42 protein-coding genes and 2 pseudogenes (1 of these 44 running past the window's edge) are annotated in these 57,671 nt (G+C 58.8%); 11 read left to right on the top strand and 33 right to left on the bottom strand.

From position 1 onward, the window contains the following. Positions 1 to 1,017 carry the 5' portion of a hypothetical protein gene (locus tag PV407_RS18980; RefSeq protein ID WP_332091536.1) on the bottom strand. It extends 987 nt beyond the left edge of the window, so 1,017 of the gene's 2,004 nt are visible here — the first part of the coding sequence; it begins with the start codon at positions 1,015 to 1,017; its stop codon lies beyond the left edge, outside the window. A gap of 186 nt (positions 1,018 to 1,203) precedes the next feature. Here PV407_RS18980 and PV407_RS18975 point away from each other — a divergent pair, with 186 nt between their 5' ends. Further along, a complete protein-coding gene (locus PV407_RS18975; RefSeq protein ID WP_332091535.1) occupies positions 1,204 to 2,076 on the top strand; it encodes an AraC family transcriptional regulator in 873 nt (290 codons plus the stop codon). 55 nt (positions 2,077 to 2,131) lie between these two features. On the opposite strand, the gene PV407_RS18970 is transcribed toward PV407_RS18975, so the two are convergent. After that, the gene (locus PV407_RS18970; RefSeq protein ID WP_332091534.1) at positions 2,132 to 4,654 is read right to left on the bottom strand and encodes a DUF4855 domain-containing protein; all 2,523 of its coding nucleotides are present in this window, start codon (positions 4,652 to 4,654) and stop codon (positions 2,132 to 2,134) included. A 470-nt stretch (positions 4,655 to 5,124) separates the two neighbouring features. Here PV407_RS18970 and PV407_RS18965 point away from each other — a divergent pair, with 470 nt between their 5' ends. Together PV407_RS18965 and PV407_RS18960 are read left to right on the top strand one after the other, a co-directional pair. Then, positions 5,125 to 5,610 carry an SRPBCC family protein gene (locus PV407_RS18965; protein WP_332091533.1) on the top strand — a complete coding sequence of 162 codons (486 nt, stop codon included), beginning with the start codon at positions 5,125 to 5,127 and terminating at the stop codon, positions 5,608 to 5,610. Positions 5,611 to 5,653: 43 nt separating this feature from the next. Then, entirely contained in the window at positions 5,654 to 6,073 is a 420-nt protein-coding gene (locus tag PV407_RS18960; protein ID WP_332091532.1) for a DoxX family protein, read from the top strand. Positions 6,074 to 6,153: 80 nt separating this feature from the next. On the opposite strand, the gene PV407_RS18955 is transcribed toward PV407_RS18960, so the two are convergent. The 10 genes from PV407_RS18955 to PV407_RS18910 all read right to left on the bottom strand — a co-directional run bounded on the left by PV407_RS18955 (position 6,154) and on the right by PV407_RS18910 (position 18,789). Beyond that, entirely contained in the window at positions 6,154 to 7,848 is a 1,695-nt protein-coding gene (locus tag PV407_RS18955; protein WP_332091531.1) for a glutamine--tRNA ligase/YqeY domain fusion protein, read from the bottom strand. Positions 7,849 to 8,037: 189 nt separating this feature from the next. After that, positions 8,038 to 9,357 (bottom strand): ABC transporter substrate-binding protein, encoded by a 1,320-nt coding sequence (locus PV407_RS18950; protein WP_332091530.1) that lies wholly within the window; start codon positions 9,355 to 9,357, stop codon positions 8,038 to 8,040. Between the two features lie 41 nt (positions 9,358 to 9,398). Further along, entirely contained in the window at positions 9,399 to 10,256 is an 858-nt protein-coding gene (locus PV407_RS18945) for an AraC family transcriptional regulator (RefSeq protein ID WP_332091529.1), read from the bottom strand. Positions 10,257 to 10,440: 184 nt separating this feature from the next. Then, entirely contained in the window at positions 10,441 to 12,792 is a 2,352-nt protein-coding gene (locus PV407_RS18940) for a WG repeat-containing protein (RefSeq protein ID WP_332091528.1), read from the bottom strand. Between the two features lie 709 nt (positions 12,793 to 13,501). After that, positions 13,502 to 14,410, bottom strand: coding sequence for a response regulator (locus PV407_RS18935; RefSeq protein ID WP_332091526.1), 909 nt, complete (start codon positions 14,408 to 14,410; stop codon positions 13,502 to 13,504). Further along, a complete protein-coding gene (locus PV407_RS18930; protein ID WP_332091525.1) occupies positions 14,385 to 15,674 on the bottom strand; it encodes a sensor histidine kinase in 1,290 nt (429 codons plus the stop codon). The genes PV407_RS18935 and PV407_RS18930 overlap by 26 nt, the downstream gene beginning before the upstream one ends. A 109-nt stretch (positions 15,675 to 15,783) precedes the next feature. Continuing rightward, positions 15,784 to 16,434, bottom strand: coding sequence for an amino acid ABC transporter permease (locus tag PV407_RS18925; protein ID WP_332091524.1), 651 nt, complete (start codon positions 16,432 to 16,434; stop codon positions 15,784 to 15,786). A 13-nt stretch (positions 16,435 to 16,447) separates the two neighbouring features. Continuing rightward, a complete protein-coding gene (locus PV407_RS18920) occupies positions 16,448 to 17,101 on the bottom strand; it encodes an amino acid ABC transporter permease (RefSeq protein ID WP_332091523.1) in 654 nt (217 codons plus the stop codon). 67 nt (positions 17,102 to 17,168) lie between these two features. Continuing rightward, positions 17,169 to 18,005 (bottom strand): glutamate ABC transporter substrate-binding protein, encoded by an 837-nt coding sequence (locus tag PV407_RS18915; RefSeq protein WP_332091522.1) that lies wholly within the window; start codon positions 18,003 to 18,005, stop codon positions 17,169 to 17,171. A gap of 55 nt (positions 18,006 to 18,060) precedes the next feature. After that, on the bottom strand, positions 18,061 to 18,789 hold the full coding sequence (locus PV407_RS18910; RefSeq protein ID WP_332091521.1) for an amino acid ABC transporter ATP-binding protein: 729 nt from the start codon (positions 18,787 to 18,789) through the stop codon (positions 18,061 to 18,063). Between the two features lie 411 nt (positions 18,790 to 19,200). Here PV407_RS18910 and abc-f point away from each other — a divergent pair, with 411 nt between their 5' ends. Together abc-f and PV407_RS18900 are read left to right on the top strand one after the other, a co-directional pair. Then, complete coding sequence (gene abc-f, locus PV407_RS18905; RefSeq protein ID WP_332091520.1) at positions 19,201 to 20,685, top strand: ribosomal protection-like ABC-F family protein; 1,485 nt, start codon at positions 19,201 to 19,203, stop codon at positions 20,683 to 20,685. A gap of 251 nt (positions 20,686 to 20,936) precedes the next feature. Continuing rightward, positions 20,937 to 21,968 carry a Cfr family 23S rRNA (adenine(2503)-C(8))-methyltransferase gene (locus PV407_RS18900; protein ID WP_332091519.1) on the top strand — a complete coding sequence of 344 codons (1,032 nt, stop codon included), beginning with the start codon at positions 20,937 to 20,939 and terminating at the stop codon, positions 21,966 to 21,968. A 106-nt stretch (positions 21,969 to 22,074) separates the two neighbouring features. Here the strand turns inward: PV407_RS18900 and PV407_RS18895 are convergent, their stop codons facing one another. The 5 genes from PV407_RS18895 to PV407_RS18875 form a co-directional block, all read right to left on the bottom strand. Next, entirely contained in the window at positions 22,075 to 23,094 is a 1,020-nt protein-coding gene (locus PV407_RS18895; RefSeq protein ID WP_332091518.1) for a vWA domain-containing protein, read from the bottom strand. 74 nt (positions 23,095 to 23,168) lie between these two features. Then, positions 23,169 to 24,284, bottom strand: a complete 1,116-nt coding sequence (locus PV407_RS18890) for an AAA family ATPase (protein WP_332091517.1) — start codon at positions 24,282 to 24,284, stop codon at positions 23,169 to 23,171. Positions 24,285 to 24,311: 27 nt separating this feature from the next. After that, positions 24,312 to 24,791, bottom strand: a complete 480-nt coding sequence (locus tag PV407_RS18885) for a DUF6530 family protein (protein WP_332091516.1) — start codon at positions 24,789 to 24,791, stop codon at positions 24,312 to 24,314. 440 nt (positions 24,792 to 25,231) lie between these two features. Continuing rightward, on the bottom strand, positions 25,232 to 26,236 hold the full coding sequence (locus PV407_RS18880) for a zinc-dependent alcohol dehydrogenase (RefSeq protein WP_332091515.1): 1,005 nt from the start codon (positions 26,234 to 26,236) through the stop codon (positions 25,232 to 25,234). A gap of 103 nt (positions 26,237 to 26,339) precedes the next feature. After that, positions 26,340 to 27,176 carry a helix-turn-helix transcriptional regulator gene (locus tag PV407_RS18875; protein WP_332091514.1) on the bottom strand — a complete coding sequence of 279 codons (837 nt, stop codon included), beginning with the start codon at positions 27,174 to 27,176 and terminating at the stop codon, positions 26,340 to 26,342. Positions 27,177 to 27,363: 187 nt separating this feature from the next. Here PV407_RS18875 and panD point away from each other — a divergent pair, with 187 nt between their 5' ends. Next, positions 27,364 to 27,777 (top strand): aspartate 1-decarboxylase, encoded by a 414-nt coding sequence (panD, locus tag PV407_RS18870; RefSeq protein ID WP_332091513.1) that lies wholly within the window; start codon positions 27,364 to 27,366, stop codon positions 27,775 to 27,777. Next, positions 27,758 to 28,483: a YheC/YheD family protein gene (locus PV407_RS18865; protein WP_332091512.1), complete on the top strand. Its 726-nt coding sequence runs from the start codon at positions 27,758 to 27,760 to the stop codon at positions 28,481 to 28,483. The genes panD and PV407_RS18865 overlap by 20 nt, the downstream gene beginning before the upstream one ends. Positions 28,484 to 28,580: 97 nt before the next feature. Here PV407_RS18865 and PV407_RS18860 read toward each other — a convergent pair whose 3' ends face one another. Together PV407_RS18860 and PV407_RS18855 are read right to left on the bottom strand one after the other, a co-directional pair. Next, entirely contained in the window at positions 28,581 to 29,903 is a 1,323-nt protein-coding gene (locus PV407_RS18860) for an ABC transporter substrate-binding protein (protein ID WP_332091511.1), read from the bottom strand. Between the two features lie 47 nt (positions 29,904 to 29,950). Then, positions 29,951 to 32,221, bottom strand: a complete 2,271-nt coding sequence (locus PV407_RS18855) for a glycoside hydrolase family 31 protein (protein ID WP_332091510.1) — start codon at positions 32,219 to 32,221, stop codon at positions 29,951 to 29,953. A gap of 232 nt (positions 32,222 to 32,453) precedes the next feature. Here PV407_RS18855 and PV407_RS18850 point away from each other — a divergent pair, with 232 nt between their 5' ends. Continuing rightward, positions 32,454 to 35,093, top strand: coding sequence for a TIM-barrel domain-containing protein (locus PV407_RS18850; protein ID WP_332091509.1), 2,640 nt, complete (start codon positions 32,454 to 32,456; stop codon positions 35,091 to 35,093). Next, a complete protein-coding gene (locus PV407_RS18845; RefSeq protein WP_332091508.1) occupies positions 35,094 to 36,056 on the top strand; it encodes a phosphotransferase family protein in 963 nt (320 codons plus the stop codon). A gap of 100 nt (positions 36,057 to 36,156) precedes the next feature. On the opposite strand, the gene PV407_RS18840 is transcribed toward PV407_RS18845, so the two are convergent. The 7 genes and pseudogenes from PV407_RS18840 to PV407_RS18810 form a co-directional block, all read right to left on the bottom strand. Beyond that, on the bottom strand, positions 36,157 to 39,585 hold the full coding sequence (locus tag PV407_RS18840; RefSeq protein ID WP_332091507.1) for a carbohydrate binding domain-containing protein: 3,429 nt from the start codon (positions 39,583 to 39,585) through the stop codon (positions 36,157 to 36,159). Between the two features lie 264 nt (positions 39,586 to 39,849). Continuing rightward, complete coding sequence (locus PV407_RS18835) at positions 39,850 to 41,250, bottom strand: extracellular solute-binding protein (RefSeq protein ID WP_332091506.1); 1,401 nt, start codon at positions 41,248 to 41,250, stop codon at positions 39,850 to 39,852. Between the two features lie 77 nt (positions 41,251 to 41,327). Further along, a complete protein-coding gene (locus tag PV407_RS18830; protein ID WP_332091505.1) occupies positions 41,328 to 41,984 on the bottom strand; it encodes a FusB/FusC family EF-G-binding protein in 657 nt (218 codons plus the stop codon). A gap of 254 nt (positions 41,985 to 42,238) precedes the next feature. Next, positions 42,239 to 44,014, bottom strand: a complete 1,776-nt coding sequence (locus PV407_RS18825; protein WP_332091503.1) for an RNA polymerase sigma factor — start codon at positions 44,012 to 44,014, stop codon at positions 42,239 to 42,241. A gap of 446 nt (positions 44,015 to 44,460) precedes the next feature. Beyond that, on the bottom strand, positions 44,461 to 44,772 hold the full coding sequence (locus PV407_RS18820; RefSeq protein ID WP_332091551.1) for a hypothetical protein: 312 nt from the start codon (positions 44,770 to 44,772) through the stop codon (positions 44,461 to 44,463). 120 nt (positions 44,773 to 44,892) lie between these two features. Beyond that, positions 44,893 to 45,096, bottom strand: a complete 204-nt coding sequence (locus tag PV407_RS18815; RefSeq protein WP_332091550.1) for a hypothetical protein — start codon at positions 45,094 to 45,096, stop codon at positions 44,893 to 44,895. A 430-nt stretch (positions 45,097 to 45,526) separates the two neighbouring features. Further along, a pseudogene (locus PV407_RS18810) lies at positions 45,527 to 45,979 on the bottom strand (NTTRR-F1 domain); the annotation flags it as partial. Between the two features lie 503 nt (positions 45,980 to 46,482). Between PV407_RS18810 and PV407_RS18805 the strand changes: the two are divergent. After that, on the top strand, positions 46,483 to 47,595 hold the full coding sequence (locus tag PV407_RS18805; protein ID WP_332091502.1) for an ABC transporter ATP-binding protein: 1,113 nt from the start codon (positions 46,483 to 46,485) through the stop codon (positions 47,593 to 47,595). A gap of 13 nt (positions 47,596 to 47,608) precedes the next feature. On the opposite strand, the gene PV407_RS18800 is transcribed toward PV407_RS18805, so the two are convergent. From PV407_RS18800 to PV407_RS18785, 4 genes are all read right to left on the bottom strand, one after another. Beyond that, the gene (locus PV407_RS18800; protein ID WP_332091501.1) at positions 47,609 to 48,067 is read right to left on the bottom strand and encodes a DUF6376 family protein; all 459 of its coding nucleotides are present in this window, start codon (positions 48,065 to 48,067) and stop codon (positions 47,609 to 47,611) included. A gap of 280 nt (positions 48,068 to 48,347) precedes the next feature. After that, positions 48,348 to 49,271 carry an acetamidase/formamidase family protein gene (locus PV407_RS18795; protein ID WP_332091499.1) on the bottom strand — a complete coding sequence of 308 codons (924 nt, stop codon included), beginning with the start codon at positions 49,269 to 49,271 and terminating at the stop codon, positions 48,348 to 48,350. A gap of 238 nt (positions 49,272 to 49,509) precedes the next feature. Further along, positions 49,510 to 50,739, bottom strand: coding sequence for an amidohydrolase family protein (locus tag PV407_RS18790; RefSeq protein WP_332091497.1), 1,230 nt, complete (start codon positions 50,737 to 50,739; stop codon positions 49,510 to 49,512). 43 nt (positions 50,740 to 50,782) lie between these two features. Continuing rightward, positions 50,783 to 52,006, bottom strand: a complete 1,224-nt coding sequence (locus tag PV407_RS18785; RefSeq protein ID WP_442951680.1) for an amidohydrolase — start codon at positions 52,004 to 52,006, stop codon at positions 50,783 to 50,785. A gap of 206 nt (positions 52,007 to 52,212) precedes the next feature. Between PV407_RS18785 and PV407_RS18780 the strand changes: the two genes are divergently transcribed. Then, positions 52,213 to 53,082 (top strand): LysR family transcriptional regulator, encoded by an 870-nt coding sequence (locus tag PV407_RS18780; protein WP_332091495.1) that lies wholly within the window; start codon positions 52,213 to 52,215, stop codon positions 53,080 to 53,082. A gap of 78 nt (positions 53,083 to 53,160) precedes the next feature. Here the strand turns inward: PV407_RS18780 and PV407_RS18775 are convergent, their stop codons facing one another. The 3 genes and pseudogenes from PV407_RS18775 to PV407_RS18765 form a co-directional block, all read right to left on the bottom strand. Beyond that, positions 53,161 to 56,886, bottom strand: a complete 3,726-nt coding sequence (locus PV407_RS18775) for a cobaltochelatase subunit CobN (protein ID WP_332091494.1) — start codon at positions 56,884 to 56,886, stop codon at positions 53,161 to 53,163. Between the two features lie 65 nt (positions 56,887 to 56,951). Next, positions 56,952 to 57,503 carry a vWA domain-containing protein gene (locus tag PV407_RS18770; RefSeq protein WP_332091493.1) on the bottom strand — a complete coding sequence of 184 codons (552 nt, stop codon included), beginning with the start codon at positions 57,501 to 57,503 and terminating at the stop codon, positions 56,952 to 56,954. Continuing rightward, a pseudogene (locus tag PV407_RS18765) lies at positions 57,455 to 57,671 on the bottom strand (hypothetical protein); the annotation flags it as partial. The gene PV407_RS18770 and the pseudogene PV407_RS18765, both read right to left, overlap by 49 nt.

Genomic DNA, 57,671 nt, shown 5'->3' with positions numbered 1-57,671 from the left:
ACGCCGGTCCGAAAATCCCCATCGGCCGTTCTCCCACTTGCCTTGATCGTCCGCCGCGAACACCGAAGGAAACAAGCCGTTGTTGAGGGGAGCCGCCAAAGCAAATTGCTTCGCCAAATTCGCGCGCCGAACGAGGTCGGCATCCCGTCTGGCTTCCCCCCACAGCCTATAGCCGTACGCGCTTCGCAAACTGCAAAACCACGCCTGGTTCCATATGCTTTTCCGCTCGCGCCAACGGACTTCCATGCCCAGTCCCGGCGCTTGTCGCGCCCGGACGATAAAGACGCAGCCTCCGACCGCCTTGCCATCCAGTTCGAACTCGTGCCAGACCAGGTCGCCCCACCTCCGAAACGCCCAGTCGTACGCGTGCGTCACATAGGGCTCCAGCTCCCGCAACGCCTCCGATACGGCCGGCCCGATCGCTTCCGCGCCGGCGGGCAAGGCGGCGTCCGGACGGGCGAAGGCGCCCCACAGCCAGCTGCCGACCGGAGTCAGCGTCCGTCTGCCGCCGGCGCCGTCCCACAAGACGATATAAAACCGGAACAGCTCCCGGCCGGGATGAACCGGAAAACGACGATTCGTCAGCCGATGGTACACATGACCGTGCTTTTCGTAATGCGCCAGCCCGTAGAACAGCTCCCGTTCGCGCAGCACATAATCCATCACGTGCGGAATTTGTCGGCGTTTCCCGAGATGGCGAAGATCGGGAATGAGGGCGAATAGGGCCGCGCCGCGTTCGAATATAACGGCCGGGGAGCGAAACACGCTGTCGCCGATGACCATGCCGTCTTGCGGACACAAATGCGGCTTCCATACGAGCTTCGCCTCCGGATCCACTTTCATGCGCAGCCATACTCGATCCGCTTCCCCGGGCGGACCGTTCCATCGGACCGAGACGATCGCCGAACGGCTTTCCCCTCGTCCGGCATCGGTCGAATCCGTCCAAGTGACGGACAGCTCGTCTTGGCCGACCGTCTCCAGCAAGCCGGCGGCCCAATCGGGCATCCGATTCTGCATGGGATCCCTCCTTTCGCGGGTAGGTTACCCCTATGCTAATCGAAATGTTCCTCGGTGGATTTAGCCCGCATTAGCAAGATTTTAACAGTTGTTGCGAAAAGCTCGGCATTTCGGTTAACCGGTATTGCGATAGTTGGACGCCATACATATAATGGTAAGCAATTCCGTACAAGCAGGTGATCGGCGTTGGATTTGAACCGTTTGTCCCCGTATATCCGGGTCGCGCTCGATAATGAGATCATACCGGGCTGGTTGATCAAAGAGAGGGTCCTGTTCGATTACGAGCTTCTATACATCAAATCGGGAGAAGTCCGCATTACGGTGATGGACGACGTATACGACGGCAAGCCGGGAGATATTTTCCTGTTCAAGCCGAAGCAGCGTCATTCCATTTACAACCGCGGGACCGCCCCGGTACGTCAGCCGCACATCCATTTCGACTTGTACTACAAGCCCGACAGCCCGGACGTGAAAGTGTCGTTCAAGCCGTTGAATGAAATCGCTTCCCACGAAATGTCCTGGTTTCGGGAAGACGAATGCTCGGCCCCGCCGTACGAGTTGCCGACGTACATTCGGCTGCAAAATCCGATCGCGTTCGAAAAGATGCTGCTCGACCTCATTCACGATTTCAATCTCGGAATGCCCCATTCCCAAGCGTTCGCCAAAGGCGCCTTTATCCAGCTGTGGATTCATCTGCTGCGGGAGCATCAATGGAACCAGAACAGCCACCTGCACTCCCATTGGCAGCAGCTGACGACGGTAAAAAATTATTTGAACCATCGTCTCGATGCGGAGCTATCGGTCGAGCAGTTGGCGGAAATGGCCAATCTCAGCACCTACTATTTCATCCATCTGTTCAAGCACGCGTTCGGCATTTCCCCGATCCGCTATCATCAACTGGCGAGAATCGAAAAAGCCAAGCAATTGATCCAATTCACCGATATCCCTTTAACCGAAATTGGGGAGCGCGTCGGATTCGGAAGCATCCATGCGTTCAGCCGGGCGTTCAAAAAATTGGAAGGGGTACCCCCGTCTTTTTACCGCAGCAAAAAAAAATGACGCGCCCGCACTGGACGGGACGCGTCACAAACTCGAAAAGGGGCGGCGAAGCGCTCTATTCCCGCATCGCCTCGGCCAATTCCAACAAAACGTCGGCCGCATCGACGGAGATATGTTTGCCGCGTTGGGCCGACGCCTCGTTCGCGAACGCCTTCAGATTGCCTTGCTCCAGCTTGGCGGACAAGCTGCCTGCGATTCCTTTGTTATCGATGAGTCCGCGCTCGGCAAACTGCGAAAGGAGCTCCTGCAGGCGCCCGATCGCCGCCGCTTCCAACCGCAGGGCGGCGGACGTCTTCAACGGACTGTCGGGCAGAAGGGAAACGGCCCGACGGGCGGCCGCAATATCGGCGGCAAGCTTGCTCGCCTCGGCTCTCCTTACGGCATCGTCGGCTTTTACCACGATATCTTCGGGAGAACCCGGCACGATGTCGGTAGCACTCCAATTCCGGTACATGCGGCCGTCCTTATCCGTCATTTGTCCGTCTTTGCCGATAACGAACAGTCTTCCGCCGATTTCCGAGACGGGCACCTCCGGTTTTTTGGCGAATACGAGTCGGACCGTTTCCACGGCGCTGCCGTACGGATCCTGCTTTTTGACGAGATCGCCGAACAAGGCGTCGTTTTCGTCTTCGACCCGGTACCGGATACGCAGTACGCCGTTTGCTTCTTCGTTTACGGCAACGCTCGCTATTCCCGCCAGCCCTTCGGCCGCCGACCATGACCGGAATTCGGTTTTGGCCGGATCGTAATGAACGGTGAACTCCCCGCTTACATAATGGTTGGCCAGCGTAATGCCCGGGGTGACGACGATATGATCGGCATCCGCCGTATTGGCGGTCAACCGCATCGTAAATCGCAGCTCGTACTTGTCTTTGACGTATTCGTACAGGCGATCGTAAACGGACCGTCGAATCATCGACATGGCGTCCGCACGCTTGTCCGGATCCAGGGGGACGAACGCATTCGCACCGTCCACGATCGGCGTTGTCGCCAAGTAATACGTATGGAACGTTTGCTCCATATAGCCGGACGCAACGCCGAAATTCATATACTGCGCGAGCGTATTGTAGTCGTTGTATTCGATCTCGACGCTTGCTCCCACTTTTTTGGCGAACCCGGCCGTTGCCGGAAGTACGCCCTTTTTATACAAATTGAACGCATAGTTCGGCTGAATGGAAGCGGACGTAAATCCGAGCTCTTTCCAAATGTACGGCGACAGCGAAGATAAATACGGGATCCAGGTGAAGAAATACGATTTGCTTTTTAAGTACGCCGCCGTTCCCCGGATCAACTCGATATCGCCCCCGCCGAACAAGCGCTCCGGGTTCCAATAAAAGCTGTTCAGCTCCAGATTGGCATAGCCCGCCTCCTTGAATCGGCGCTCGACTTCGTCGATGTACCAACGAAGCGCCTCCTTCCGGTTTTCCAAGGCGAGGCGCATCATTTCCATCCGACCCGCTTCGCTTTCGGGATCGGGCACTTTGTCGCGGAAGTCCTCGGGCAGCAGGCTGAACCGGCTGCCGTCCCCCCGAACGTCGCCGAAATCGGCGCTCGGCGTCAGTTTCGGAATCGCCATATTGATCCGTACTTTGCGGTTCGTGCCAAGCAGCGCGTTCAGCTCGCCCGCGGCTTCGTTTATTGCTCCGAGCTGCGTCGCCGGCCGGAACGAGAAGTCGAGATACGAATTGTAATCGGCCATATTCGCGAAAACTCCCATACCGTTCGCGTCGAAGCCGGAAGGCGTTATGATGGCCGATACCGTCGCAAACAAAATATCGTCGAACAACCAATCGGTATAGTTCCCGTACATGTCTTTATAGCCGAGCACGGAGATCATCTTTGGTTTCGTCCAGTTCGTCACCTCGGGAATGCGGTAAGCGCCCGTCGGAAGAAGGAACTGATCGCGGATTTTCGACGCCGCCTCCGACCCCGGAGGCGGGTACGCATGAACGATCGGGTTGTCCGGGTCCGGCTGGGAGACGGGCGCTTCCGCTCCGGAGGCAACGCCCGGTCTGCCCATGATTTCGATCTCGTCCGCCCAGCAGTTGAATTCGACGACGAACGTCATTTTGATATACCGGGCCTGGATGTGCATCGGCTTTCCGGCGATTCGGTCGAGCTTGTACGTCTTTTTATGAACGTCTTTATTCGCCGTTCCCGGCTTTACGTTCTCGAAATATAAAGGAACGCTCGGCTCCACCTTGCCCAAAAACGCATAATGGATTCCGTCGTTCGACGCGTAGTAGCGCACATGCAGCGGAGGAGCGATCCCCACGTCGCTGCGCTGGGCGAACGTCATGGACAAGCTGTCGACCGTATGGACGGCCTCCAAATCAACCACGACTTCGCGCATCGAATCGCGATAAAACTTGAACCAGGTCGAATCGCTCCAATCGGCTCCGTTGGCCGCGATCCCGTCCGTCATTTTATACGCATCCGCCGCGGGAGACCCGGTATCCGGAATGTTCAGCTGAGCCTGCACGTCGGCATCCGGTTTATGAATGACCGGCATATGTCCGAGTGCAACATTCGTCGGTTTTTCGTTCGATTCCGCCTTTGCAGGCGTAAACGGCCACAATGACGATCCGCCCGCCAAACAGACGGCGATCGATACGACAAGCACTTTTGCGAAACGAATGGTTGTTCACTCTCCTTCGTTTAAATGGCTGCGATTTTCAGGAAGCGCTTACATAAATAAAGCAGGCTCCCAACGCCCCTGTTTTCGTCTTATCCCGACGTTCGTTCCGCTTCGGTTCACCTCCGCTCGCTTCGACTAGGCGCCGCGCAATCGTTTCGTTCCGGCGATTCATCCGGCGTCAGCGCCGCAGTTCAATCGTAAAAGGAACGGGACGAAATGGATTTAGCCTAAATTAGCAAGATGTTAACAGTTGTTGCAAACTTATTGGAACTTCGTCAACTCGAAAATAAAATTAAAATATTCCTTGACGGGAATATTCCCAATAAGGTATATTAAGGTCAACAGATCGAGTTTGCGGGCGGCAAGCCGGCAAACCTCGAACCAATTACGAGTATGGAGGACGATGTAACATGAACCAAGGAAATGCCGCAAGCGAAACGACGACTTCGGTCGTCGACCGCGAAATCGTTGTAAACCGCTATTTCGACGCTCCGCGCGAGCTCGTGTTCCGAACGTGGACCGATCCCGACCATTTGTCGAATTGGTGGGGGCCCCAAGGCTTCACGATTACGACTAGCGAATTCGACGCCAGGCCGGGCGGCGTCTGGCGATACGTCATGCACGGTCCGAACGGGGTCGATTACGACAACAAAATTACGTACATCGAAGTCGCGGAGCCCGAAAAGCTGGTTTACTCCCACGGCGACGGCGAAGACGATGAGCATTTCCGGGTGACCGTGACGTTCAAGGCAAACGGCAAACGGACGGAGCTGACGATGCGGTCCGTGTTCAAATCGATCGAGGAGCTGCAGAAGGCGGTTCAGGAATACGGAGCGATCGAAGGCGCCAAACAGACGCTCGACCGGCTGGAGAAGCAATTGGCGACATTGGTTTGAAAAGCGACGGAGTCAACCCAAAATCCAAGGAGGATGTTTCGCGATGAAAAAATGGACGGTGTCGTATTGGTGCTTTACCGGACTGTTGTCCGCTCTGATGCTTGTCGGCTCGATCCCGGACATATTGTCCGTTCCCGAGGCGGTCGCCTTATTCGACCATTTGGGGTACCCCGCCTACTTGCTTCCGTTTCTCGGCATCGCCAAGGTGCTCGGGATCGCCGCGATACTCGTGCCCGGCTTCCCGCGGGTCAAGGAGTGGGCTTACGCCGGTCTGACGTTCGATTTGCTCGGCGCGATGTATTCCGGCATCGCGGTCGGCGATCCGGCAAGCGGGTGGCTGATGTTTTTGATCGGGTTCGCCTTAATCGCCGGCTCCTATACGTCGTATCATAAAAGAAGCGGAGGCGTTACCGCCCGACCTTCCGTCTCCGCGTCACGCGAACCGGTTTTGTCCAACGCGTAAGTCCGCCGATACGAAAAGGGCTGCCCGTCCCTACGGACGTTGGCAGCCCTTTCCATAGGCCGAATCCCGTTCCGAGCATATTATACGTCGAACGAGCTTTTCAGCGAAACGATGCGGTTGAATACGAGCTTGCCGGCGGCCGCATGCTTCGGATCCACGTTGAAGTAGCCGTGCCGGAAAAACTGAAACTTGTCGTGCGCCTTCGCGGCGCTCATCTGCGGCTCCGCGAAGCCCCGCTCGATCGTAAGCGAATTCGGATTGAGCGCGCGCGAGCCGGAAAAACCGCCGCCACTTTCCCCCTCCGCTTCCTCCTCTTCCGGCTTGCCTTCCGCCGCAAGCGGCTCGTACAGCCGGAATTCCGCCGGCACCGCCCGCGTCGCCTCGACCCAGTGAATCGTTCCCTTCACCTTGCGCCCGGTAAAGCCGGAGCCGCTCTTCGTTTCCGGATCGTATGTGCAGTGAAGCTCGGTCACGTTGCCGTCCGCATCCTTCACGACGTTTACGCATTTGATGAAATAGGCGTGCTTCAGCCGCACTTCGCCGCCCGGAAACAGCCGATGGTATTTGGCCGGCGGATGCTCCATGAAATCGTCCCGCTCGATATAAATGTCGCGCGAAAACGGGATTTGCCGGCTCCCCATCTCCGGATTTTCCGCGTTGTTTTCGGCGTCCAGCCACTCCGTTCGCCCTTCAGGATAATTGACGATGACGACTTTAAGCGGCTGGATCACCCCCATCGTCCGGGGCGCCTTCAGCTTCAAATCTTCGCGGATAAAGTGGTCCAGCATGCGGGAGTCGACGATTCCGTTGCTTTTCGAAACGCCGGTTTCGCGAATGAACGCGCGTATCGCTTCCGGCGTAAAGCCGCGGCGCCGCATGCCGCTGATCGTCATGACCCGCGGATCGTCCCAGCCGTCCAGCACGCCGTCCTCGATCAGCTTCCGAATATGGCGCTTGCCGCTGATCGAACCCGTAATGTACAGCTTGCCGAACTCGTATTGCCGCGGGACGTTCGGCGTCTCGCATTCGCGGATGACCCAGTCGTAAAACGGCCGCTGATCCTCGAACTCGAGCGAGCAGAGCGAATGGCTGACGCCTTCGATCGCGTCCTCGAGCGGATGCGCGAACGCGTACATCGGATAAATGCACCATTTGTCTCCGGTATTATGATGCTTCGCGTGCAAAATCCGGTAAATGACCGGGTCGCGCATATTGATGTTCGGCGACGCCATGTCGATTTTCGCGCGCAGCACTTTCTCGCCCTCCCGGAACTCCCCTTTGCGCATCCGTTCGAACAGCTCGAGGCTTTCCTCTGCGGGCCGGTTTCGATACGGGCTTTCCTTCCCCGGTTCGGTCAACGTGCCGCGCGTCTCGCGAATTTGCTCGGCGGTCTGCTCGTCCACGTACGCCTTCCCTTTGCGGATCAGAAGCAGCGCCCGCTCGTACATCTCATCGAAGTAGTCCGATGCGAAATGGAGCCCGTCCCATTCGAAGCCGAGCCATTCGATGTCTTTCTTGATCGCTTCCACGTATTCGACGTCTTCCTTCGTCGGGTTCGTATCGTCGAACCGCAAATTCGTACGGCCGCCGAATTCGGCGGCCAGCTCGAAATTGATCGTGATCGCTCTCGCGTGCCCGATGTGCAAATAGCCGTTCGGCTCCGGCGGAAAGCGGGTCACGATCGTGTTCACCCGGCCTGCTTTCAAATCGTCGGCCATAATCGTTTTGATGAAATTCGAGGCCGTCGCCGTCTTGTTAGCTTCTTTCGCGTCCATTCGGTTCAACCTTCCTTGTATCGTTTGAGGTAATTAGTATAATGATACAAAGTTTGCGCGAAAAGTAAAGCCCGGCCGGCGATCCGGGAACGGCGCTATTGCTCCGCGGCTTCCGATTCGGAGCGTCCCCGGTATACGGAACCGACTCGCCGCAAATCCGCTGAAGAAGGCTCGAATCCCGCCCGATGGCTAACGTGCCTTTTTCAATTCGTCGATCGCTTTGTTCGCCTTTTCCTCCTGCTCGCGCATCGCCGTGTTCATATCTTTCTTGCCCAGCGCCATTTCTTCGGCGACGGCCGTCGTATACGTACTGATCGCGGAAGACCATTTCGAATAGTCGGGCAGCGGCGCCGGCGCTACCTTGAATATCGTCTGCAGCTTTTTGCCTTCGAACACGTTGGAGTTTTGCGCGAACATCGCCTTCAGTCCCGGATCTTTCAGCGGCGTGATTCGGCTGTTTTTAGTCAACTCCCGCTGCGCCTCGGTCGACAGCATCGTAAGCAGCACCCGGTAAGCGGCTTCCTTCCGTTTGCCCGCTTTATGGACGATCAGCATATGGAAGTCGACCGGATTGCCGATGTTCGGCCGCTCCTTGAATACCGGATTCGCGACGACGTCCCAATCGAACGCCGGCTTGCTCTTGAGGACCGTCGCCGCCCACGACGCGATCCACGTCGGCAGCATGGCGATTTTTCCGTTCGTGATGTTCGTCTGCTGGTACGTTTTGCCTTGAATCATGCCGGGAATGTCGAAAAATTGCTGCTCCAGCGAATAAACGATCCGATGCTTATCCGTCGTCAGGACGATTTTCTCGTCCTTGGCGTCGACGCTGGATACGCCGTACTGGCGAAGCATATTCGGCACGCTGTGCGGCGAACCGCCGATGTACTGCACGCCGCCCTCCACGCGGGTCAATCGTTTGGACAGCTCGAGATATTCGTCCCACGTCATGACTTCTTTCGGGTAAGGGACGCCGAATTTGTCGAACAGCTCTTTATTGTAAACGGTCGATCCGTAATTCATGCCGAACGGCAGTCCGTAAACCGTTCCGCGGCCGAGTCCGATCAACGCGTCGACGATGCTCGGCTCGATCGATCCCATATCGATGCCGAACCGTTTGATCATCGCCGTCAAATCTTCCGGGTAATCGAGCGCGAAGTAATCGTTCAGCAGCGTGTTGCTGACGGCGACGAGGTCGGGCGGCGTACCGCCGGCGATCAGCTTCTGGACGTCCTTCTCCTGCGTCAGCTTCAGCGTAATGTCCGGGTATTTCGCCTTGACCGGCTTGGCGAAATAGTTTTGGAACTCTTCCTCGGTCATGCCGGAGTTGCGGTCCTGCACGAGCAGCTCGACCGGTCCCCCCGTATATTCGTCCGCCGCCGGCGCTTTCCCCTCCGCTTCGGTTCCGGCTCCGCCGCTTTTCATGGAAGCGCCTCCACCGCAGCTCGACAAAACGATGCACCCCGCCGCCGCCAGCGGCAGCCAAGCTTTCGATCTTCGTTCGACCATCGTGCGTTCATCTCCATTCCGCTTTCGCGCGTCATGCGGCGTTATCCGTTTTCCCCGGCTTGACGCGCGAGCCTTTTGAACCGTTCCGGGGAAACGCCTTCCTGCTCCTTGAACAGACGGCTGAAATGAGACAAATTTTTGAAGCCCACCTCGTAGCAAACGTCGGTGACGGAGCTCGTCCGATCGAGGCTGAGCAGCAGCTTGGCGTGATTGATTCGGCGCCGGTGCAAATAATCGATGATCGTCATGCCCGTCGCCTCGCGGAATATTTTCGCCAAATATTGCTTGCTCCTGTATACCTGCTTCTCAAGCCGGTCCAGCGTAATGTCTTCGGCGTAACGGTGCTCGATAAACGAGACGACCTCCCGCACGCTCCGCTCCTTCTCCGACGCGGGGCGAGCCGCTTTCTCCAGCTGCCGCTCGCAGCGGGAGTAAATAAAAATAAGCATGTCGTAAAACGCCATCAAAAAGCGGCTGCTGCTGATCTTGTCCCGCTGCACGTAAAACCGGTTCAGCCGTTGCAAAATGTCCTCGAACTCCGCCTTGTACTCGCCGGCGAGCCGGATGTGGCAGTGCAGCAGCCGCTCGAACGGAAGCAGCGGATTAAATCCGTGAAGCCGCTCGTCGAAATAGCGGATCACGGACGGGTCGAACTGGAACATCGACCGCACGTATTCGTCGCCCGCCTGAACTTTGGGGCCGTGCGGAGCGAGACCGTCCATAATGATCAGATCGCCGGGCTGCAGCGCGATGCTGTCGCCGCCGAGCAAAAAATCGCCCTTGCCGCCGTGAAAATAATAAATTTCGTAAAGCGCGTGCGAGTGAGACGTGAATTTTTTCTTCAAGCTCCACTGGTAGTAATATTCATGGAACAACGAATACGGAAGCGACTTCGTCATGAGAATCCCCCCCGGCCGAACGGATATGCGTTCCCGCAACCGATTTCAGCTTCATTGTATCATACGGCGGGGGGACGCTCTTTGCTGTGGTTAACGAAAATGGCCGAGGACGGCGCCGCGCGTATGGGCGGGCCGTCCTCGATTGGCGTTTCGGGTCATGACGCATGTACGACGGGACGCTGCTTTACATCCCGTATTTGCCTCGCAGCAGCGTTTGGGCTTGCTCCTTCGCTTCGGCGGTCCCTAATCGGACCGCCTGCTTCAAGCAGTAGACGGCAAATTCCTTCATCCCGTTCATCTCGCCGAACGCCGCCGCCGCATCGAGATAAGTTCCGTTCGCGGCCGCGTGATTCAGCACAAGATACGGATCGGCTTCCGCCGCATCGCGGTATTGCTCGATCGCTTCCGCCTCCGTCGCCGTGCGGTCCGCGACATAAAGCATGTAATAGTGCGCATTGTCGCCGTTCAGTCGGGCCGCACTTGCCGCCATTTTCGCCGATTCGTCCCACAGTTCGTCCGAACCGAACATTTGCGCCAGCTCGCCCAGCAAGACGGCGTATTCCATATACGCGGCGTCGTTGTCGGGCGCTTGCGAAAATGCGGTCCGGTACATCGCGTCCAGCTCGTTGAATTCGGCCTGCAGCTTCGATTCCATATCGATCTGCGTCGCGCGGTCGGCGTTGTTGTACTCCTCCGCCCATCCGTCAAAGTCGCTCCAAGCGTCGTGCATACCCATCTCGTAAAGAGAGACCGGACGATACGGCGCATAATCGACCTTGGCTCCCGCGCTTTCCGAAATGAAACGGACCGGGACGAGCGTGGAGCCGTTCCAAATGACCGGCGCGACGGCAAGCGCTACGTTCGCTCCGTTGACGCGAGCGGTCGGATTGTCGATCTGCAGCTCGACCGAAAGTCCTTGTCGGACGGCTTTAATCGTTTGCGCGGTCGGATCCCAGTCCAGCTTCAAGCCCAAGCTTTCCAAAATCGGCCGTACGGGGACGAGCGTGCTTCCTTGAACGACGGCGGGCGGCACTTCCAGATCGAGAAGCCGTCCGTTCACTTCGATCACCTTTCCCGCGACGAGCACCAGGACGTATTCGTTGCCCCCCTTGTCGCGCGGACGGACTTCGGCCCCTTTCGCATCGAGATAGATCGTCCTTGAGCCTTCCCGTACGGAAAACAGGCTGCCGGCCGTACCGTAAGCGAAGTCGTAGGCGGGTTGGACGGCCCAATCGCCTTTGGCGTCGATATATCCCCATTTATTCGCCGACATCGCCGGAGCGTAGCCGTTATGAAACGACCCTACCGCATCGAACCGGGGTGAAATTGCCGTTTGGCCGGATTTGTCGACGAATCCGTATTTGTCGCCGATTTTCACGGCCGCCAGCGCTTCCGCGAACGGTCCGGCATGGTCGAATCGGGCTTCGATCGCAAACGTCCCGTCTTTGCCGATATACCCCCATTTGCCGTTCGACCGAACGGCGGCCAGCCCTTCGGAAAAGTCGCCGCCCGCTTCGAACTGCAGCGGAATTTGCTCCTCCCCGCGCTTGTTCAAAAATCCGTATTTGTCGCCGCGGCCGACCTTCGCCAGCCCTTCCGAGTAAGGGCCCGCATCGTCGTGGGATTTGTAGACCAGATTGGTGCCGGATTTGTTAATGACCGCGAATGTGCTGCCTTTCGCCGCCAGAGCGTACCCTTCGCGGAACGGCAAGGCGTAATCGTAATCGAAATCGCGCATCGGTTTGCCGGTCTTGTCGATATAGCCGAATTTCCATTCGCCGTTCATGTCGATTCCGACGGCGGCCATCCCGTCGGAAAAAGCGGTAACGGAATCGTACCGCGGCATAATGACCACTTTGCCGGTCGCATCGATATATCCCCACTTGCCTTCCGATGCGACCGCGGCCATTCCTTCCGAAAACGGCTCGGCTCCGTCGAATTCGGGTTCGATTGCCACCGTGCCGGATTCATCCATGTACCCGTGCTTCGTCCCCATAGAAAACGGCACCAGCTTCGGTTCGTCCGATTCGGCCGCGGCCGGCTTCGGCCGAAAGTCGAGCGTGATCGTCCGAGAGCCGTCGAACGAAGCGCCATAGCCGATTTTTTGGAAAAAATCGAGCGGATAGCAGGGATAATCTCCGACCAAATGGAGCGATATGGCGGTGCTCAGCGTAAAGCCGGATTGCTTCGTTTTGTTCCGGTCGAGCACCGTCACTTGGTCGCTGCCGACCTTCAGTTCGTAAAACAGCTCCTTGCCGGAATCGTAAAAACGGATGGCGCCCGTTTTTTCGTCGTACGTGTGACTAAGCGCGTTTTTCAACCGGCCGAATACAAACGAAGGAACCATCGCGATGCCGTCTTTCTCGACGAACGCATTCGCGTCGGTTTGAGATTGTTCTTCGCCGTATTCGTTCAACGAGACCGTTACGATTTGACCTTTCTCGATCACGTTGACGCTCGCTCCGGCATCCGCCGCCATTACCGGAAACGAACAAAGCAGCAAGGCCGCCAAGCATAACCATACGATTCTCTTCATTCCGCTTCTCCCCGTCTTGTAATATCGATTGCGTCGACAAACCTCCATCAGTGTAGCACGACCAGGTAAATTGTTCCATGGAAATGTGCAAGTCCGTGTCGAACAAGAAAAACGTCTGTCGACTTTTTTCGAGGATGAGCGAAATCAGTCGGCTTCCGAAACGTAACGGACGCCGCCGCCCCGATGCTCGCCCCCGCTCCAACTCCCGGCGACGCCGGCGCCGTTCATACGAGCCGTGTCCCGCCGCCGGCAGCAGGAAGCCCCCTCCGGCTTCGGCGCTTAAGCGAAGGTCGGGACGGACGGTCTTTTCTGCGGCGAAGCGGGATGCGAGATGGAAATGCTCCCGCTAGTTTCGGGTCGCTTCCCGTTTACGGGCAAAACAACGGGAATACGTCCCGTTATATTCGTCCAATCCGCGCTTTTCGCCGATACTACGCCATTTTATCGGGAGCTTCTCCCGGTATTTCGAAACGACGCCACTGGGATAGCGTGTTAACCGGAGGTTTTCCCGTTCGTTCGGTTCCAACGGCCCGGCAAGATTCGAATCCGTCGGAGGTGGAAACAAAAGGCGCTGCTCGCCCCATGCTTTAGCGTACATATTCAGTCTTCCGAACCACGGGATCACCAAAGATCCCGATTTTTTACTAACAAAAAAAAGACCGAGGGCGCGCCTCGATCTTCCGGACGTCGACGATTTCATCTTCGACGGTCAGCCTTGCTTCAGCTCCATGTAAAACGCCTGAATGAACTTCTTTACGTTGGCTTTGCTGCTCGTGCCTTCCGCCTCCTGCTCCAGCTCCCGCATCCGCGTCCGTACTTCCTGAAAATCGAACAGCCGGGAAGCGTAATGCTCGAAAATCGGGTTCGCGTAATCGGTCAGCCCGAGCGACGACAAGTGGGTCAGCGTCTGCAGCACCATGCGGCGCATCCTCTGCTCCAGCGCGCGCACTTCTTTATCCGTATGCTTCTCCGGACCGAACCGGTCGTCGCTGCGCAGCGCCTCGGCATACAGCTCCTTGAGCGGCGGGAGCTCCCGGAGCGGGCCGTTTCGCCGCTCCTCCTCGTCCAGCCAGCGGACGATCGTCATCAAATCCCCGGCTCCGGCTTCTCCGGCGATGCCGAGCTGCAGCATCATCGACCCGGCTTTCTCTTCCAGCGACGGCTTTACCGCATGCTGCGGCTGCGCAGCCGGGGGGTCCCCTCCGAGCGCGCTGAGCGAGTGGCGGATCGAATCGATCGAGCGGACCAGATTGAGATGGTGGCCGACGCGCTTCAATACGGACAGCACCTCGTAGCGGTTGATCGGCTTCCGGATAAACGTGTCGACGCCTTCCTGATACGCCTCGCCGACGAGCTCCTTGTGCTCGACCTGCGAGATCATGACGAACGCTCCGGCATACCCTTCCCTGCGCAGCGCCTTCATCGTCTCGATGCCGTCCCGTCCCGGCATGAGCAAATCGACGAGAACGACGTCCGCCTCCTTCAGCATTCCGGCCGACACCTCCAGGCCGTCCGCCGCTTCCCCCACCACTTCGCCGAGCCCGCTCTCCGCGATCATTCGTTCGAGCATTTTGCGGACGGCCGCATCGTCGTCAATCAGAAACAGCTTCATGTTCATTGGCATCCCCCTTGCGCAGCAGTTGGCCGATCGGGATGCGCAGCTCGAACCGCGCCCCGTCTTCGGAGCCGGGCAGCAGCTCGAGCGTTCCGCCCATCGATCCGGCGATATCTCGGGCATGCGTCAACCCGATTCCGGTGGAGAAATATCCGTCCGGACTGAATTTCGTCGAATACCCCGGCGCGAACACCAATTCCCGTTCCGACTCCGCGATACCGGGACCGTCGTCGAATACCCGGAACACGAGCCACTCGTCCTCCAGCTCGGCCTCCAGGTCGATCGCGCCGTGCTCCGGAATCGCTTCCACCGCATTCGACAGCAAATTGTTCAAAATCGACAGCAGCGCGTACGTCCGGTTCGTAAACAGCTGCACGTCCGCCTTCAACCGGAAGGCGATCCGTCTGCCGCGCGCTTCCGCGTACGCTTCGTTCGCCTGCAGCGCGAGCCGGCACAGCTCGGCGATGCCGAGCCGGTCGCCGGCCTGCGTCGGCTTCATCAGCTTCGACAGGCCGGATACGATGCGCTGCAAATCCTTTTTCAGCTCGTGGACGTTTTCCGCCACCCGAAGCGCTTCGCGGTGCTCGGGCAGCCCGCGGTCGATCAGCTTTTTGTACAGCCGGTACGTTTCGCGCGTCAGCTTCTCGACATGGTCCATCAATTTGCGCATATAAAACGATTCCTCGTACAAGCTCGAATTGAGCAGAACGAGCCGTTCCAGCTCCTGCTTGCGCCATTCCCCGAGCTCGCGCACTTGGCGGATCGACAGCATGTTGTACAGCCCGACGACGAAAAAGCTGCGCAGCAGGCCGGTCATCGCGATCAGCAGCAGCGCTTTCCACGTAAACGGCGCCGAGACGACGAGCAGCGAACGAACGAACAGCTCGGCGCAGTTCGAGGCGATATCGGCGGCTCCCCCGACCAAGCCGACCCGGATCGGGTATTCGGCCTGCCTGCGAAGGCGCAGCAGCCTGACGGAAAGGGCGAACGTCAAATAAAAAACGAACGTCGGAAGATGGTGCACGAAGCTGGAAAACAGTCCGGCGTGTCCGGTAACGAGATCGACCCCGATCCGGAACAGGACGACGAAAGCGCCCGTAAGCAGTCCGGTCGACAATACCGGAACGGAAAACCAGAGCAGTCCGAAAAAGTAAGCGACGATGCCAAGCGAAAATCGGAACGTATCCCCGAACGGATTCAGCTTCACTTCCCCGAGCAGCGCCGTGCTCAGCAAAAGCACGATCAATATACGGGTTCGATCCGACATGGCGTTTTCGGTACACCTCCCGAAAAAACGAATAAGGTTAGAGTGCCCAAAACAGCCCCACTTTAAAGTGGAGCTGTTCGCAGCAAATCAGGAATCCGGTATTCGGCTTTTATACATATTTGCTTTCCAGCCGTTTGGACCAAACGGACAAGACGTAATTGACGACGAAGTACATGAGCGCCGCCAATACATACGACGGGATGACGTAATTCACGTTGCGTCCGTTGATGATCTGAACGTGGTTCATCAGCTCGGGCAGCGCGATGACGACCGCGAGCGACGTATCCTTCAGCAGCGAAATGAACTGCGAGACGATCGGCGGAACCATGCGCCGCAGCCCTTGCGGCAAAATGACGTAGCGCATCGTTTGGGCCGAAGACAAGCCGGACGAACGGGCCGCTTCGATTTGACCTTTATCGATCGAGGCGAGGCCGCTGCGAACGATTTCCGCCAGCATCGCCGATTCGAAGATGACGAGCGCCACGATCGCCGCGCTCATTTTGCTCATCTTGATGCCGACTTCCGGCAGCGCGAAATACGTAAAGAAAATGATGAGCAGGAGCGGCAGGTTGCGGATCGTTTCCACCGAGACCGCCATGATGCCGGATAGAAGCGGGACGCGCCAGTATCGCACGATGCCGACGAGCGTGCCGACCAAAAAGCTGAGGACGATCGAAATGAAAGCGACCTCGAGCGTAATCCAAAACCCTTGCAGCAAAAACTTCAAATGAGAAGGAGCGTAGGCGCCTGCAAAATCCATCGGTTTCCCCTCCTCACCTTGCCCCGGCCAATCGGCGCTCCATATAGCGGATGCCGAAGCTGAGCGGTATCGTTAATACTAAATAAAACAAAGCGACGAAAATGTAAACATCGAACGTAACGAACGTGGAGGCGGAAATCAAATCGCCGTAATACATCAGATCGAGTCCGGCGATGACGCCGAGGACCGACGAGTTTTTGATCAGGTTCAAAAATTGGTTGCCGAGCGGCGGAATGACGAGCTTGACCGCCTGCGGCAAAATAATGTACCGCATCGTCTGCACGTACGTGAAGCCGGACGAACGGCCCGCCTCCATCTGTCCTTTCGGCACCGACTGAATGCCTGCGCGAATCGCTTCGGCAATGAACGCCGACGTATAGATCGTCAGGCCGATCGTGCCCGCGGCGAACGGCTCCAGACGGACGCCGAGCACCGGAAGTCCGGTAAACATGAAGAAAACGATAATAAGAATCGGGATATTGCGGAAAAATTCTACATATGCGGCTCCGATCGCGTTCAGGAACCGGACCGGCGCGATTCGGAATACGGCGAACACCGTGCCGATGACGAAGCTGCCGATCAGGGCGAGCACGCTCGCTTTGATCGTATTCCAAAACCCGGCCATAAATTGATCGAAATGTTCGATCAATATCGTAAAATCCAGCATTCCGGCCCTCCTTTCCGAAACAAACGGACAAGATGGGCAAGGGATGCCCATCCCGCCGGAAATCGCCTTATTTTTTCGGCTTCTCGCCGATCCATTTCTCGTACAGCTTGTCGTATTCGCCGTTCGCCTTCATGTCCTGGATGACCGAGTTCACCAGCTTCACGAGCTCGTCTTCGTTTTTGCGCATGCCGATGCCGTACGGCTCCTCGGTGAACGTTTCCGAAACGACGCGGTAGTTCGGGTCCTGCTTCGCCATGCCGTACAGCAGCGCGTTGTCCGTCGTCAGCGCGTCGCCTTGGCCGGCTTTCAGCGCGGTGAACGCCTCGGCGTAGTTTTCGAACTCGAGCACCTGCGCGCCCGGCGCTTTCTCGCGAATGTTCGCGGCCGACGTCGATCCTTTCGCCGTCACGACTTTGGCGCCTTTCGGCAAATCGGCCAGTCCGTTGATTTTGCTGTCCTTCTTCACGAGCAGCGATTGGCCGGCCATGAAGTAGACGTCGGAAAAGTCGATTTCTTTTTTGCGGTCTTCGGTAATCGTCATCGTGGCGACGATCATGTCGATTTCGCCGTTTTTGAGCATCGGAATGCGCGTCTTCGACGTCACTTCCTTCAGCTCGATTTTGTTTTCGTCGCCGAATATTTTTTTCGCGATCGCTTTGGACAAGTCGATGTCGAATCCTTCGACTTTGCCGGTAGCCGGATCTTTCAAGCCGAACAAATTCAAGTCGTATTTGACGCCGACCATCAGCTTGCCGCGCGCCTTGATTTGCTCGACCGGACTTGCGGCCGGCTGCGACCCTTGCTTCGCTCCGTCGCCGGATTTGGCGCCGCCGGCGCAAGCGGCCAGCGACAAGGCCATGACGGCCGTCAGCGTAATTCCCGTTGCTTTTTTCCACATGCTCATCAAAAATCTCCCCTTCTTCCGATTGTTCGATTCCGGGCGGCTCCTTAGCGGCTCCTTAGTGGTTCAGGACGCGGCTGAGAAACAAACGGGCCCGCTCTTCCTTCGGCTCGGCGAAAAAGTCCGCCGGCGCGGCTTCCTCCACGATTTTGCCTTGGTCCATAAAGACGACCCGGTCCGCCACCTCGCGGGCGAATCCCATTTCGTGCGTAACGACGACCATCGTCATCCCTTCGTGCGCGAGCTTCTTCATGACGTCCAGCACTTCGCCGATCGTCTCCGGATCGAGCGCCGACGTCGGCTCGTCGAACAGCATGATTTTCGGCTTCATCGCCAAACCTCTCGCGATCGCGACGCGCTGCTGCTGACCGCCCGACAGCTGCGACGGATAAGCGTCCGCTTTGCCGGAAATGCCGACCTTCTCCAAATAAAACATCGCGGTTTCGCGCGCTTCCGCCTCGGATACGTTCGCCGCCTTCATCGGCGCGAGCGTAATATTTTTCAAAACCGTCATGTGCGGGTACAGATTGAAGTGCTGAAACACCATGCCGATATCGCGGCGAAGCCGGTTAATGTCCGTCTTCTTGTCGTTTACGCGGATACCGTCCACGATCAGCTCTCCGTCTGTAATCGTTTCCAATCGATTGATGCAGCGAACGAGCGTGCTTTTCCCGGAGCCGGAAGGTCCGATGACGACGACGACTTCGCCGGATTTCACGGATAAATTGATATCCTTTAACACGTGAAATTGTCCGTAGTGCTTGTTGACCTGATGAAACCGTATCATGCGATCCCCCCTCCAAACGGCAGATTGATTAGGCTTATGCGAATAGTAACCGACGCCCAACCGAATCCGACACGAAACGACAAAAAGGTTGAACGTTTTGTTAAGAAAACAAAAAAAGCTTGATTTCTCAAGCTTGCGTTGTAAAAACGGATATGTTAAAATTTCGCTATCACTGGACGATAGGAGATGAAAAGAATAATGTAATATTTCTTGCCGTCGTTTGAAGAATAGAGCAATATTTGTTTTATTCTTTTCGGCAAGAAAGTTACCTTATTCTTTTCACTCAAAAAATAGATCCTTTTCATGCCCTGCGACCGGGTTGGATTTGACGTATTTTTTTGAGCCGTAAGAAAGGTAACTTTCTTGCGGCTCTTTTTGTCGTTACGGAAAATAACAAAGGAGGTTACCGACATGTCATCGATCAAAGTAACGAACTTGACGTTTGCCTACGACGACAGTTCCGACAACATCTTTGAACATGTAAGCTTTCAAATCGATACCGACTGGAAGTTGGGCTTTACGGGAAGAAACGGCCGGGGCAAGACCACGTTTCTCCATCTGCTTCTCGGCAAATACGAATACAGCGGAACGATTTCGGCGGGCGTCGGCTTCGAGTATTTCCCCTTCCATGTTGCACGCAAAGAGAACAACACCGTCGACGTCGTCGCCGACATTGATCCGGACATTGAACATTGGCAGCTTCTGCGCGAGCTTTCGCTGCTGAAGGTGTCGGAGGACGTGCTCTACCGACCGTTCGAATCGCTGTCCAACGGCGAACAAACGAAAGTGCTGCTGGCGGCTTTGTTTTTGAAGGAAAACCGTTTTTTGCTCATCGACGAGCCGACCAACCATCTGGATCTGCATGCCCGGAAGCTGGTCAGCGATTATTTGAACGACAAGAGCGGATACATTTTGGTATCGCACGACCGGGCGTTTCTCGACAACTGCGTGGACCACATCCTTTCGATCAACAATACCAATATCGAAATCCGGAAAGGAACCTTTTCCGACTGGTGGGAGAACAAACAACGGCAAGACAGCTTCGAGATGACCGAGAACGAAAAGCTGAGGAAGGACATCAAGCGGCTGTCCGATTCGGCCAAGCGGACGAGCAACTGGTCGCACGAGGTGGAAAAAACAAAAAACGGCACCCGCAATTCCGGCTCCAAGGTCGATAAAGGGTACGTCGGCCACAAAGCCGCCAAAATGATGAAGAGGTCCAAGTCGATCGAGCAGCGACAACAGTCCGCGATCGAGGAAAAATCCCGGCTTCTGAAAAACGTCGAAAGCTCGGAAAGCCTGAAATTATCGCAATTGGCGTATCACAAACACCAATTGATCGAGCTTAACCGAGTTTCGATTCATTATGGCGAGAAGATCGTTTGCCGCGATGTCAGCTTTACCGTCGAGCAAGGGGACCGCATTGCGCTTTCCGGCCCGAACGGCTCGGGAAAATCCAGCTTGCTCAAACGGATTTGCGGAGAAGATATTTCTTATTCCGGCGCACTGCGAATAGGGAGTCAGCTGAAAATATCCTACGTATCGCAAGACACCTCGCACTTGCGGGGCGATTTGTCGCAATTTGCCAGAAGCAGCGGGATTGACGAAAGCTTGTTCAAATCGATTTTGAGGAAACTCGATTTTTCGCGCTTGCAATTCGAAAAGGACATGGCGTCATTTAGCGGCGGCCAGAAGAAGAAAGTGTTGATCGCCAAAAGCCTGTGCGAGCGGGTTCATGTACACGTCTGGGACGAACCGCTCAATTTTGTCGACGTCATTTCCCGGATGCAAATCGAAGAGCTGCTGCTGGAGCATGCTCCGACCATCCTTTTTGTGGAGCATGACAGCGAATTTTGCAAGCGGATCGCGACAAAGATTGTCGAGCTGAAAAACTAATCCGTTCAGGAGGATGAAAGCGATGCTGATTGAGGTCGTAGATGATTGTGTGAGCCGGTTCCTGTCAAGCGAAGCGGTTCACAAACAAACTAATCGGTCGCCGGAGGTTTACCCGACTATCGACAGATGCACGTAGCGATCCGTCTGCAAGCGTATCGTTGCTTTTTTTGCCTGCGTAGTTGGTTATCGACGTGTTAAAGCGCCGGCCGACGGCTGCTTTTCGACGTTTTCTCCGGCGGTAAGGAGAAGACATGAAACCAACTTCGAAATATGAAACGATTCGGCGAATGCTGTCCGACTTCAAGCAGCCCATGTACCGGTATGCGCAAATTACGGACGCGATTTTCAAGCATAACGTCGGCGAATACGAACGGATGACCGTACTGCCCCGATTTTTACGCGACGAGTTGACCAGGACGCTTGGTCCGCGCGTCTGCAGCGTCGTTCCGGTAAAGGAACTCGCGTCGAATCAGGTCAGCAAGGTGCTGTTTGCCATTGCGGGCGGCGAACGCGTAGAGGCCGTACGACTGACTTATGAACGCGGGTGGAAATCGTATTGTATTTCCACGCAGTGCGGCTGCGGGTTCGGGTGCAAGTTTTGCGCCACCGGTACGATCGGCCTGAAACGGAATTTGACAGCCGATGAAATAACCGATCAATTGCTTCACTTTCATTTGAACGGCCACGCCTTGGACAGCGTCTCGTTCATGGGTATGGGGGAGGCGCTCGCCAACCCTCATCTTTTTGATGCATTGACGATTTTGACCGACCCGCGCCTCTTCGGTTTAGGACATCGGCGAATTACGATTTCCACCATCGGCTTGTTGCCGGGGATCGACAGGCTGACACGGGAGTTTCCGCAGGTCAATATAACTTTCTCGCTGCATTCCCCGTTCGACGATCAGCGAAGCGAGCTGATGCCGATCAACGACCGGTTCCCGGTCCGCGACGTGTTGAACGCATTGGATCGCCATATCCGGCATACCGGAAGAAAGGTGTACATCGCGTATATTCTTCTTCAAGAGGTCAACGATTCGACGGCGCATGCGGAAGCGGTTGCCGGGCTGCTGCGGGGAAGGGGGCCCGGGGAACATCTTTATCATGTCAATCTGATTCCTTACAATTCGACCGAAGTGACGCCGCAAAACTATCGGCCGACCGATCCCGGTCGGATCCAGGCGTTTGTTCGGATCTTGAAGTCCGAGGGGATCAACGTCACGGTCCGAACACAATTCGGATCGGACATTAACGCGGCTTGCGGCCAGCTGTACCGAACCGAATAAAGGCCGCGGCAAAGCCGCGACCGGAAAAAGAAACGGCTGCCGGAAAGCGGGCAGCCGTCTTGATTTGCGGATAAACCGACAACGCCTAACGGAGACATGAGAGAACCTATACATACCGTGCGATAATCCGTACCAGCCTCGCGGGAAGTTCCTCCAAATTCGCGATATCCAAAAAACGCTCGTTCCCGTATATGCGGTGGATCACGTCTTTGTCCTGGCCGATCGCGGCGGCCAAAAACGCAACGCCTTTCCGTTCATACTCGGCGATCGTCCGCTGCATGTCCAGTATCGCATAATGGCCGGTATAATCGTCCATCGCTTTCGGCTGTCCGTCGCTAATGCCGATCAGCAGCTTCGTCTTTTGCGGCGCTGCGGCCAATCGCTCCGCCATCAGCCGCAGCGCCAGGCCGTCCCGGTTGTTGCTCCTGGAGCGAATCCCCATCAGCCGGAACCGGTCGCGGGGATCCGGCTTGTCGAAGTCGGCGTAAGCAAAGATCGACATTTGCTCCAGCCGGGAAACGTCGGCGGTATCGCCGTAAATCAACACGGGAATCCCGCATAACCGGCAAAACTCATAAACCGCGATCGCCGCGCGTTTCGCCGCTTCCAACCGGCCGAAGGCCGCCATCGACGCCGATTCGTCGATCCTTACGCCGACCGCCAGCGAAGGGGAATCGGTCGGAGGGCGTTTTCGGGCGAAATACCTGTAGTCCCGGTAAGCGACGCTGTCGGCTTGAAAGTTGCTGCCGTAATAATGATTTCTGGCGTATTCCGAGCTCGTCTCCATCTCCAGCAGCGGGAGCGTCTTCCCGACCATTTCCCGTACGATCGGCAATATCCCTTTGCTCAGTTCGCCATATTCCGCCTCGAAGTCCAAATCGAAGTCCGGACGGTGGACAACGAGCTTCACGCCGCGATGAACGGACTCGGCGGCAATCTGTCTCGCGTCGCGATTCAGCTTTTTGCGGAATTCGCGTTCTTTGCGCATCGCCTCCTCCGACATCGCTTCCGGATTGGCCCGATGGTACCGGGGCGCGCCGGTTTCTCCCGAATCCGAGCTTTCGGCATCGGCGAGATCGTCGGAATCGGCCGATCGGCTTTCGTCGCTATCCGCGGACTTTTTCAAGGCGATGCCGGTTTCTTCCGGACGGTCGTCGGCTGCGGTGTCGGTGTCGTCGATTTGGCCCCATGTTCGGATTTCTACGGCGTCATCGTTCGTTTTTTTTTGCGTTCGGCCGGAAGTTCGTCCAATCGCGCCAGCAGCCCGCTGCCGCGAAGCGCGTCCTCGAGCAGTTTGATTTCGTCGGGATCGGTCGTAATTTTGTAGACGACTTTATGGTAAAGGGATTCGCGCGCGGAAACGCCTTCGGCGACCGCGTCCGCCCAGTAAAAATAGGAGCGCATGCCGGCCACGCCTTTCATCGCGTTGGCCCGGGCCGTTTGGTCCAGGACGATGACGGCTTCCGCGAGCGCGTCCAGCACCGGCTCGTTCCCGTAACCGGTTTTGGCGATCGCGCGCTCGATCATGACCGCTTTGGGCGGCAAATCCATCTTTTCCGTATGCTGCACCCGGTCGCGCAGCGCTTCGTTCAACGGCCTTACTCCCGCGTAGCCGCGGTTCGTCGTGATCACCGCTATGAAGTCCGGATGTCTGCGCACGATTTCGGTCGGCAAGTTGATGGCGCCGTCAAGCTCCAATGCGGAGTTCAGCGCCATTAACACCGCGGCGTCCCGGATGACGGTCGGTTCCTGGATTTCGAGCAAATACCCGTTCCGATAGGCCCTCACGATCTCCGAAGGATAAAATCGGTACTCGACCGCCTCGCCGTCGGCGACCGAAGCCGCCCGCTTCAGCAATTGCTTTAGCTTGACGGACGCCTGTTCGTACGAAATGCCCAGGGCGTCCGTCAAAATGTCCGTCGCGCTTCGAAACCCGTCGCTCTCGTACAAGGCTTTCAGCGCGGATTGCTCCGCGGGCTCGAGCCGATCCAATCGTTCGGAGGAAAGCACGGGCAAAATGGCGCCGATAATATCCGTCTTATCCATATCGGCGAAGCAGGTCACTTTCGTATATGGCAGCCCGAAATCGGCCGACAGCGCTTTGGCGAGCTGCGTTTTCCCGGAGCCTGCGTCGCCTTCGAGCAAAATGTTGGCGATTTTCATCTCGCCGCGATTCCAGTTGCGCCTTACTTCCCGACAAATGCGCCGTTCTTCCTCGCTGACTTTATGGGATAACGGCTTTATCCAGACAAGCGCTCGCTCCTCGTCGGTCAGCCGCCTGCCCGGCGATAACGCTTGCTGCTCCCGGTCCTCCATGACTTTCTCCTTTCCGTACGACGGACGTCAATAGCCCATGTCCTTCAATATTCTCGACAACGTGCGCAGCCGTTCCCCGATCATCTCGTCGTCGTCGCTCAAAGCTTGGCTGAACAGCTGAATATCGTCGTTGATCTTTTCATTGTCCGTGCATACCGCCACGGTCATCGCGTCGCCCTGCAGGCCGACCCGATCGATCACCGGATTGTTCGTATCGTACAAATGCTCGTATCGGTACGCTTCGCGAAAATGCTCGAGCGTCCGGCAGATGAGAATGGACAAATCCAGCACCCGGTGCAGCGGCAGCTCCTCCGACTGTCTGGACCACTTTTCCCCCGTATATCGCCATACTTTGGCCGAAATGTCGAGCTTTCCCCTGTCGTTCCATTGCGCCAATCCGAGCGACAGCCCCTTCGTATCGGTGTTTCGGGCGAAGCGGCCGTCGATGCGCTCGTAGTTTTCGGACACGATGACAGGCTTATGTTTTAAGGTGGTCGGTATTTTCATGGCAGTTCCCTCTTCTCGATTTACTAATTTACTGAATTACTAATTTACTAAACTACTGCTTCATCATATCCTCCCTCTTTTTAATAGTCAAGATGCTCAGCGTATGGTTGGAAACGAAAAAACCGTCCGGGAAAGAAGCCCGGACGGCCACGGCAGTGCAACCCCGCTTTTACGCGCCGGGGGAATAACAAAACGATATTAGCGGTAGAACCTCCTGTAACCTGTACCGATTGTCCCCTTGCTTGCCACACTATCCGGACAATCTCCCGTTACCATGGCCCGAATCGCGCTTTTTTGCCGATGCGGTGCAGATTTGCCGGGAGTTATTCCCGTTTCTACATCGCGATATCGATTCGGAGACGAATTAGCGGGATCTATTCCTGTATCCGGATGCGGAGAAAGCCATTCGCCCGCCGGGCAGACGCTTGCCCGCCAACCGGTCATTGCGCGTTCAGCTTCGTCCAATCGAACAGCACGCCCATGGCCGAGCCGCGGTTCGTCGCGAGCAGCCCGTACGCCTCCGCCGCATCCCGCGGGGAGAAACGATGCGTAATCAAAGATGCGACATCCATCCGGCCTTGGGCGATATAGCTCAAAAACAGGGCGGCCATATCGGGATGGCGCCAGCCTTTGTAATCCATACGGGCATGAATGCCCAGGATCGATACCGAATTCGATACGACGTTGCGTCCCATCTGCTGCTGCGACGGAGTGGCCGTATCCCCCAGCAAAATGACGCGTCCCAAAGGCTTGACCAGCTTCGTCGCCTGGGCCAAAGCCGCCGGATGGCCGGTAACGTCGAAGACGACGTCCAGCATGGCGCCGCCGGTCATGTCCCGGATCCGCTCATGCGCCGCGCCGGCGTCCATCGCCAGCCGATGAACGCCGGGCCGCTCCCGGACCAGCTTCAACCGGCTTTCCGCCGGATCGATGGCGAACAGCTCCCGGGCTCCGGACACATAGGCGTATTGCGTCACCAATTGGCCGAGTATGCCGAGCCCGATGACGCCGACCGTCTCCCCGAGCTGCAGCTCCGCCCTTCGGACGCCGAGCTGCGTCGTTTTCGCCAAATTGACCCAGGCCCCTTGCTCCGCGCCGATCGGTCCCGGAATGGGGACGGCGTGCCTCGCTTCCGCTTTAAAATATTGGGCGTGCGAATGTTCGGTGAACACGAGGTCGCCTTTGCGAATCCTTTCCGTTCCGACACCCGCTTCCAGCACTTCCGCGACCATCGAATAGCCGGGACGAAACGGATACTTTACCCAATCGGCCCAATTCGTTTCCGGGTCGAATACGCCCCGCAGGCACTGCATTTCCGTCCCCGTACTGATCAGGGAGCATCTTGCCGCGCACAGCAGCTGCGTCGGCCCGAGCGAAGGGTCGAGCGTTTCCTCGCGGAGCTCCACTTTGTTTTGTTCCGGGAAAACGATGTTCAACGTGTCCATCTTACCCCTCCCAAACGGGATTATGATGATGTACAATCACCCGTATTGTAAACGGTTCGGACAACGAAAACATAGAGCACCGCTTTGCCTAAGTTAAACACTTTTACAGGTCGAACAAGCGCTTGTATTGTCCCGGGGAAATGCCCGTATATTTCTTGAACAGCCGGGCGAACGTCTGCGTATCGTTAAAGCCGAGCATGCGGCCGATTTCGGCGACGTTCAGCTCCCTCGTCTCCAACAGCGATTTCGCCTTCGCGATTTTGATTTCCCTGTGGAGCACGATCGGCGATTTGCCGAACAGCTCTTTGAAGCGGTTGCTGACGTAGGTCGGATTCATATGCAGCTCCTCGGCCATCTGCCGCAGCGAAAACGAGGCTTCCGGCTGCGCCGCGATTTTCAGCAGAACGGTCAAAAAGCTGCGGGACGGCTGTTCCTTCACGGCGTGCTCCGCGCTTTCGAAAGCGTTGTCAAGCAGCAGAAAAAGCAGCTCGAGCGCCTTCGCCTTGCGCAAGACGATATTGGGCAAATAGCCGCCCCCGGACGTCGTGTGCATGAATTCGTCGAATACCGCCTCGAATTTCTCGTAATTTTTCAGCGGATACATGTACGGGATGTTCAAAAACGGCAGCACGTCGATCAAATTATGAATTTTGTACGTAAAATGCCACCATAAAAACTCGGTCTCCTCGTCGCTGTCCTTATATTGGTCGTGCTCCAGCAGCGCGGGGATGAAGATGACGGTTCCCGGCCGAATGTCGTAAACGCGGTCCCGCACTTTCAGCTTGGCCGAGCCCTTTTTCACGTACGTCATCATGTCAAAGTGTTGAAGCGTCCGATTCCGGTAATTCATCTCGCGGCGGCGGTGCATATCGAACTGCAGCACCTTCAATTCCGCCGTTTCCAGCAACGATGAGACGATATCGTCTTTCACCGAACCCACTTCCTTCTCCCGCGAGCCTGGTTTGATTGATGATATCGTAAGCGATACGTCTTCGCGCTGTCAAAACCATTTCCCCACAGCTTCCTGCTTCGCCCAAACGTTCATGTGCGTTTGTACATAGTGTGTTCTAGAAAGCTGCTTCGTCAGCCGAATGCCCAAATGCCCCTAAAAGAAAGGATCTGCAACGATGAAACGATTGATGTGCAAAGGCAAAATTCATCGCGCGACCGTTACCGAGGCCAGCCTGGATTACGTAGGCAGCATTACGATCGACGCCCTCCTGATGAAGACGGCGAACATCCATCCGTACGAGATGGTGCAGGTAACGAGTCTTCGCAATGCGACGCGCTGGAAAACGTACGCGATTCCGGCCCCGGAAGGCTCGGGAAAAATATGTCTCAATGGCCCGCCCGCGCATTTGTTCCAGCCCGGCGACTTGGTCGTCATTTTGAGCCTGGGCCTGTTTGACGAAAACGAGCTGGCCGGTCTCGTGCCGCGCGTCGTGTTCGTCGACGCCGACAACCGGATGACCCGGTACGAGGATCATCCGCTGTTCGACGCGGCGGGGGAAGTGAATTGGCATGAGCTTCAGCCGAAATAAACTGGCGAAGTACCGGATTTTGGCCAAATCCCGCGCGCTGCGAACGGCGCTGCCGAAAACGCGCTCCTTCACGAAAAGCCATTTCCGCTCGCTGCTGAAACGATACCGCAAGGTGGTCGTCAAGCCGGTCGGCGGGTCGGGAGGGGCCGGCGTCATGTCCGTTTCGGCCAAAGGACGCACGTACAAAGTGCATTACGGAAAAAAGAAAAGAACGATAGCCGGTTTGTCCGCGGTATACTCGTATATCAAGCGCAAATCGAAAGGCGTCTCCTGCATCGTGCAGCGAAAAATCGCGCTGGCGCGCGTGAACGGCAGGCCGTTCGACGCGAGAGTCATGGTGCAGCGGTCCAAACGGTCCGGTTGGGTCGTGACGGGCAAATTGGCGAAAATCGCCGGCGCCGGCTATATGATCACGAATATAAAGCGAAGCAAGGGCAAAGTCGTTCCGCTGCGTGTCGCGCTCCGCAAATCCGGCATAGGCGGGAAAGCGGCCGGACGGATCGGCCGCCGGATGGACCGGATCGCCTTGAGGGCGGCCAGGCAGCTTCGGAGCCGGTACCGGATCCGCAAAGTCGGCCTCGACGCGGGAATCGACCGGAACGGAAAAGTGTGGATTATCGAAGCGAACTTCAGGCCGGACGTCAAGCTGTTTTTGAAGCTGAAAAACAAATCGATGTACAGACGGATCGTCGGATTTCGCGGCTGAACCGGCATCGCGCAAACGCCGCTCCCCGTTATGGAAAGCGGCGTTTGCGCAAATCGGTCGCCGCCGCATCGAAGCGCGGCACCCTGCTTCCCGACTTTTACTTGGACTTCGCCTCGGCCAGCCCTTTCGCCGCGGCTTCGGCCGCATCGCGGAGCGCGCTGTTCAGGTCTTTGTTTTCCGCCAGCACCTTGATCATTTCCGGCAGCAAATATTTGTCCTGGGCGTTCACCCCGTTGACGAGGCCGGGCGCTCTTCCTTGCGGCTCGGGAGCGAACTTGTGGAAGTAAAACGCTTTAACGTTTTTGCCTTTGTAGAGCGGATCGTTTTCCATGTACGCTTTCTTCGCTTTCTCGTCGTTCAGCACCGGGAACAGGCCGTCCTTCGCCATCTTCAGCTGATATTCCTCCGACGTCATGTAGGCGGCGACCTCGAAGGCGGCCTGCTGCTTTTTGCTTCCCTTCATGATGTAGTTGTAACGCGCGTTCGCCTGCAGGCCGACGCCCGGCTTCTCCTTGTACGTCGGCACGGACACGATATCCCAGGCGAATTCCCATTTCGGGACGTCGGCGGCCATGATCGTCATGCCGGAGATGCCGGTTTGGAACACTTTGCGGTCCTCTTCCTTGAACGCCGTCTTCGAATCGAACTTCAGGCCGGGCAGCGTATAGAAGCGAAGCCAGTTTTCGGCGATTGTTTTCCACGTTTCGTTCTGGAACGTCGACTTCTCCTCTTTCGGATCCAGGTACGGCAGCTCGAACGGATTGCCCGCGAAAAACGTATCGCCCCACCGGTCGCTGAAGCCCCTGTATTGGACGCCCTGCTCGTAACGGGTCAGCTTTTTCGCCAGCTCGTAAACGTCGTCCCACGTCATGCCGTCCTTCGGGTAAGGCACGCCGAATTTGTCGAACAAGTCTTTGTTGTAATATAAAGCGTTTACATTCAGATTGAGCGGAAGCCCGACGATGCTGCCGTTCGCCGCCTTCCGCATAATATCGACCGTTACCGGATCGAGCCGCGACAAATCGTAGCCGCCGCTTTTGACGAGTCCGGAAATGTCTTCGGTCAAGCCGAGTCCGTTCAGCTGATTCGGCAGCGCCCCCTTCGATCCGATGAACAGGTCGGGAACGGTTCCGGCGGCCAGCAAATCTTCGATATACGAACCTTTTTCCGGCCGAATTCCTTTCAGCGTCATGTGCGGAAACTTCTCCTTGAGCGGAGCGACGTAAAATTTGTCGAACTCCTCCTGGGTCGCCGAATACAGCGATACCGTAAGCTCGATCGGCTCTTTCGGCGCCGCTTTCGGCGGCTGCGCGGTTCCGCCGTCCGCGCCGTTCCCGCCTTCCCCTCCCTGTCCCCCGCCGCCGCACGCGGCGAGAACGGGAACGGATACGGCCAACATCGTCAAAGCTTTTTTCCACATAGCGAATCCCCCATTTTATATCATGATACAATCAAACGACAGTTCGGTTAAGCCTTTAATCGGCAGCGGATGTCGATTCCGCCTGACCGTTCTTCGACTCGGAGCGCGATCGTTCCGTCGGTAAACTGCCAATCGTCGCCGCGACGAAGCGCGCGGTCGCCCAGCCTTACTTCCGACGGCTCGCGTTCCGTACGGATGCGCAGCTCGAACGAACGCCGCTCCGGCATCCCTTCGTACCGCCCTTCCCGTTCCCCGATGCCGATTCGGAGCTCGCTTCCGTCGGCAGCGCTCGTCATTCGGGTAAGCGCTGCCTCGCCGCTGCGATACCGGAACGTCAGCCCGTCGTCCTCGAACAGAACGAATTCGCTCGACCCGTATGGATACATATGGACGCCGATCGCATCCATCGGCTTCTGGCCGACGTAATCGATCTCCGGCCAGACGGGAACGATCGCCCCGGCTTTGACGAACAGCGGCCCCCCGCGGTCGTCCGGCACGTCCGCCTCGATTGCCGCCGGCCCGACATAGCGGCGGCCGCTCCAATAATCGATCCACGTTCCTTCGGGTAAGTGAACGTCCTTCGTGAAGGCGGCGACGAGAAAGCTGTCGCCGAGCATATATTGCTGCGTCAGCCCGTCGGACTTCGGATCGTCCGGATAGGCGAGCGGCATCGAACGGATTATCGGCATGCCGGTTCGCGCGGCGACGTGGGCGGCGGAATACAAGTACGGGAGCAGACGGTAGCGCAGCTTGGCGTAATATTTGAACATCGGCAGCAGCTTGTCGCCGAGCAGCCAAGGATGGCGCCAGTACGCCCAACTGTTCACCTGCGACCACGGCTGCAAAAAGCCGAAATGGATGCCGGCCGGCGTGAACACGTCCATGTCGCAGCTCGCGTTCGCGTGCCCGACCATTCCGTGGTTCAGCATCGAGACGAGCGGCTTCGGACCGCCGCCGGTATCGCCCGCCCATGTCGCCGCATACCGCTGGATGCCGGCGTACCCCCCGGACGTATAAATCATCGGGCGCAAGCCCGTATGGTCGCGGAACCCTTCGTGCATCTGCTTGTTCAGCAGCACCGGAAACGCGTTGTGCAGCTCCTCGTCGTCCATGCCGTTGCCCCACCTGCGGTCGGGGTGCTCGTTGACCTGCCGGGCGCCGTCCATCTTGAACGCCTTCACCCCCTGGTCGACGAACTCGGTCAAATGCCGGAACCACGGTTCGTCCCGCTTCGTCTGCCGGTCCATGTAAACCGGCGCATGCGCCCGCAAATCCTGCTCGAAGTCGTCCGGGCTGTAGTCGAAGGAGGCGGAGTCGTCCCGCGCGGACGCGGAGGCGGTCGCCGGCGCCTTGAGTCCGGCCAGCTTTTCCTCGTGCCACGTCACATCGTAGTCGCTGCACAGCCATAGGCTGAGCTTGAAGCCGAGCCGTTCCAGCGCGCCGATAAACGTTTGCGGTCCCGTGCGGGCCCAGCCCGGAACGTAAAACCGGTCGGGATGCCATTTTTTGTCGACCGAGTAGTCATAGAACGTTTCCATCCAGCCGGGCTCCAGGCCGATCAAGTCGCACGGGATGCCTTCGCGGCGGAAATGCATCGCATCGTCGAGCATGTCGCGGGCGTTCGCCTGCTGGTTGCAGACGAACGTCAACCCGTACGCCCATAGCGGCAGCAGCTCGGGCTTGCCGGTAATGTCCGTAAACCGGTCGATCAGCCGTCCGTAATCCGGCGCCGCGATCAAGTAAAAATCCAGTTCGCCGCGCTTTGCGAACATGCTCCAGCGATCTTTCTTTTGCCGGCCGAGATCGAACACATGTCTCCACGTCGTATTGAGAAACAGCCCCCAGCCTTTGCTGCTGTATAAAAACGGGATCGGCGCATAACAGTCCACGTTTTTCACCCACATTTTCGCCCGGTGACCCCGTTTTTGCAGCAGCTGTCTCGATTCGTCCCCCAAGCCGTACAGCTTCTCGTCGTCCGCAAGCGCGAACTCGGCGGCAAAGCCGGATTGCGGCGCGGCTTGCCGGGCCGTCTCCCGCAGCAGCAGCCGGCCTTGTCCGTCGAACAGCGCGATCCGCCCGTCTTCCGCATTCGCCTGCACTTCGGCAAGACCGGTCCGAATCGAAACGACGCCGTCCCGCTCGTCCCGCTCGAACGGCGTTTTCGGCCATTCGTTTCTAACAATGCCGTAGCGCGTCAGCGCCCCGTCCGGAAACCGAGAATGCTCGCCGAGTCGTATGCGGAATATGTCCCCGGCGACGGGTTCGATTCGAAGCGTCCCTCCGCTTCGCACCGGCAAATCGATATAAGCTTCATCCATCCGGCCTCCAACTCCTTTTCGCTTCGTTCTCTATCATTGTAAGAAACGCCGCGGGGCGAAGCCTATGCCGTCCGATTGCAGGAATGTGGTATTCTGATGACTTCTTGGTGGCCCCATGGTAAAATGGTTGCACTTCCTCGAAATGGAATCCGCCCCGTTTTGTTCGCGGCGGTACATCTTCGATTCGTTCGTCTTCGCATCATTCGAATCCGTAACCGGGAGGTATTCGCGCATGTCCCCGCCAATCCGTTTCCAGCTTCGCGACGGAGCGTTCGTCTGCATGCAGGCTGTTTCGGAGCATACGTTTCGAATCCGTTTCGGCGACAGCCCCGATTTTCCCGAGCGCCCGCTCTTTCGTTACGGCATTTGGAGCGCCGGCGGCGGCCCGGCTCCGCACGTCGACCTTCGCGATACCGGGCGTACCGCGACGCTCTCGACCCGGCACGCCTCGTTGTCCGTCGACAAAGAGGGCGGCTCGTTCGCGCTGTCCCGCCCCGACGGCATCACGCTGACGCACAGCTCCGCCCCTCCGCAGCTCGAGCCTGGCGGCGGGTTCGAAGTGCGGTTTCGGCTCGCCGACGGGGAGAGACTGTACGGACTCGGCGATAAAGCGACGGACCGTCTTCAGGTGAGGGGCATTCGCGCGGATATGCGGACGGTGCTCGACGATACGCGAGTGCCGGTTCCGTTTTTGATGAGCAGCGCCGGTTGGGGGATTTTGCTTTCCACGACGCATGCGCATACGATCGATATCGGCCTTCGGGACCATGACACGCTCCGATTAAGCGGAACCGGCGGCGGACTCGACCTGTTTCTGATCGCAGGCGACGGGCTGCCCGTCCTGCTGGACCGCTATACGGATGTGACCGGCAAACCGCTTCTGCTGCCGATGTGGGCGTACGGCCTGACGTTCATCAGCAACCAGTACGCCGACGCGCGCGACATTATCGAGGACGGACTCAATTTTCGCCGGGAAAACATTCCGTGCGACATGATCGGTCTGGAGCCCGGCTGGATGGAAACGTACCGCGACTGCTCCACGAGCAAAAACTGGCACCCGGAACGGTTCGCGATTCCCGATTGGAGCCCGAAAGGGCCGCGGACGTTTTTGGGCGCGCTGCACCGGATGGGCTTCAAGCTCAGCTTGTGGCTGTGCTGCAGCTTCGACGTCACCCGCGAGGAGGAACGGCTGCTGCTGGCGGCCCGGCAAGAAGCGGAATCGGCGGAGGCGGCGGAGAAAACCGAGGAGGCGTGGTACGACCATTTGCAAAAATTCGTCGATCAAGGCGTCTCGGCTTTCAAGGTGGAAGGCTTCCATTTCGACACCGATCCCGGCCCGACGTGGGCGAACGGGTTAAGCTCGGCGGAAATGCACCATCTCTACCCGCTGCTGCTGGGCAAGCAAATGCACAACGGCTTCGCGAACCAAACGGGACGCCGTTCGCTCGTTTACTCGATGAACGGGTATGCGGGCATCCAGCAGTACGCCGCGACGTGGGCCGGCTATCAGCATGAAAGCGCGATCCGGCTGCTGAATCAAACTATGTCCGGCAACGCGAACGCCTTGACCGACATGGACGTTCATTCGCCCGCCGGCATCCATTTCGGCTTTTTGCAAACGCTGTCCCAAGTGAACAGCTGGGCGTATTGGCAGCATCCGAGCCTGCTGGAGCCCGAACAGCTCCAAATGTTTCGCATGTACGCCAAGCTCCGTTACCGGCTCCTTCCGTATTTGTACTCCGCCGCCGCCGTGGCGGCCCGATCGGGGTTGCCGGTCATGCGTGCGATGCCGCTCGGCTTTCCGGACGATCCGGCGGCGGACCGGTTGACCGGGCAATACATGCTTGGCGATTCGCTGCTGGTCGCGCTGAACGAACGCGTCCATTTACCGGCCGGCGGCTGGATCGATTATTGGACCGGGACGCTGCTGGAAGGTCCGCGGGAAATCGTAAGCGACATCCCTTCCTTCGCGGGAGGACCGCTGTTCGTTCGCGCCGGAGCCATTATTCCGGTATGGCCGGACGTCAGCCATGTCGGCCCGGCGTTGCCCGAGCGGATCGGCGTGCTCGTCTATCCGTACGGGGAATCGGGCGAAGCCGTCCTGTACGAGGATGACGGCGTAAGCTTCGGATACAGAAACGGCGAGTTCGCCGAAACGAAAATGAGCTTCCGCGCGGAGCGGCGGCGGCTGACCGTTCGGATCGAGCCGCGAGCCGGAGCGTTCTCCGGAATGCCGGCGAAGCGGGGATACGACGTGACGATCCGCGCCGAGTCCGCGCCGGCGGAGCTGCTCGTAAACGGCGCGCCGCTGCCCGCAAGCGGCGAGGCTTCGGCGGAAGGCTGGCGGTTCGACCGGGCGTCCCGGGAAATTCGGCTGACCGTCGACGAAGCTGCGGACCGGCTTCGTCCGGCCGATATCGAGCTGCGGTACGAGACGAACGTGCGCGGCGACGACGACACGGCTGGCGGAACGTCTCTCGATCGGATGACGTCCGCGGAGGCGCCGTCGAACGAGCTGATCCGGCAAGTCGTGGCTCTTTTGAACGATGCGGGAGGCCGGGACCGGTCGCTGAACGCGATCGCCGAGCGGATCCACGTGAACGCCTCGCATTTGAGCCGGCTGTTCAAGCGCGAGATGGGCGTCCCTTTTTCGGAGTATGCGCTGAAGCTGAAAATGGAACAGGCGAAGCGGCTGCTGCTGGAACAACGAAAAATCGGCGAAGTGGCCGACCGTCTCGGCTTTACCGATTCCAGCCATTTCGTCCGCGCCTTCCGCAACTATTGGGGAATTACTCCGGGGAAAATAAAGCCGTCCGAATCCGGCGGCGCTAAGCGGTCCGATGAACGGAACGACCGGAAGGAGAGTCGATGAATGCAGGAGCGGCTTGCGAACGGCATCAAAAGGATGTTGAATGAACGATACGGGCTTGAGGGCGCTTCCGTCTCGCCGCAGAAAGGCGGCTGGGCGGCGCTGGCGTTCCGTGTGACCGCAGGCGGCCGGTCTTATTTTTTGAAAGCGTACGAAAAAAGCAGAACGTCCACGCCCAAATGGACGGCTCCGATCGACGCGTATGCGCCGATCCTTCTCTGGCTGTCGCGTCACACCGGCCTGCACGGCAAAGTTCCCGTTCCGCTGACGACCGCGGATGGCGCGTTCAAATGCGATGACGAGCATGCCGTTTACATGCTGTACGACTATATTGACGGGGAGACGATCGGCGATAACGGGCTGACGGGAGAGCAAATTCGCGAGTTGGCGGAAATCGTGGCCGAGCTTCACGGCTATGGGGGACGGCTGCCGGTCGCAACGGATGCGATCGCGGAACGGTTTGACGCGCCGTTTGTGCGGCAGCTGCGGGACGCATCGAACCGGCGATTGCGCGATGTTCCGGCGGATGTCGCCGAGCTGATCGGCTCGTATGCCCGACAAATCGGCGACGCGACCGATGCCGTCGAAACGCTTTCGGCCCGTTTGAAAGAGAGCGACTTGCGATTGGCGTTGTGCCATACGGATATTCACAATTGGAACCTGATGCGGACGGAGCGCCGGTTGATGCTGATCGACTGGGAAGGATTGAAGCTCGCCCCCGTCGAAGCGGACATGATGTTTTTCGCGGACAAGCCGTACTTCGCCGATTTTTTGAGCGTTTATCGGAAGCGCCATGAGCGTTACGAGATCGACCCGGACGCCATGCGGTTTTACAAAATGAGACGGGTGCTGGAAGATGCGTGGGAGTTCGTCGCGCAGCTCGTATACGACGGCCAGGACGCCGAAGAACGGGAAGCGACGATGATCGGCTTGGAAAAAGAATTGGATAGCTTAAGCAAGCTTTGACGCGCCCGGCCGCTCTCTTGCCGATCGATCGGTCTCGCGACCCAAACGGCGGCAAGCCGCCGTTTGGATGCGGCAGCTTGCCCGTTTCGTATGGCCTTCTTTATTTAACGACGTTAACGATTAAGACGTCGGATGACGTTGCGCCTGCCGCGTTAACGAGCTCGCCGCGATATTCGTACGTCCCGACCGCCCTCCCCGTTATGTTCGTCACGACGTTTTGCGCGTTTGGCGAAGCCGGCTGCAGCGATTTCGTTTCGATTAACCGACCGTTTTCGTACAGACGATATTCGGTGCCGTTCGTCCCCCACCACATATTCATCGTCACGCCGAAAGCGCCGTCGCCGTCCCAATTGTCGGCGGACATCGCCGGCTTGCCCGGAGCGGCGTCGGTCACCTGCACGACAAGAGGCTGGCACGCGGTCGTACCGAAGACGTTGGCGAGCTCGCACGTATACGTGTACGTTCCGTCCACTTTGCCGTATACCGCCGTTTTCACGGTTTGCGGGTTCGGCGAACGGTCCGGCAGCGCCAGCGATTCGATCAACGTGCCGTTTTCGTACAGCTTGAACGAGGTGCCGTTATTGCCCCACCACATGTTCATCGCGACGGTAAAGCTTCCGTCCCGCAATCCGGTATCGTGACCGGAATCGTCGGATAAAACGGGCTTGCCGGGCGCCCCGGTCGCCAGAGGCTTCGCAACGGTAACGGCAACGCGGCCGGTTTCGACCGGCACCCCGTCCATGACCGTTTGCGCCCATATTTCGGCGGAGCCCGGACTTTTGGCGACCAGCCTGCCGCCTTCGACGTTCGCGACCGACGGGTTGCTGCTGAACCATTGCGGGCTTCTCCGCTCCAGCTTTTGCACGGTACGCCCTTTTTCCAGCAGCCCGGTTATGGATACGTCCGCCGATTCGCCGGGGGCGAGCGTCGTCGCGCTTAGGTCCAGACGGGCCCCGATCGGCCGGGCGATCAATCCCGGTATGGACAGTTTCAACAACTCCGTTTCCTCGGTCAAATAAAAATAGCCGAAATCGTCCTGGGCCAGCCAATTCGTCTTGCCCGACTTGCGTATGACTTGCTTCTGCTTCGTCGCCGCGTCGATGACCATAAACTGCCCCGCCTGGGCAATATATACGTTGCCGTCCGGACCGTTCACGAACCGGGCGTCGCGCCAAACCGCGCTGCCGTACGAACGCGTCACCAAATTTTGCCGATGCACCACCTGTCTCGTCTCCGGATCGAAAATGAACAGATCGCCTTCGGCCGAGCCCCATATGTTGCCGTCCGGGCCGACGATCAATTCGGTAATTCCTTTTTTGCCGGGAACGGGCACCGTTTCGTACACTTTTCGCTTGTTCGCCACATCCCATATGAACAGCTTCGCTTCCGTCTCGGTCGGATCGATGCCGAGGCCGCCCCACACGTTCGAGCCGCCGTATACGAATCCGTCCTTGTACGTCACGGCCGTCACGCTCTGCTGATCGACCACGTTCCAATACACTTCGCGCTCTTTCGTTTCCAGGTCGAATATGACGAGCGCTCCGCCGAGAAAGCCGTATTTCGGCACGGTGCCGATCAACAGCTTCCCTTCGTCCGGCATGACCGTTCCGGCGAGTCCGCGATCTTGGTGGCCCACATCGGAGGCGGTAAACAAAAATGCCGGATTCGGACGAACCGGATCTTGCCGGTCCCAAGGCAGCGCCTGATCGTATTCGTACACCCTCATTCCCGTATAGGTGACGTAATACATTTTATCTTTGTAGCCGAACACCCGATCGGTTTGGTTGCCGGGAACCGTTTGCTCGACGCCGACCGTCGTTTTGGAATATTCCTCCCGTTTCCCGTTGACCGGATCGTAAATCGCATTGCCCCCGACTACATACCCGCTCGTATGGACGCGTCCGTCGTTGCCGACCGCCACGGTTTGCAGTACGCTCGGTTCCCCTTCGATCCGCAAAACGGCGCTGCGCGTGTTTCCGGTCGAAACGTTGTATTTGAACAGCCTTCCTTCCGTTACCGCGACCAGCGTATCGCCGGGAAACTGCGGATCGGCAAGCCGGGCGAACGCGAAGCCGTTGGCGTCCGAAAACGTTTCGACGCCGAGCATCGTGTACCGCTTCGTGCCGAAATCGTAGTGGCCGAGCTGCGACGAGGCGGTAAAATATACTTTTGTCGCGTCGGGCGACAGCGGCGAAATCAGCCGCGACGTAACGGGCGCGCTCGTTTCCTCGAATGCGCCCGTATTCAAATCCATGGCGACCGTCGCTCCCGGCGACAGTCTCATAAACAGCTTGTCGCCCGCGACGCTCATGTCCCATACGAATTGGGCGGACGCATACCGGTCCGGAAGCGGAATTTCCGTCTTGGCGCCCGTCTCTCGGTCGTAGCGGATCAGATGGGCGTGCGAGCCGATGCCGAAATAATAATCGTTTCGGGCTTCGTCGTACGCGACCGAGTATAAATAATATTCGTCCGGCGTCGCCCGGCCCAGATTGACCAGCTCGCCGGTCGCGGTATCGTATTCGAACGCTTCGTTTTTGTTGTACGTGCCGCCGATCAAAACGCCCGCAGGCCCGAACTTCAAATCGTACACGGCGGAGCCCGGCATTTTTTTGACGAACCGGACCCGGTCCTCGCCCGGAACGTACTTGAACAAGTTCGTCGGCAAGCCCGCCATGTAGACGGTTCCATCCGGAGCGACCGCAAGACCTCTTACATATTCGCCTTTGTAATAAGTACCGGCGACCGTATCCTCGATCGCGATTTGCTTCAGCACCGTCTCCGCCTCCACGTCGATGACGAGCAGCTTGGCCGGCAAGCCCGACAGCGTCGCGTACGCGATCGTTTTGCCGGACGAATCCGTATGAAAAACGGCGCGGCTGATGTCCACATTATGTACGAACGAGCCCAAATTCGTAAGCTCGTACGGAATCGCCCCCGTATCCACGAGATTTAAACGAAGATCGTCCACGACGGTTGATCCCCTCCCGGCGTTTTGGGAATAAATGAGAACTCTCGCAATGGCGGCACCGGCGGGCGCGTCCGCTTCGACGGAATATTCGGTCCATGCGTTCGAAACCGGCAGCGCAACGAATTTGTTGCTGAGCGAGCCGCTTACGACATCGTCCCCGCTTTGCTTATACGTCCGTATGCCGACGTACATCGTACCGGTCGTGCCGGTCGCATGGAAACGGAGCCGCAGCGTATCGCCGGCGGAAACCTCGACCGGATCGCTATAAGCGACCGCGGCCGTCGATGTCGAATCGTCCGTCACCTTAAGCGCGTACGTTCCTTCGAAGCGGATGCTGTCGGTCGCCTCCATCGAGATTCCCGCCGGATTCGTTCCTCGCAGACGCCATCCCGGAACCGGCCGATCGGCGTCGCCGGGCGTTTCGAAGCCCGGATTGACAAGAAGATTCGGCGGCTTCGAATCGGCCGCGCCGATTTCGGGCAAGCCCGCCAGCATGCCGGTCAACAGGAGGCACCACGCAACCGCAAGGCGCAGCGCCGTTCGCAGCTTGATTGTCAACGTTCATCCCTCCCGAGCGGGGAGCAGCGCTCCCGCTATTTTTTAACGCTTACGGTATGGCTTGGGGCCGTTAAGATCGTCCAGCACTAACCCTATACTGACCCTATATGCAGCATAAATCGTTTTGAAAACGCTGTCAATCGACTGGACGTCGTTTCCGTTCGACTTTAACATGTCTTTAACGTCATAAACTTATTCGGACGGAAGCGATTCCTTCAATGGAAAAACGGCATTCGGGACTCGCCGAACACCGTCTATCGGAGATTAAAGTATCGAAGTGCGATTCATTTCGTACAACGTCCGCTCCATCTGCCTGCACATCGAAGCGCCGTCCTGCAAGCCCGTCAAAAACAGCTCGAAATGCTTCTGGATCGCCGCCAGCTCCCGGGCGTTCAAAGGCAGATGCTCCAATTGGCGGAACGAAGGAATCATGTCTTGAAAAATGCCGAACCGCGGCGGATGCCGGACGTCCGTTTCTCCTTCCCATTCGGCCGCTTGGCGAAGCGCAGGGACGCTGAACGTTCGTTTGCGGATCGCCAGCTGCGACTCGTAGGAAGCGAGAAAATCGACCAGCCGTCTCGCCGCTTCCTTCTTTGCGGACCGGCGGTTGACGACCATGCCGATGCAGGCAAGCAAATTCCGCTTTTCGCGGACATAGGGCAACGGAGCTACGTCGAACCGAATATCGGTTTGCCGCAATTGGTTGAGCGAGAAGTACGTCGTCATGATCATGGACACTCTGCCGTCTTTGAACCATTCCACCGCAGCGCTGTCCAGCCCGGAAAGCATGGCGGGAAATACGCCCGGCTGCTCAAGCAGGCTCCGGCATACGCCGAGGCTTTCGATCAACGCCTCGTCCGGCAACATGTACCGTCCATGCTCGTCCGGCGCAAAATTTACGCCGCTTTGCAGCAGGAATACCGGCCACCGGTTGCGCGACAGCAGATGAAAGCAAAAGCCGAACCGTTCGTTTTCAACCGCCGCGTTCCGGGCGAGCTCGATCAACTCGCTCCATGTCCATTCGTTCGCAGGCTCCGGCAACCGGCGCTCCTTCAGATGGTCGACGTTGTAGCATATGACCAACGGGGAAAACAAGAGCGGCCGTACAAGCAGCCGCCCTTCGAGCGCGAACGGCTCGGTCGTGAACGGATAGCAGTCCGGAAGCGGGGCGAACGGCTCCAGCAGCCGGATTTTCGCCTCGGCCGACATTTGCCGGAACGTATTTTGGTTGACAAAGGCCGCATCCAGGGTGCCTTCGGTCATATGCCGCTCGATATAGCGCGCGTATTCGCCGGTCGGAATCGTCTCGGTTTGCACGCGAATATGCGGATGCTTCTCGTGAAATCGGTCCAGCATGTCCGATATATCGGTTTCGCGGTCGGTCGTGCTGTAAATGCCGACCCGGATCGTCGCCTCTTCGGGAGCCGGCCTAGCGATCACGACGCTGCCGACTCGCGGAATTTTGCGGATGAGCTGTTCCCGGACCAGCTGCTCGAGCCCTTTGCGCACCGAGTCGTTGCCGAGCCGAAACCGTTTCTCCAGCTCGCTTTCGGATGGCAAATATGTGCCGATGCCGCGTTCGCCCGTCATGATTTCGCCGCGAATGGCGTTGATCATCTGGTCGATGCGCGAACGGGAATGTTTGCGGGTCACCTTTTTTTGCATAGCGCTACCTCGCCCTACAAGGTTTAACGAAAAAGCTGCCGAAAAGACTTCGGCAGCTTTGCTTCCCGAATCGTGGATTACGATCCCAATACGGCTTGAATATACGTTTCCAAGGCGGAAACATCGGTCAAGTTTTTGTTGCACGCTTCGCTGTTTACACACAAATAGTTGCCGATCGCCTTGTAATAATCGGGCGAAGCGTTCGCCGGCTTCGTTTTCGCGATCGCCGTAAACAGCGCGACTTCTTCGTGCCGGTTGCAGACGAAGCAGACGCTTTTTTTGTTCGCCGGCGTAAACTTGCCTTCGACGCCGACGAGCTGTCCGTTCAGCTCGTAAACGATAAACAATTTATTCGTCGCGATGTCGGTCCAGCCCAAGTACGTGACTTGGCGGAAATCGGTCGCGGTCAAATCCGGAATTTTCAGCTTCTTGTTTTTGGGAAACAGCTTTTTCAGCTGCGACTCCGTCACATGCGCGAATTCCGTCCGATACGGTTCCAAGCCGAGCAAATATTGCTGGAATTGCGGCGCCGTATTCAATTCGGAAATGGCTTCGAGCGTTTTCCTTTGCTCCTCCGTCGCATGCGGGAAAGCTTGCAGGACGTTCGCATGCGCGTTCGATCGAACCGATTCGACCACTTTCGGGTCGGATACGGTGCTGCACGCATGCAGAAGCAGGTCTGCCTGCTTTTTGATCCAATTGTATTGGTGGTTTCTAATAAATGGTTGGTTCATCGCTTTCAGCCCCTTATGGTTGTTGAGAATCCAGATAAGGTGCAAAGCCCATTCTATTAGAAACGATAAAAGCTTAACGGGCGACAATTAGATAACGAACTGTTCGGCCCCACGCAAAGTATCGCCCCAATATCAGGCTTTGCATGAGTCTAAGCCGATTCCGGCAAACTGATTTGCCATGCGTACCGACCTCCTTCGATACAACCATTATAACGGGGGCCGGCTGAAGCCGCAACCCCGCTGCGATCGTCGGTTTACATGACATAAGCGCGCGGCGGATCGGTGACGATCGGGATATGGCTGCCGGCCGACGGGCTCCGTTCCAGAAGCTCGGCGATTTGTTCGAGGCGTCGCACGCCGGCTTCCTCCGCGGCTTTCGCCTTTCGGAGCAGCGCGATGCCTTTGTTCGCCGTGTCCGGATCGTTCGGTTCTCCGCCGGACGGTGCCGGAAACAGCTCGGCTAGAGCGGCCAGCTGCCTGGAAACGGCGAGATATTGCCCGGACGCATGCATGAATAGCATTCCGATTTCCCGTTCCCGCCATTCGCCGGATTCCCAGCTTTCGGCCAATTCCCGCAAAAAGCCGGCCGCCTTCTCCCTGGCTTCCTTAATGACCGTGATCGTATACGCTTGTCCCAGCGGATCGACCGATTTTCTATGGAGTGCATCGATCCATGCATCGTATCCTTCCAGCCCGTTCGCATATCCGGTAAAAGTTCGTTCGCCGCCGCGCGCATGACGGATGACCATTTTGCACATCCGAAGCGCTTGCTGTTCTTTCGGGATGTCCGTCTTTTCGACGAACCCGAGCACGAACAGCGATTTCGTTTGCAGCGTACCGAGTCGATCGTAAGGAATGGTCTCGTCCGACTTCGAGTCGATGCCGTAAAATAGGTTCGCTTCGTCGTCATACCCGTAAATTAGACCGAACTCCCGATTGATAAGCTCCCAGACGAACGCGGGCATTCCGAGATCGATCGACCGCTGGACGATTCGTATCGCCCGAACGGATAAATCCGGGAGCGGCGGGTCGAAATCGAACGCTTCCGCATATTCGGATTTATACCCGAGCGACAGCAACCCGTTATAAAGATAATAATTCCGGTCGACCATGTTCGTGCTGGACATATCGACGCGTTTTCGCTCGATGTTGATGTTGAAGGCGAACATCAAGAAGCCTTCCGTCCGCAGCAACGACATGTCCGGATCGTCCAGCATGAGCGCGTGGTGAAGGCGATTGTTGAACGTAAGCACCGAAGCTTCGTACGGTTTTAGCATGATCGTTTTGTCCAAAATGACTTTCATCGGTTTCGCCAATCCCTTTCGTCGTAAAATATGATCGCGGATCGCCGCGGCCACGCGCTCCTGCGCGATTTTTCGGCGCGATCTCGAAATGAGCTTGTACACGTTTCCGGTCGTCAAGCCGAACAGCTGCGCGATTTCGCCCGGGGAGCACTCCTCGAAGAAATGGGCTTCGAATACGCGCCGCTCGCGCTCCGTGAGACAGGGCAGCAGGCTGCGGATCATGGCGATGCATTCCGATTTCTCGACGAGAAGCTGCGGATTCGCGTCTTCCTTTTCGCCATTCGGATGAACGCGTTCCGTTAAATAATGCAAAATCGACTCCATGTCGCGCACATCCAATTCCTTCTTCGCAAACGACGGCAGCGTATAGCCGGAAAGCGGCAGCTCCTTTTTATACGGACCTCCCCGCCTCATGCGCATAAGCGCCTGGTTTTTCACGATCGTTCGCAGCCAAGGCAGAAACCTTCCCGTATCGGACAACGAACCGAGATGGAGAAACGCGCGTATCAACGCATCCTGAACGATGTCTTCGGTCAAATGATGATTTCGGGCAATTCGGTTTGCCCAAGTAAACGCCTTCGTCCGGTGCCGTGCGACAAGCTCGTCGAATGCGGCTTTATCCCCCTTGCGAGCGCGTGCTGCGAGCGCTTCGTCGCTTTCGTCGCGAGATTCGGACGGCTGTGAATGATCCGGTTTCGGTGTCAGCGCAATCTCTCCTTTCCGCAATCTATACCATGTTGATGCCGGGCGGTTCAAAAGTCTGACGTTTATCCGAAAAAAAAAGAAGCCGTCCCGCTAGGACGGCCTCTTGATGATAAACGTTCGTCATACCGATTCTTAAACTACCGCACTTCCGGTCGCTCCGGTTTCGCCCGTTGCCCCCGTTGCTCCGGTTGCACCGGTTGCACCGGTCGCGCCTGTCGCTCCGGTTTCGCCCGTAGCTCCTGTCGCTCCAGTTGCTCCCGTCGCTCCAGCTTCTCCTGTCGCTCCAGTTTCGCCTGTCGCTCCAGTTTCGCCCGTCGCTCCGGTTGCTCCCGTCGCTCCAGCTTCTCCTGTCGCTCCAGTGTCGCCCGTCGCTCCGGTTTCACCCGTAGCTCCAGTTGCTCCCGTCGCTCCAGCTTCTCCTGTCGCTCCAGTTGCTCCCGTCGCTCCGGTTTCACCCGTCGCTCCAGTCACACCCGTCGCTCCAGCTTCTCCTGTCGCTCCAGTTGCTCCCGTCGCTCCGGTTTCGCCCGTCGCTCCAGCTTCTCCTGTCGCTCCAGTGTCACCCGTTGCTCCAGTTTCGCCCGTCGCTCCAGTTTCGCCCGTCGCTCCGGTTGCTCCCGTCGTTCCAGCTTCTCCTGTCGCTCCAGTTTCGCCCGTCGCTCCGGTTGCTCCCGTCGTTCCAGCTTCTCCTGTCGCTCCAGTGTCGCCCGTCGCTCCGGTTTCACCCGTAGCTCCAGTTGCTCCCGTCGCACCAGCTTCTCCTGTCGCTCCAGTGTCACCCGTCGCTCCGGTTTCGCCCGTCGCTCCAGTCACACCCGTCGCTCCAGCTTCTCCTGTCGCTCCGGTTTCGCCCGTCGCTCCAGCTTCTCCTGTCGCTCCAGTGTCGCCCGTCGCTCCAGTCACACCCGTCGCTCCAGTTTCGCCCGTCGCTCCGGTTTCGCCTGTCGCTCCAGTTGCTCCCGTCGCTCCAGCTTCTCCTGTCGCTCCAGTTGCTCCCGTCGCTCCAGCTTCTCCCGTCGCTCCAGTTGCTCCCGTCGCTCCAGCTTCTCCTGTCGCTCCAGTTGCTCCCGTCGCTCCAGCTTCTCCTGTCGCTCCAGTGTCACCCGTTGCTCCAGTGTCGCCCGTCGCTCCAGTCACTCCCGTCGCTCCCGTTGCTCCCGTCGCTCCAGCTTCTCCTGTCGCTCCAGTGTTACCCGTAGCACCGGTGTCGCCTGTCGCTCCAGTTGCTCCCGTCGCTCCCGTTGCTCCCGTCGCTCCGGCTTCTCCTGTCGCTCCAGTGTCGCCCGTTGCTCCGGTTTCACCCGTAGCTCCCGTTGCTCCTGTCGCTCCAGTGTCGCCCGTCGCTCCAGTTGCTCCCGTCGCTCCAGTCGCTCCCGTGTCGCCTGTCGCTCCAGTCGCACCCGTTGCGCCTGTACCGCCTGTCGCTCCGGTAACGCCCGCTCCCGTCGAACCGGTCGCCCCAGTTGCACCGGTAGCACCCGTTGCGCCTGTCGCACCCGGAACTCCTTGCGTTCCTGTCGACTCCAACAGCTGGACGTCGTCGACAATCAGATCTGAGGTCCCTGTCTGAGGCTGAATCCCTATATACAGCTGTGCCAGTGTCGCAGTTGGCGGTGCGACGGATGTCAGATGGTTCGCCGTCAGCCAAGTCGCATTATACACACTCGGAATTCTTCCGCTATAGAACGTGACAAGCAGGCCGGTCCCAAGGAAATTATAAGCCTCATCGTAGAAGTTGACGGAAACGAATGCGAACGCGTTCGGCGTCAAGCCGGCGTTGGCCAGCGAAACGAACAGTTCGTACCTCATTCCGGGCGTAACTGGAACGAATTGGGAAATATAGGAGTTGACGTTTCCGCCCGTCAAGCTTGCCGCAAATAATCCGCTGTGGCTGTGAGCCGACGTAACGGTTGCGTTCGAGGATGTCCAAGAGGTCAACAATCCGGATTCGAAATCGCCGTTGACCACAAGGTTGTTGAAAGACATGTGTCGTTTCACCTTCCATTCTGTTACGATTTGCTTCTCCTATCCGATAGATTTCTATATTCAAGGACAAAGCATAATTCAATGTATGCCGACGGTATACGATTGGAACCGGTTTTTCGGCAAAATAGGTCGGTGCCGCCGTTTTTCGGTTATTTTGCCATAACGGATGAATATGCCGCGTCCGGAAAAGTCCGCCATCCTTTTGTGTCGGCAAACAAATAAACCGCCTTTCGGCGGCTCGGAATCTATCGAATAGCGGAGCGACTCTTTGAACGTTTAGAAGGATTGCGACTTTTTAACCGGGGGCATCGACCCGCTCGGAGCGATAACGAACATGGATTGTCCTTGAATGGAGATCCATCCGCTGCCCTCCCGCGGAGCGGAGTCCGCATTTAACCAATCTTAACAAAACGATCGGGCATTTCCTTATATAATGGATGTCGGAGCTGCATATCTCCGCCAATCCCGTTGCAATCACCCGCATAAATGGAGGTAATCGGTTCATGTCGCGAGTAACGCTCAACCAAGTCTGCAAGCAATACGGCAAAAACAAACCGCGTGTCGTCAAACATTTCAACCTGGAAATCGAGGATAAGGAGTTCGTCGTCTTCGTCGGTCCGTCCGGCTGCGGCAAATCGACCGTGCTCCGCATGATCGCGGGCCTCGAAGACATCAGCGAAGGCGAAATTTACATAGGCGACGTGCTCGTCAACGAGCTTCCTCCGAAAGACCGCGACATCGCCATGGTGTTCCAAAACTACGCGCTGTACCCGAACATGTCCGTGTACGAAAACATCGCCTTCGGCCTGCGGCTGCGCAAAATGCCGAAGCACGAAATCGACATCGCCGTCAAACGGGCGGCGCGCGTGCTCGAAATCGAAGCGTATCTCGACCGCAAGCCGATGCAGCTGTCCGGCGGCCAGCGCCAGCGGGTCGCACTCGGCCGCGCGATCGTGCGCAACCCGCAGCTGTTTTTGATGGACGAGCCGCTGTCGAATCTCGACGCCAAGCTGCGGGCGCAAATGCGCTCCGAGCTGATCCGGCTTCATAAGCAGCTCGGCGTTACAACGATTTACGTCACCCACGACCAAACCGAGGCGATGACGATGGCGACCCGGGTCGTCGTCATGAAGGACGGCGTCATCCAGCAGGTCGACACGCCCGAAGAAATTTACAACAACCCCGCGAACACGTTCGTGGCCGGTTTTATCGGCTCGCCGCCGATGAACTTTATGGACGGAATACTCGAGGAGCATGGCGGCAGGCTCGAATTTCGTACGAACGGCTTCGCGCTGGAAATTCCTCGTCGTATCGCCAAAGCGCCGGCCGTCGACCGGCTTGCGGGCCGATCCGTTACGCTGGGCATCCGTCCGGAGCATGTCGGCGTGGACGACGCCCGCGACGCCGGTCAAGGCGCGGTCATCCGCGGATCGGTCATCTACAGCGAATTGATGGGAGCCGACCGGTTCGTGCACCTCGATGTCCGAACGCCGGCTCCGATCGTAGCGCGAACCGCTCCCGGCCGTATGCTTCCCGCCGAGTCGCCCATGTCGATCGTGATCGATATGCAAAAAGCGCTGTTTTTCAACCCCGAAAACGGCGAAAGGCTCGATTAGGCTTTCTACTCGTTTACGGGGCGGGCCGAAGCTCCTTGATTTTGTCCAGCAGCGCGGTTATCGGGGCTACCGCCTCGGCGATGCCCGAGCCGCTCCAGCTCCAGTTGCCGCTGCGGATTTGCTCGGAGTAGGCGTCCAATTTAATCCGCAGCGCTTCGTTGTGCTCCACGAGCTGCCGGTGAATCGATTTGGCGAATTCCGGCGGCTCGATCCGGTTGAACTCCGCGATGGACGCCTTCATCTCGGCCAGCTTCGCCCGGAGCTGCTCGCGCGCCTTCTCGTCCATAACCGCCTGTTCGGCAAGCGAGGCGGCCCCGGAGACGAAAGCCGTCGCTTCGTTGATATAGCCGGTCGCATCGTTCACGTAGCCGATCGTCTCGTTCACGCCGTCCAGCAGTCCGCAGCCGGTTAATGCGGCGAGCGCAAGCAAGACGGCGGCGAGCATGGCGGCCGCTTTCCTTTTTGGTGTCATCCGACATTCCTCCCTTAAGTCGTATCCCGCGTCAAGAGAGGGCAAAAACAAAACGAGACCCTTACCCTCGAACGGGTAAAAGTCTCGCCTGCAACGTATCGCTGCCGGCAAAGCCGGGAAACGCGATGCTTCCGTAATGACGACTTTGCCGAATCGGCTACTCCCTTTTAAACTACGCTTTGCCTTCATTATACCGTCCGGCTCGATCTCCGGTCAACAGGCCAAAGCCGCTGGAGCTTACGGCACCCGGTCCGCGTACGGACATTCTGGTCCGCCCCGACTACGACGTCGCCACGCCGGGCAAATAAGCTTTGTCGATCAGGCATACGACCGAATAGGCCGGGTTGTACACGTTCGCGATCTCGTATCGAACCGTCTGTCCGAGCAGTTGGCTCGCCTCCTGTACCGTCAGCTTGTAATCTTCGGTCAGCCAGCGCAGCATTTCCGTCGTCGCGTACTGCAGCGCTTGATCGAGCGGTCTGGCATTGCCTACCGTGAATATGCGGTCCTCCGTCTCCCCTCGCGGCCAGCCGATCGCGCGCCCTTTCAGGACGGTAACGGTGAATCGCACGGACATCGAGATTTCCAAACCCGTTCCGGCGATTTCTCCGTCCCCCTGCAGCGCGTGACCGTCGCCGAGATGGAGCAGCGCGCCAGGAGCGAACACGGGAAAGTATGCGGTTACGCCGGCGACGAAGCCGCGATAATCCATATTGCCTCCGTGCTCTCCCGACGTCGACGTCGAGATCGCCTGCCCCCGCGCCGGAGCGACGCCGAAGCAGCCGAGAAACGGGCGGAGCGGCAGCCGGCGCCCGGCCCAATAACCGGCGCGAGCATCCTCCAGCTCGGCGCAGCCTTCCGCGGCGTTCACCTTCCAGCGCCGTATGTCCGCTTTCGGCAAGCGGGCGGCGAACTCCGGATCGACCACGTTCGGCGACAGGACGTCGGACGCCCAGGCCCACTCCCGGTTCGGCACGATGCGCTCGAAGCGAACCGCCAGCGTATCCCCCGGCTCCGCGCCCGCTACATGGATCGGGCCGGTCATCGGATTGCCTCTTGCCGCGGCTTGGTCCCCGGCGCTGTCCCAGCCGCGTGCGTCGACCGTCGTCGTCTGCACTGTATCGCCGCTTTCGACGTACAATGCGGGTTCGTGCGAGCCGATCGTATTCCAATATACGGTCGGCGTAAACGGATGGTCCGCCATATGAAGCTCACTCCTGTTCGAAGGTCGATAGCTCGCTTGCGACCGGTTATCCGCGTCAATCAGTCGAATGGCCGGGCGCTGCAACACTCCTAATTTGCCATGCGGCCGGCAGTTCGTCAACCGTCTTTTTTCCGGCTCGGACAATGCGCTGCAGCCGTCAATCGGCAGATGGGCGGCGGTTCGCGATCCGGCGACCGGAAGCTTCCGGTACCTCGGACTTATGTCTTGTCAAGCCGAACTATCGATTCGAAGCAGACGATACGAGCTTCCCTTTAAAATAAACGTCTCTCCGTTTTGCTCTCCGCGCTACCGCCTCGGCGGCGCAGCTCGCGTCCGTCAGCACCATGCTCGCTTCCGACCCGACCGCGGGCCATGCGCGGCTGCCGGAATCGTCCAGCGGAAGAACGCCGCCCGTAATGAAGCCGAGCGCCTTTTCCAGGCCGCGTTCGTCGCTCCAGCCGCAGCATTCCGCCAAACGGCCCGCCTTCTCCAGCATGTCGCCGGTGCCGAACGGGGACCAATGGTCGGTGATCGAGTCTTGCCCCAGATGGACCCGTACTCCTTTTCGATGCAGCATCGGAATCGGCATCGTCCGCGCTCCGATCGGAACGGCCGAGGCGACGTCCATGCGCAGAGCCGCCAAGAGATCGGCCGCATCCGCCGCCGCTTCCGCGGAAACGCCGGCCAGGCCGAACGCGTGACTGATCGTTACTTTGCCTTGCCAGCCCGCCTGTTCCGTAAGCCGTGCGAGCCGCCGCATCGTAAAGACGCCCAAATGATCCGGATCGTGCAAATGCAAATCGACGCCGGCCCCCGCTTCCGTCGCCAATTCCATCATCGCCTGCAGCGACGCTTCGATATTGCCGTCGACCGTCGCCGGATCGACGCCGCCGACCAGCGTTGCGCCATGCCGCAGCGCTTCCTTGACCAACGGAACCGCATTCGAGCGCAGCAGCCCGTGCTGAGGAAAGGCGACGATTTCCGCCGACAATGTTCCGCGAAACGTCTCCAGCGCCCGCACGGTCGCTTCCAGATTGGCGAGTCCGACGATCGGGTCGATGTTGCAATGGGCGCGCACGTGCGTGACGCCATGCGAAACGAGCAGGCCGAGCAGCTTTTCCGCTCGCTCCCGCGCCACGGGAAGCTGCCGGGGAAGCAGCTCCTCCTCTTCGCGAAGACGCGAGAAAATGCCGTGCGGCGCCGGGCGGACCGCTTTCCACGGACCGCCGTAATATGTTTTGTCGAGATGGATGTGCATGTCCCGAAACGGCGGCAGCGCCAGCATGCCTTTCCCGTCTGCGACGCGCGCATCCGCCGCGAGCGGACTTGACGCAGGCGAAATGTCCGCGATTTTGCCGTCCTCGATCCGCAGGCGGCACAGTTCCGTCTTCGTCGCGGCGATCCGGGCGTCTTCCATTTCGTATCCGCTTTCGAGACGGACGTTGTCGAGCCAGTAGCTTTCGGTCATTTCGTATCCTCCTTCGCATTCGCCGTTTCGTGGCCGGATGCGTTTAGTTCCAGCCGCCCGCAACCAGCTTGCCCCGGTGCATCACCGCTTGCCGGCTCGCCCTGCGCGCGACGGCCTCCGCCGTACAGCCGGCATCAACGAATACGATATTCGCTTCGTCTCCGACCGACGGCCATACCCGCCTTCCTTCCCGCAGCGGCGTTTTACCGTCCGTAATAAAGCCGAGCGTTTCGGCAAGCTGTTTTTCGCTTCTGCGACCGAACCGCTCCGCCAGACGCCCTGCCCGTTCCAGCAAATCTCCGCTGCCGAAGGGCGACCAGCTGTCGAAAATGTTGTCGCACCCCGCGGCAACGCGCAAGCCTTTGGCATGAAGCAGGTTGACGGGTGGCATCGACCGGCCGACCGGCACGCTCGTGATGACCGAGATACGCAGCGCCGCCAGCATGTCCGCGACGTCCCCGGCTTCCTCCTGCGATATGTCGCCGAGGCAGAATGCGTGGCTGACGGCGACCCGACCTTGCCAGCCGGCCTCCTCCGTAAGCCGGGCCAGCCTTTGGATCGTGAACAGCCCGAGATGGCCCGGATCGTGCAAATGCAGGTCGACGTCCGCATCCGCCTCGACGGCCAGCTCCATCATTTGCCGCAGCGACGCTTCGATATCGCCGTCCACATTCGCCGGGTCGACGCCGCCTACAAGGCTGGCGCCTTGCCGTAGCGCATCCCGGACCAGGCCCGCCGAGCCGGAACGCAGCAGCCCGTGCTGCGGAAAGGCGACGATTTCGGACGTCAACTTCCCTTCGAATGCGGCCAACGCTTCTTGTACCGCCTCCAAGTTGTTCAAACCGGCTTCCGGGTACAAATCGACGTGGGTGCGAATGTGGGTGGAGCCGGCACGCAGCATTCGGTCCAGCAGCAGCTCGGCCCGCTCCCACGTCGTCGTCGGGACGGAGTCCAGCGTTCGTTTTTCCGTTTCGAAAATGTCGAACAGGCTTGCCGCCGGGCGGGGTGCGCGCCACCGATCCCCGAGCAGCGTTTTGTCGAGATGGCAGTGCTTTTCGACGAAGGCGGGAAGCGCCAATAGCCGGCCGGCGTCGGCTTGCGGCGCATCGTCGGAGAGCGCTTCGTCGGCGGGGACGATTTCCGCGATGCGTCCGTCCGCGATCCGCATATGGCAAAGCCCGGTTTCCGTCCCGACGACGGCTTCATTCTCGTACATATAGCCGCTTTCCAAGCGAACGTGTTTGATCCAATAGGAGGGGGAGCTCATGGCGTTCATCATCCTTTCGTCGTGCGGCGGTCGGGGCGAAGCGACCCGTCCGTTCCGTTCGTGTCCGTTCCGTTCGTATGGGCTTGCCTCGCGGCCCCTTCTGTCGCGATGTACGCTTTTATGCTACCATGAGATTGACATATATGAAAAATATACTTTTTGTAGCACATCCATACGTTAATCGTATAGTACGGGAGGCATCGATTATGGATATCCGGCAGCTGCGCTATTTCATCGCGATCGCCGAAGAGAAGCAAATATCCGCCGCCGCGAAAAGGCTGCATATCGCCCAACCGCCGTTAAGCCAGCAGTTGAAGACGATGGAGCGGGAGCTCGGCGTAAGGCTCGTCGAGCGGGTCGGCAAAGGAATCGTTTTGACCGAAGCCGGGCAAGCGCTGTACCGGCATGCGCTAAGCATCGCCGGCATGCTGGAGGACGCGGAGAACGAAGTGAGGCAGGTCGGCGCGGGCACGAAAGGAGTGCTGACGATCGGCATCAATACGCTGTCGTCCGACGCGCTTCCGGAGCTGCTCCGCCGGTTTCGGCAGGCGTATCCGGACGTCGCGTACGACATTCGGCAAAACGAATCCGCCCAGCTGCTGAGACTCGTCAAGGAGCGCGTCGTCGAATTGGCGATCGTCCGCCAGCCGCTCGAGCTCACCGACTTTTCCGTTGTCCATTTGCAAACGGAACGATTTTGCTTGATCGCCGCGAACGCGTTCGAAGCCGGACCGGAACCGATCACGTACGAGCGGATCGGCCGCTTCCCGCTCATCGTACCCAGCACGGAAGGGCTCGGGGTGCATCATCTCGTCATGGAGCAGTTCGTACGCCGCCGTTTGCAGCCGAACGTCGTTTGCGCATGCTCGGACGTCGCCCTGCTGATGGAGCTGGTCGCATCGGGCTTCGGCGTCGCGATCGCGCCCGAAACGGTCGCGAAGCTGCACAAAGGCCGCGCCGTGCGCGCGTACGAAATCGCCGATTCGGAGCAGCAATCGGCATCGGTGCTCGTCTGGCTGAAGCAGTACCCTTTATCGAATACGGCGCAAAACTTCGTTCGGCTTGTGACGGACTAGCGATAAGCCGCCGACGGATTCGCCCGGACGACAAACAGCCCTTTGCATCGCGCATGCAAAGGGCCGGAAAAATATCGTTCAATGCGCCGCGTTCGCCGCCCGGCCCGTTTCGCCGGCCGTCGTCCGTTCCAAATCGCCTTCAAGCTGCAAAAACGTTTGACGAAGCCGTTCCAGCACTTGCTCGTCCGGCCGCCAGTATCCTCTCTGCCCGCTTTCGAGAAGCGTTTCGACCAAGTCGCGATACGCCCACCGGTTGTTTGCGGTCATTTGGCGCCTCCTCGACTCGTCCACGACGTAAACGTCATGCAGCCGGTCGAACACCCACTCGTCCACCTTCCCCGTCGTTGCCGCCAACCCGAGCACGTATTCGAAGCGGCGGGCGATTTGCTGCGCCCCGTGATACGGATGCTCCAGCAGCGCGTCGATCCATTTCGGATTGGTCAGCCGGGTGCGCACGCCGCGGGCGATCGCACGCTCCACGGGCTCGGTCGCGACGCGCTCGCCGGTCGTGTCCGCGATATGGATATCGACGCTGCGGCCTTTCGCCAGCTCGACGGATTTGGATAACCCGCCGAAATATTCGTAATAATGGTCGGAATCCGTCACTTCCCGCTCATGGCTCGAACGAATTTGCGAAACGATGTCGACCGCCTGCAAATGAAGGCGGAACAGCTCCGGCTCGGCGCGGCCGCGCTCGTTCAGGCTGTAGACATAGTGCTGGCTGTCCGCGTATGCGCGCCCCAGCTCGGCCTCCTCGCTCCAATGTTTCGTCTCGACCAGGCGGGCGACGGTCGTGCCGTATTCGCCTTCCGCCGGACCGAACATGCGCGCGGACGCCAAATCCGCGGCTTTCTCCGGGGCATAGCCCATGGCAAGCAGCTCTTCCGCCGTTTTGCGCGAGCAGGCTTTAAACCGGTTCAGCTCGTCGGGCTCATCCAGCTCGGATACGCGGCGGAACAACCGGTTCAAGTCGTCCAGCACGTTCGGAAACATGTCGCGGAACAGGCCGGTCATATGGACGGCGACGTTGAGGCGCGGTCTGCCGAGCTCGTTCAGCGGCACGATCTCGTATTCGGTGCGGAACGTCCCGCTTCCGCCGCCGACGCGAACGCCCAAATAATGCAAGATTTGCCCGATCGTTTCGCCCTGCGTCCGCGACGTTTCGATCCCCCACAGAACGACCGCCGTCGTATTCGGATAGTCGCCGTGCGCTTCGCGGTATTGCCGGATCGATTGCTCGGCGACGGCCGCCCCCCGTTCCGCCGCCGTGCGGCTCGGTACGGCGCGGGGATCGAACTGAACGAGATTGCGTCCGGACGGAAGCACGTCCGGGGTGCGGATCGCGTCGCCCGCCAGCTTCGCGGGAACGTATTTGCCTTCGAGCGCGAGTAAGAAGTTTTCTTTCTCCTCGTTCGCCATCGAGCTTGCGTACGCTTTGTAGCCGTACGCCAGAGCGCGAAGCAGCTCGGCCTGCAGCGCCGGATCGTCGTCCGCGTACGCCGCCGGCAGCCGCCGCGTTTCGATGTAAGCGCGGACGAGCGCTTCCGCCTCCAGGTCCAGCTCCGCCAGCGCATCCGCACGGACGCCCTTGCCAGGGGCGTCGGCGTTCCAGCCTCTCCGCTCGGCAAGCAAGCCGCGCAAGGAGCGCGCTTCCCCCCGCTCGTGACGAAGCACGAACCGCATATGGGCGGCCGCCTCCTCCGGAGAATAGCCGTCTCCGAGCACATGAAGCCCGCTCGGGATGAGAGACCGTTTCATCCGGTACAGCTCCTCCTCCAACCGTTCCGGCGTTTCCGCCCGAACCTGGAGAGCTTCCGCCGTCTCGCGCAGCTTCCGCTTAACGTCCTCGCACCGACCCGGGTCCAGCTGCTCCGCCTCGCGGTATTCGTGGAGCAGCGTCTCGAGATCGATCCACTCCCCGTACAGCTCCGCCTCGGCGAACGGCGGCGCCTGGTAGCCGATCAGCACGGCGCGGCTGCGGCGTTTGGCGATCATCGCTTCGGACGGATTGCCGACATAGTAGAAGTAAATATGCGGCAAATCGCCGATCAACTCGTCCGGCACGCAGTCCCCCGACATGCCGCATTCTTTGCCGCGCTGAAATTCCAGCGTGCCGTGCGTGCCGATATGAACGACGGCGTCGGCGCCGAGCTCGTCGCGAATCCATTCGTAGAACGCCGTATACTGGTGCGTCGGCAGCAGCGAACGGTCGTGCACCGTCCGCTCCGGATGCTCGTGAATGCCGCGCGAAGGCTGCAAGCCGATAAAGACGTTTTTGTTCATCAACCCCGGAATGAGAAACGCGCCTTCGTCGGTCATCACGTCTCCGGGGGGCTCGCCCCAGCGCGAGACGGCTTCCTCGCCCCACGCTTTGCCGCGCAGCTTGCCGGCAAAGCCCGGATCGGCGTAGCGGATCATGCCGGCCGAGGCCGATTCCCCGGTCCATTGCCCGGAATTGACCAGACCGCCGCCGGCGAATTGGGTACGCAGCTCCTCCGCGGAAAGCTCCTCCACGTCGTAGCCGCGCTCCTTCAGCCAGGTAAGCAGCCGCGAGACAGACGCGAACGTATCGAGAAACGAGCCGCCGAACACGTTCGATTCGCCGGGCGGGTAGTTGTAGCCGACAAGCGCCAGCTTTTTGTCGCGATTCGGCTTGCGCTGCAGCTCGAGCCACCGCCGGATGCGGCGAACGAGCCGCTCCGCCCGTTCGGGAATGAGCGCGAGCCGGTTCAAGGCGACGCCGAGCCCGGCATCGTCCCCTTCGCGCCGCAAGGCGGCGACGGGCACCGTTTCGATGCCGCCGTCCATTTCCGGCAGCGCGACCTGCACGAGAAGCTGCGACGGCGACAGCCCGCGGACCGACCCGGCCCACTCGTCCTCCGTCGTCCCGGACATGAAAAACGGGTGCAGCATCGGCGCTTCGAACGCTTGCAGCATGGTCGCGGCGTTCGCCGACGTTTCGCCCGAAGGTCCGATCCCGAGTCGAAACGGCAAAAAGTTCACGATCAGGCTCGCCTTCCCCTTCTCGCCGGACAACAGCTCGCGCAGCCGGTCGAGCGGCACGTTCATGACCGACGGAAACGCGATCGGCAGCGCCTCGGCAAACGGTTCGATCCTATCGCGGATCCGCCCGATGCAATCCGCCGTATCCGGATTGCCGTTGCCGAGAAACAGGAGCGCCACGGTCGGCCGGCCGCCGTCATAGCCGCGGCTCGCCCGATATTCGTCCGGGGACGAAAACGCCGTTCGGCTCGCCGGATCGAAGACGCAAAGCTCGCGCACGCAAACCGGATCGGCCGGCTCCGGCAAATTCGCGCAGCCGCCGTACGCTTTGCCGGCGAGACAAAGCAAGCCGAGCATGTTGGCCGCTCCGCCGCCCCGCCAATAGTCGTTCATTAGCGCGTACCGCCGGTAATCGTCGCGCTTGTCGGGCGGTACGGACATGTCCGCCCGCGGAATCGGCCGAGCCGGCAAATCGCCCGCCGTCAGCGTACCGAGCCGAAGCAGCGAACGGATGTCCGACGAATCGCCGCCGATCGGAACGGTATGCGCCGGGCCGTTCCGGACGATAGCGGAGACGGCCGCGACCGTTTCTTTGCGAACCCCGTGCGCGTCGAACAAAATCAGGTCGGCCTCCGCCGCCATTCGTCCGATCTGTTCGATCGGGACGGAAGATGCCCGGCGGTCGCCCAAATCGATCACGACGAGCCGAAGCTCGCTCCGCTGTTCGTCGGTCAGTCTCCGGTACGCCTCCGCCAAATGCGTTTGCGCCGTCTCTCCGCTCGTCAGTACGGTTATATTCATCCCCGATCACTCTCCCGATAAATGGATCCGATACAACGTATGGAGACCCGGCGGACTTAAACCGGTCACGTCCGCCTCATGCCGCGGACGGCCCGCTCGATAGCACCCGCCTCCAGCTCCTCCAGCCGGCAATACCGCGCCCGCAAGTCGTCCGCCAGCAATCGGGCGAAGCCGAGCCGGACGAACCCTTGCTCCGTGTCGATGACGAGCGACTGCACGCCGGCTGCGGCGATATGCCGCGCGGCGGCGCGGCTCTCCAGCCACGGATCGCCGTCCGGATCGCGGCATGCGTTCGCTTTGCCGTCCGTAATGACGATCATCGCCGGCACGAGCCCGTTCCGTTTGCGCATCGCGACCCGGATGGCGTCCGCTCCTTCCAGCAGCCCGGCGGCGAGCGGCGTCGTCCCCCCGGTCGGCATCGCGCGCAGCTTCCGTCCCGCCAGCTCGACGCTGCGGGTCGCCTCCAGCAGCAGCTCCGCCCCGCTCCCGCGAAACGCGACCAGACCGACATGGTCGCGCTGCCGATAGGCGTCGCGAAGCAGCGACAGCACCGCTCCTTTGACGGCTTTCATCCGCTTCGCGGCGTGCATCGAGCCGCTGGCGTCGACGACGAACATGAGCAGCGTTCCGGCGCGGCTTTCGCGCACTTTGTCGCGCAGTAGCCGGCCTCGTCGATTTTGCCCATAATGAATTTCGTCTGGGCGTCGTTGATCTGCTGCTCCAGCTCCTGGTCGCGCTCGGAAAACGTCGCCGACGTCAGCGTCAGCGCCGGGTTGGAGACGATA

Origin of the sequence: Paenibacillus sp. GYB003 (assembly GCF_036577625.1) — a bacterium.
Classification (GTDB): Bacteria; Bacillota; Bacilli; order Paenibacillales; family NBRC-103111; genus Paenibacillus_AB.
This window is presented reverse-complemented; position numbering and strand designations above follow the sequence as displayed.

What these genes read in the sequence shown, in the direction of transcription:
- PV407_RS18790 (WP_332091497.1), bottom strand. Translation starts at nt 50,739, where the DNA reads ATGACCGAAAGCTACTGGCTCGACAACGTCCGTCTCGAAAGCGGATAC.
- PV407_RS18915 (WP_332091522.1), bottom strand. Translation starts at nt 18,005, where the DNA reads ATGAGCATGTGGAAAAAAGCAACGGGAATTACGCTGACGGCCGTCATG.
- PV407_RS18935 (WP_332091526.1), bottom strand. Translation starts at nt 14,410, where the DNA reads ATGAACATGAAGCTGTTTCTGATTGACGACGATGCGGCCGTCCGCAAA.
- PV407_RS18900 (WP_332091519.1), top strand. Translation starts at nt 20,937, where the DNA reads ATGAAACCAACTTCGAAATATGAAACGATTCGGCGAATGCTGTCCGAC.
- PV407_RS18945 (WP_332091529.1), bottom strand. Translation starts at nt 10,256, where the DNA reads ATGACGAAGTCGCTTCCGTATTCGTTGTTCCATGAATATTACTACCAG.
- PV407_RS18845 (WP_332091508.1), top strand. Translation starts at nt 35,094, where the DNA reads ATGCAGGAGCGGCTTGCGAACGGCATCAAAAGGATGTTGAATGAACGA.
- PV407_RS18850 (WP_332091509.1), top strand. Translation starts at nt 32,454, where the DNA reads ATGTCCCCGCCAATCCGTTTCCAGCTTCGCGACGGAGCGTTCGTCTGC.
- PV407_RS18920 (WP_332091523.1), bottom strand. Translation starts at nt 17,101, where the DNA reads ATGCTGGATTTTACGATATTGATCGAACATTTCGATCAATTTATGGCC.
- PV407_RS18910 (WP_332091521.1), bottom strand. Translation starts at nt 18,789, where the DNA reads ATGATACGGTTTCATCAGGTCAACAAGCACTACGGACAATTTCACGTG.
- PV407_RS18880 (WP_332091515.1), bottom strand. Translation starts at nt 26,236, where the DNA reads ATGGACACGTTGAACATCGTTTTCCCGGAACAAAACAAAGTGGAGCTC.
- PV407_RS18860 (WP_332091511.1), bottom strand. Translation starts at nt 29,903, where the DNA reads ATGTGGAAAAAAGCTTTGACGATGTTGGCCGTATCCGTTCCCGTTCTC.
- PV407_RS18805 (WP_332091502.1), top strand. Translation starts at nt 46,483, where the DNA reads ATGTCGCGAGTAACGCTCAACCAAGTCTGCAAGCAATACGGCAAAAAC.
- PV407_RS18955 (WP_332091531.1), bottom strand. Translation starts at nt 7,848, where the DNA reads ATGGACGCGAAAGAAGCTAACAAGACGGCGACGGCCTCGAATTTCATC.
- panD (WP_332091513.1), top strand. Translation starts at nt 27,364, where the DNA reads ATGAAACGATTGATGTGCAAAGGCAAAATTCATCGCGCGACCGTTACC.
- PV407_RS18800 (WP_332091501.1), bottom strand. Translation starts at nt 48,067, where the DNA reads ATGACACCAAAAAGGAAAGCGGCCGCCATGCTCGCCGCCGTCTTGCTT.
- PV407_RS18930 (WP_332091525.1), bottom strand. Translation starts at nt 15,674, where the DNA reads ATGTCGGATCGAACCCGTATATTGATCGTGCTTTTGCTGAGCACGGCG.
- PV407_RS18950 (WP_332091530.1), bottom strand. Translation starts at nt 9,357, where the DNA reads ATGGTCGAACGAAGATCGAAAGCTTGGCTGCCGCTGGCGGCGGCGGGG.
- PV407_RS18780 (WP_332091495.1), top strand. Translation starts at nt 52,213, where the DNA reads ATGGATATCCGGCAGCTGCGCTATTTCATCGCGATCGCCGAAGAGAAG.
- PV407_RS18770 (WP_332091493.1), bottom strand. Translation starts at nt 57,503, where the DNA reads ATGTTCGTCGTCGACGCCAGCGGCTCGATGCACGCCGCGAAGCGGATG.
- PV407_RS18795 (WP_332091499.1), bottom strand. Translation starts at nt 49,271, where the DNA reads ATGGCGGACCATCCGTTTACGCCGACCGTATATTGGAATACGATCGGC.
- PV407_RS18835 (WP_332091506.1), bottom strand. Translation starts at nt 41,250, where the DNA reads ATGCAAAAAAAGGTGACCCGCAAACATTCCCGTTCGCGCATCGACCAG.
- PV407_RS18830 (WP_332091505.1), bottom strand. Translation starts at nt 41,984, where the DNA reads ATGAACCAACCATTTATTAGAAACCACCAATACAATTGGATCAAAAAG.
- PV407_RS18960 (WP_332091532.1), top strand. Translation starts at nt 5,654, where the DNA reads ATGAAAAAATGGACGGTGTCGTATTGGTGCTTTACCGGACTGTTGTCC.
- abc-f (WP_332091520.1), top strand. Translation starts at nt 19,201, where the DNA reads ATGTCATCGATCAAAGTAACGAACTTGACGTTTGCCTACGACGACAGT.
- PV407_RS18940 (WP_332091528.1), bottom strand. Translation starts at nt 12,792, where the DNA reads ATGAAGAGAATCGTATGGTTATGCTTGGCGGCCTTGCTGCTTTGTTCG.
- PV407_RS18865 (WP_332091512.1), top strand. Translation starts at nt 27,758, where the DNA reads ATGAGCTTCAGCCGAAATAAACTGGCGAAGTACCGGATTTTGGCCAAA.
- PV407_RS18855 (WP_332091510.1), bottom strand. Translation starts at nt 32,221, where the DNA reads ATGGATGAAGCTTATATCGATTTGCCGGTGCGAAGCGGAGGGACGCTT.
- PV407_RS18775 (WP_332091494.1), bottom strand. Translation starts at nt 56,886, where the DNA reads ATGAATATAACCGTACTGACGAGCGGAGAGACGGCGCAAACGCATTTG.
- PV407_RS18965 (WP_332091533.1), top strand. Translation starts at nt 5,125, where the DNA reads ATGAACCAAGGAAATGCCGCAAGCGAAACGACGACTTCGGTCGTCGAC.
- PV407_RS18785 (WP_442951680.1), bottom strand. Translation starts at nt 52,006, where the DNA reads ATGAGCTCCCCCTCCTATTGGATCAAACACGTTCGCTTGGAAAGCGGC.
- PV407_RS18885 (WP_332091516.1), bottom strand. Translation starts at nt 24,791, where the DNA reads ATGAAAATACCGACCACCTTAAAACATAAGCCTGTCATCGTGTCCGAA.
- PV407_RS18890 (WP_332091517.1), bottom strand. Translation starts at nt 24,284, where the DNA reads ATGGAGGACCGGGAGCAGCAAGCGTTATCGCCGGGCAGGCGGCTGACC.
- PV407_RS18925 (WP_332091524.1), bottom strand. Translation starts at nt 16,434, where the DNA reads ATGGATTTTGCAGGCGCCTACGCTCCTTCTCATTTGAAGTTTTTGCTG.